Annotated in this window: 47 protein-coding genes and 6 pseudogenes (1 of these 53 running past the window's edge); 33 read left to right on the forward strand and 20 right to left on the reverse strand. The window is 72.4% G+C overall.

Features of this window, described 5'->3' with window-relative positions; all coding sequences use genetic code 11:
* Window positions 1–1114: hypothetical protein (locus E4N62_RS41765; RefSeq protein WP_230223246.1), on the forward strand; the 1114-nt coding region annotated here is incomplete at its 5' end.
* Between the two features lie 37 nt (window positions 1115–1151).
* Here E4N62_RS41765 and E4N62_RS41770 read toward each other — a convergent pair.
* Entirely contained in the window at window positions 1152–1616 is a 465-nt protein-coding gene (locus tag E4N62_RS41770) for an SRPBCC family protein (protein ID WP_230223248.1), read from the reverse strand.
* Between the two features lie 307 nt (window positions 1617–1923).
* On the opposite strand from E4N62_RS41770, the gene E4N62_RS41775 reads away from it, so the two are divergent.
* Window positions 1924–2919, forward strand: a complete 996-nt coding sequence (locus E4N62_RS41775) for a hypothetical protein (protein WP_230223251.1) — start codon at window positions 1924–1926, stop codon at window positions 2917–2919.
* A gap of 306 nt (window positions 2920–3225) precedes the next feature.
* On the opposite strand, the gene E4N62_RS41780 is transcribed toward E4N62_RS41775, so the two are convergent.
* Window positions 3226–3591, reverse strand: coding sequence for a cupin domain-containing protein (locus E4N62_RS41780; RefSeq protein WP_230223253.1), 366 nt, complete (start codon window positions 3589–3591; stop codon window positions 3226–3228).
* A 147-nt stretch (window positions 3592–3738) separates the two neighbouring features.
* Here E4N62_RS41780 and E4N62_RS41785 point away from each other — a divergent pair, with 147 nt between their 5' ends.
* Complete coding sequence (locus E4N62_RS41785; protein WP_230223255.1) at window positions 3739–6048, forward strand: MMPL family transporter; 2310 nt, start codon at window positions 3739–3741, stop codon at window positions 6046–6048.
* Between the two features lie 32 nt (window positions 6049–6080).
* Here the strand turns inward: E4N62_RS41785 and E4N62_RS41790 are convergent, their stop codons facing one another.
* The gene (locus E4N62_RS41790) at window positions 6081–8360 is read right to left on the reverse strand and encodes a M4 family metallopeptidase (protein WP_230223257.1); all 2280 of its coding nucleotides are present in this window, start codon (window positions 8358–8360) and stop codon (window positions 6081–6083) included.
* Between the two features lie 639 nt (window positions 8361–8999).
* Between E4N62_RS41790 and E4N62_RS41795 the strand changes: the two genes are divergently transcribed.
* The 3 genes from E4N62_RS41795 to E4N62_RS41805 all read left to right on the forward strand — a co-directional run bounded on the left by E4N62_RS41795 (window position 9000) and on the right by E4N62_RS41805 (window position 11589).
* Window positions 9000–9839, forward strand: a complete 840-nt coding sequence (locus E4N62_RS41795; RefSeq protein WP_230223259.1) for a class I SAM-dependent methyltransferase — start codon at window positions 9000–9002, stop codon at window positions 9837–9839.
* Window positions 9840–9965: 126 nt separating this feature from the next.
* On the forward strand, window positions 9966–11039 hold the full coding sequence (locus E4N62_RS41800; protein WP_230223262.1) for an enoyl-CoA hydratase/isomerase family protein: 1074 nt from the start codon (window positions 9966–9968) through the stop codon (window positions 11037–11039).
* A 112-nt stretch (window positions 11040–11151) separates the two neighbouring features.
* Window positions 11152–11589, forward strand: a complete 438-nt coding sequence (locus E4N62_RS41805) for a GNAT family N-acetyltransferase (RefSeq protein ID WP_230223264.1) — start codon at window positions 11152–11154, stop codon at window positions 11587–11589.
* Between the two features lie 23 nt (window positions 11590–11612).
* On the opposite strand, the gene hemC is transcribed toward E4N62_RS41805, so the two are convergent.
* The 4 genes and pseudogenes from hemC to E4N62_RS49920 all read right to left on the reverse strand — a co-directional run bounded on the left by hemC (window position 11613) and on the right by E4N62_RS49920 (window position 16116).
* Window positions 11613–12545, reverse strand: coding sequence for a hydroxymethylbilane synthase (gene hemC, locus E4N62_RS41810; protein ID WP_230223266.1), 933 nt, complete (start codon window positions 12543–12545; stop codon window positions 11613–11615).
* A 97-nt stretch (window positions 12546–12642) separates the two neighbouring features.
* Window positions 12643–14436, reverse strand: a complete 1794-nt coding sequence (locus E4N62_RS41815) for an ABC transporter substrate-binding protein (RefSeq protein ID WP_230223269.1) — start codon at window positions 14434–14436, stop codon at window positions 12643–12645.
* Window positions 14437–14491: 55 nt separating this feature from the next.
* Window positions 14492–14923: pseudogene (locus E4N62_RS41820) on the reverse strand (protein kinase); the annotation flags it as partial.
* On the reverse strand, window positions 14923–16116 hold the full coding sequence (locus E4N62_RS49920; RefSeq protein WP_374117211.1) for a branched-chain amino acid ABC transporter substrate-binding protein: 1194 nt from the start codon (window positions 16114–16116) through the stop codon (window positions 14923–14925). The gene E4N62_RS49920 and the pseudogene E4N62_RS41820, both read right to left, overlap by 1 nt.
* A 108-nt stretch (window positions 16117–16224) precedes the next feature.
* Here E4N62_RS49920 and E4N62_RS49925 point away from each other — a divergent pair, with 108 nt between their 5' ends.
* Window positions 16225–16620: a hypothetical protein gene (locus E4N62_RS49925; RefSeq protein WP_374117212.1), complete on the forward strand. Its 396-nt coding sequence runs from the start codon at window positions 16225–16227 to the stop codon at window positions 16618–16620.
* Here the strand turns inward: E4N62_RS49925 and E4N62_RS49930 are convergent.
* Both E4N62_RS49930 and E4N62_RS41830 read right to left on the reverse strand, forming a co-directional pair.
* Window positions 16554–17291, reverse strand: a pseudogene (locus tag E4N62_RS49930) (serine/threonine-protein kinase); the annotation flags it as partial. The gene E4N62_RS49925 and the pseudogene E4N62_RS49930 sit on opposite strands and share 67 nt — an antisense overlap.
* The gene (locus E4N62_RS41830; protein ID WP_230223271.1) at window positions 17291–17923 is read right to left on the reverse strand and encodes a hypothetical protein; all 633 of its coding nucleotides are present in this window, start codon (window positions 17921–17923) and stop codon (window positions 17291–17293) included. The pseudogene E4N62_RS49930 and the gene E4N62_RS41830, both read right to left, overlap by 1 nt.
* A 386-nt stretch (window positions 17924–18309) precedes the next feature.
* On the opposite strand from E4N62_RS41830, the gene E4N62_RS41835 reads away from it, so the two are divergent.
* Both E4N62_RS41835 and E4N62_RS41840 read left to right on the forward strand, forming a co-directional pair.
* Window positions 18310–19863 carry an NAD(P)/FAD-dependent oxidoreductase gene (locus tag E4N62_RS41835; protein ID WP_268270440.1) on the forward strand — a complete coding sequence of 518 codons (1554 nt, stop codon included), beginning with the start codon at window positions 18310–18312 and terminating at the stop codon, window positions 19861–19863.
* Complete coding sequence (locus E4N62_RS41840) at window positions 19860–20282, forward strand: hypothetical protein (RefSeq protein ID WP_230223275.1); 423 nt, start codon at window positions 19860–19862, stop codon at window positions 20280–20282. The genes E4N62_RS41835 and E4N62_RS41840 overlap by 4 nt, the downstream gene beginning before the upstream one ends.
* Before the next feature lie 715 nt (window positions 20283–20997).
* On the opposite strand, the gene E4N62_RS41845 is transcribed toward E4N62_RS41840, so the two are convergent.
* A complete protein-coding gene (locus tag E4N62_RS41845; protein WP_268270441.1) occupies window positions 20998–22197 on the reverse strand; it encodes a helix-turn-helix domain-containing protein in 1200 nt (399 codons plus the stop codon).
* 150 nt (window positions 22198–22347) lie between these two features.
* Between E4N62_RS41845 and E4N62_RS41850 the strand changes: the two genes are divergently transcribed.
* Together E4N62_RS41850 and E4N62_RS41855 are read left to right on the forward strand one after the other, a co-directional pair.
* Entirely contained in the window at window positions 22348–23835 is a 1488-nt protein-coding gene (locus E4N62_RS41850) for a long-chain fatty acid--CoA ligase (protein WP_230223277.1), read from the forward strand.
* A 118-nt stretch (window positions 23836–23953) separates the two neighbouring features.
* A complete protein-coding gene (locus tag E4N62_RS41855; protein ID WP_230223279.1) occupies window positions 23954–24151 on the forward strand; it encodes a hypothetical protein in 198 nt (65 codons plus the stop codon).
* An 18-nt stretch (window positions 24152–24169) separates the two neighbouring features.
* Here E4N62_RS41855 and E4N62_RS41860 read toward each other — a convergent pair whose 3' ends face one another.
* Entirely contained in the window at window positions 24170–24511 is a 342-nt protein-coding gene (locus tag E4N62_RS41860) for a VOC family protein (protein ID WP_184902913.1), read from the reverse strand.
* Between the two features lie 169 nt (window positions 24512–24680).
* Window positions 24681–24929: pseudogene (locus tag E4N62_RS41865) on the reverse strand (hypothetical protein); the annotation flags it as partial.
* 377 nt (window positions 24930–25306) lie between these two features.
* On the opposite strand from E4N62_RS41865, the gene E4N62_RS41870 reads away from it, so the two are divergent.
* Window positions 25307–26923, forward strand: coding sequence for a hypothetical protein (locus E4N62_RS41870; RefSeq protein WP_230223281.1), 1617 nt, complete (start codon window positions 25307–25309; stop codon window positions 26921–26923).
* 52 nt (window positions 26924–26975) lie between these two features.
* On the opposite strand, the gene E4N62_RS41875 is transcribed toward E4N62_RS41870, so the two are convergent.
* The 3 genes from E4N62_RS41875 to E4N62_RS41885 form a co-directional block, all read right to left on the reverse strand.
* Window positions 26976–28490: a DEAD/DEAH box helicase gene (locus E4N62_RS41875; RefSeq protein WP_230223284.1), complete on the reverse strand. Its 1515-nt coding sequence runs from the start codon at window positions 28488–28490 to the stop codon at window positions 26976–26978.
* 66 nt (window positions 28491–28556) lie between these two features.
* Entirely contained in the window at window positions 28557–29477 is a 921-nt protein-coding gene (locus E4N62_RS41880; RefSeq protein WP_230223286.1) for an AAA family ATPase, read from the reverse strand.
* 2 nt (window positions 29478–29479) lie between these two features.
* A complete protein-coding gene (locus tag E4N62_RS41885; protein WP_230223288.1) occupies window positions 29480–30688 on the reverse strand; it encodes a T4 RnlA family RNA ligase in 1209 nt (402 codons plus the stop codon).
* Window positions 30689–30812: 124 nt separating this feature from the next.
* Here E4N62_RS41885 and E4N62_RS41890 point away from each other — a divergent pair.
* Window positions 30813–30968: pseudogene (locus tag E4N62_RS41890) on the forward strand (2-phosphosulfolactate phosphatase); the annotation flags it as partial.
* Window positions 30969–31298: 330 nt separating this feature from the next.
* On the opposite strand, the gene E4N62_RS41895 reads toward E4N62_RS41890, so the two are convergent.
* Entirely contained in the window at window positions 31299–31961 is a 663-nt protein-coding gene (locus tag E4N62_RS41895; protein WP_230223403.1) for a lysophospholipid acyltransferase family protein, read from the reverse strand.
* Window positions 31962–32180: 219 nt separating this feature from the next.
* Here E4N62_RS41895 and E4N62_RS41900 point away from each other — a divergent pair, with 219 nt between their 5' ends.
* The 4 genes and pseudogenes from E4N62_RS41900 to E4N62_RS41915 all read left to right on the forward strand — a co-directional run bounded on the left by E4N62_RS41900 (window position 32181) and on the right by E4N62_RS41915 (window position 34784).
* Window positions 32181–33050, forward strand: coding sequence for an MBL fold metallo-hydrolase (locus E4N62_RS41900; RefSeq protein ID WP_230223290.1), 870 nt, complete (start codon window positions 32181–32183; stop codon window positions 33048–33050).
* Between the two features lie 188 nt (window positions 33051–33238).
* The gene (locus E4N62_RS41905; RefSeq protein ID WP_230223292.1) at window positions 33239–33487 is read left to right on the forward strand and encodes a hypothetical protein; all 249 of its coding nucleotides are present in this window, start codon (window positions 33239–33241) and stop codon (window positions 33485–33487) included.
* A gap of 72 nt (window positions 33488–33559) precedes the next feature.
* Window positions 33560–34533 (forward strand): annotated as a pseudogene (locus E4N62_RS41910) (IS5 family transposase).
* Window positions 34530–34784 carry a hypothetical protein gene (locus E4N62_RS41915; protein ID WP_230223294.1) on the forward strand — a complete coding sequence of 85 codons (255 nt, stop codon included), beginning with the start codon at window positions 34530–34532 and terminating at the stop codon, window positions 34782–34784. Before E4N62_RS41910 ends, E4N62_RS41915 begins: the two are co-directional and overlap by 4 nt.
* 242 nt (window positions 34785–35026) lie before the next feature.
* Here the strand turns inward: E4N62_RS41915 and E4N62_RS41920 are convergent.
* Window positions 35027–35284 (reverse strand): annotated as a pseudogene (locus E4N62_RS41920) (DNA gyrase subunit B); the annotation flags it as partial.
* 319 nt (window positions 35285–35603) lie between these two features.
* Between E4N62_RS41920 and E4N62_RS41930 the strand changes: the two are divergent.
* The gene (locus E4N62_RS41930) at window positions 35604–35822 is read left to right on the forward strand and encodes a hypothetical protein (protein WP_230223298.1); all 219 of its coding nucleotides are present in this window, start codon (window positions 35604–35606) and stop codon (window positions 35820–35822) included.
* A 266-nt stretch (window positions 35823–36088) separates the two neighbouring features.
* Here the strand turns inward: E4N62_RS41930 and E4N62_RS41940 are convergent, their stop codons facing one another.
* Window positions 36089–36343, reverse strand: a complete 255-nt coding sequence (locus E4N62_RS41940) for a hypothetical protein (RefSeq protein WP_230223299.1) — start codon at window positions 36341–36343, stop codon at window positions 36089–36091.
* Window positions 36344–36417: 74 nt separating this feature from the next.
* On the opposite strand from E4N62_RS41940, the gene E4N62_RS41945 reads away from it, so the two are divergent.
* The 7 genes from E4N62_RS41945 (at window position 36418) to E4N62_RS41975 (ending at window position 42836) form a co-directional block, all read left to right on the forward strand.
* Complete coding sequence (locus E4N62_RS41945) at window positions 36418–36969, forward strand: RNA polymerase sigma factor (RefSeq protein WP_230223301.1); 552 nt, start codon at window positions 36418–36420, stop codon at window positions 36967–36969.
* Entirely contained in the window at window positions 36966–37814 is an 849-nt protein-coding gene (locus E4N62_RS41950) for a zf-HC2 domain-containing protein (RefSeq protein WP_230223303.1), read from the forward strand. Before E4N62_RS41945 ends, E4N62_RS41950 begins: the two co-directional genes overlap by 4 nt.
* A gap of 20 nt (window positions 37815–37834) precedes the next feature.
* Window positions 37835–38701 carry an ABC transporter ATP-binding protein gene (locus tag E4N62_RS41955; protein WP_230223305.1) on the forward strand — a complete coding sequence of 289 codons (867 nt, stop codon included), beginning with the start codon at window positions 37835–37837 and terminating at the stop codon, window positions 38699–38701.
* A complete protein-coding gene (locus tag E4N62_RS41960; protein WP_230223307.1) occupies window positions 38698–40248 on the forward strand; it encodes an ABC transporter permease in 1551 nt (516 codons plus the stop codon). Before E4N62_RS41955 ends, E4N62_RS41960 begins: the two co-directional genes overlap by 4 nt.
* Entirely contained in the window at window positions 40245–40994 is a 750-nt protein-coding gene (locus E4N62_RS41965; protein ID WP_230223309.1) for an ABC transporter, read from the forward strand. Before E4N62_RS41960 ends, E4N62_RS41965 begins: the two co-directional genes overlap by 4 nt.
* A 509-nt stretch (window positions 40995–41503) precedes the next feature.
* Complete coding sequence (locus E4N62_RS41970) at window positions 41504–41797, forward strand: VOC family protein (RefSeq protein ID WP_308186190.1); 294 nt, start codon at window positions 41504–41506, stop codon at window positions 41795–41797.
* 115 nt (window positions 41798–41912) lie between these two features.
* A complete protein-coding gene (locus E4N62_RS41975) occupies window positions 41913–42836 on the forward strand; it encodes an alpha/beta hydrolase (protein WP_230223311.1) in 924 nt (307 codons plus the stop codon).
* A 96-nt stretch (window positions 42837–42932) separates the two neighbouring features.
* Here E4N62_RS41975 and E4N62_RS41980 read toward each other — a convergent pair whose 3' ends face one another.
* Window positions 42933–43859: a PfkB family carbohydrate kinase gene (locus E4N62_RS41980; protein WP_230223313.1), complete on the reverse strand. Its 927-nt coding sequence runs from the start codon at window positions 43857–43859 to the stop codon at window positions 42933–42935.
* 642 nt (window positions 43860–44501) lie between these two features.
* On the opposite strand from E4N62_RS41980, the gene E4N62_RS41985 reads away from it, so the two are divergent.
* The 7 genes from E4N62_RS41985 to E4N62_RS42015 all read left to right on the forward strand — a co-directional run bounded on the left by E4N62_RS41985 (window position 44502) and on the right by E4N62_RS42015 (window position 55610).
* Entirely contained in the window at window positions 44502–46898 is a 2397-nt protein-coding gene (locus E4N62_RS41985) for a SpoIIE family protein phosphatase (protein ID WP_230223315.1), read from the forward strand.
* 135 nt (window positions 46899–47033) lie between these two features.
* Complete coding sequence (locus E4N62_RS41990) at window positions 47034–48119, forward strand: S-(hydroxymethyl)mycothiol dehydrogenase (protein ID WP_230223317.1); 1086 nt, start codon at window positions 47034–47036, stop codon at window positions 48117–48119.
* A gap of 338 nt (window positions 48120–48457) precedes the next feature.
* Complete coding sequence (locus E4N62_RS41995) at window positions 48458–50767, forward strand: FdhF/YdeP family oxidoreductase (protein WP_230223320.1); 2310 nt, start codon at window positions 48458–48460, stop codon at window positions 50765–50767.
* 88 nt (window positions 50768–50855) lie between these two features.
* Window positions 50856–52610 (forward strand): BCCT family transporter, encoded by a 1755-nt coding sequence (locus E4N62_RS42000; RefSeq protein WP_230223322.1) that lies wholly within the window; start codon window positions 50856–50858, stop codon window positions 52608–52610.
* A 216-nt stretch (window positions 52611–52826) separates the two neighbouring features.
* Window positions 52827–53189, forward strand: coding sequence for a bifunctional 3-phenylpropionate/cinnamic acid dioxygenase ferredoxin subunit (locus E4N62_RS42005; protein ID WP_230223324.1), 363 nt, complete (start codon window positions 52827–52829; stop codon window positions 53187–53189).
* Complete coding sequence (locus tag E4N62_RS42010; RefSeq protein WP_230223326.1) at window positions 53186–54349, forward strand: FAD-dependent oxidoreductase; 1164 nt, start codon at window positions 53186–53188, stop codon at window positions 54347–54349. Before E4N62_RS42005 ends, E4N62_RS42010 begins: the two co-directional genes overlap by 4 nt.
* Before the next feature lie 130 nt (window positions 54350–54479).
* Entirely contained in the window at window positions 54480–55610 is a 1131-nt protein-coding gene (locus tag E4N62_RS42015; protein WP_230223329.1) for an aromatic ring-hydroxylating dioxygenase subunit alpha, read from the forward strand.
* 1 nt (window position 55611) lies between these two features.
* Here E4N62_RS42015 and E4N62_RS42020 read toward each other — a convergent pair whose 3' ends face one another.
* Window positions 55612–56358, reverse strand: coding sequence for an IclR family transcriptional regulator (locus E4N62_RS42020; protein ID WP_230223405.1), 747 nt, complete (start codon window positions 56356–56358; stop codon window positions 55612–55614).
* Window positions 56359–56564: 206 nt separating this feature from the next.
* Between E4N62_RS42020 and betA the strand changes: the two genes are divergently transcribed.
* Window positions 56565–57287 carry the start of a choline dehydrogenase gene (gene betA / locus E4N62_RS42025; RefSeq protein WP_230223331.1) on the forward strand. 948 nt of this gene lie beyond the right edge of the window, so only the first 723 of its 1671 coding nucleotides appear in the window; the start codon lies at window positions 56565–56567; its stop codon lies beyond the right edge, outside the window.

Genomic DNA, 57287 nt, shown 5'->3' on the forward strand with positions numbered 1-57287 from the left:
GGCCGACGAGCTCGTGGACAAGGCCTCCGGCGAGTCCTTCTCGACCACCCAGTCCGAGTACCGCAGGGCTCTGGCCGCCTACGACGACCTGAGCACCGACCACCCCGACTCCCGCGCCGCCGAGAAGGTGCCCGACCGGTTGAAGACCTTCTACACGACCGTCGGCGCCCCTTACGAGGACAAGGAGTACTGCGAGGCGGTCGCTCCCCTCGAATACCTGCGTACGGTGCCCCGGACCGTGAGCAAGCAGGACCTCGGCTCGCTGGCCGCCTGGCCCGACGACCGGCTCGCCACCTCGCTGTACGAGTGCGCCTCCGCGAGCCTGGCGGCCGACACCGCCGGCTGGCAGGACCAGTTCAGCGACCTCCTCACCACCTTCCCCGACTCCGATCAGGCGGCGAAGGTCGAACCCGACGTCGAGCGGGCCGTCGACAAGGCGGTCAAGGCCGTCGGCGGCGACGACCCGTGCGCCGCCGTGGACCGGTTGGAGACGCTCGGCTCCCAGGTCAAGGCGTTGCCGGGGGAGAAGGCAGGGGTGGCCGACGGGCTCGCCGCCGCCGCCGGAAAGGCCGAGAAGTCCGCCTCCGCCGGTGTCTACACCTGCGGCGTCGACCAGTACAAGGACGGCGACTTCGCCGAGGCGGTGGCGTCGATGAACGACTTCGTCGACGCCAACAAGAAGCACAAGAACGCGCCGCGCGCCAAGAAGATCGCGATCGCCGCCGAGATCGCGCAGGAGGTCCCGGAGGCGGGCAAGAAGCTGCCCACCACACGGACCGGCGGCAGCATCTCCGTGACGGTGAAGAACGACAGCCCCGACGAGATCCAGGTCATGTACACCGGCCCGGTGACCGGCACGTTCACCCTGAAGGGCTGCTCCACCTGCACCAGCTACGACTGGAGCAGCACCCTGGTCTCCAGCTTCAAGCCGTGCAGCGGCAACGACAAGTACCCGCAGCGCACCATCAGCCTGCCCGTCGGCACCACGTACTTCCTGCACAAGCCGAAAAGCGAGAACGCCTCCAGCGCCGCCTCCGACACGGCCAAGCTGGAGTCCGGCTACATCTACACGGAGTGCGCCTATGTGACCTCGGGCTTCGGCCTGAACTCCTGACGCGCACCCGGGCCCGGTGACCGAGGGCCGCGGCGGCTCAGCCCCTGCGGCCCTCCACCCACCCGGCGACGTCGTCCAGGTCCTTCGCGATCGCCTTGCGGACGGCCCGGGCGCCCAGAGGGCCCATGACCCTGGCGAGCAGACCCGCTACGGTGCCGGTCGGCCGGGCGGAGAAGGTCGTCACGATCGTCGTCGCCCCCGGCCCGTCGGCCCGCAGCACCCACTCCGAGACATAGCGGGAGCCGTGCGACTCGGCCTCCACCACATAGCGCTCGGGCGGCTCGCTGACGGTCACCCACATCTCCTCGGTGGCGTCCTTGCCGAACATCCGACGGGTCTCCCGCCACCGAGTGCCCACCCCGAAGCCCCCGTCCGTGAGGACCTCGACCCTCATGACACCACTGAGCATCCGATCCATACCGCCGAGGTCCGTCACGGCCTCCCACACCCGGCCCTGGGAAGCGGCCACCCGTCGCTCGACGACGACACTTCTGCTGGTCATGCCTCCCATGAAAGCACCGGGCACGGACGGCCGCCCCAGGACGGCCGCCGTGCCGGGGCGCGCCCCGGCCGGCGCGCCAGGTTCCGTAACCAGGGTGCGTAGTTCTACGGACGACCGTGCGGCAGGCGTTCTGGAAGCCTCGGATCCGCAGGTGCGTCCGGGGGCGGTGGGGCCGCATGGAAGGGATCCGGCCGTGGGTATCCCTCCTCCACGCGTTCGACCACGACACCCCGCCGCCCCGCCCCGCGCCCGCGGGGCGACCCGGCTCCGCCGCAGCACCCCGTCCACCACGACCGAGGAGAACCCGATGACCGAACGCCCCGAGGGTGCACCGGCACAGCCACAGCCACAGCCGCAGGACCAGCCGTCCGCGTCCCCGTCGGCACCCCCGCCGCAGACACCCACCCAGGCCGAGATACCGGCCCAGCCCGCGCAGGCGCAGGCCCCGACACAGGCGGCCGTCCCGAGCGCCTACCCCTATCCCGATCCGCAGTCCCCGGCGGCGAGCCCCAGCCCCCGGCCCTACGGCCCTCAGGTCGCCCCCGTGGCCGCCCAGGCGAACCCGTACGGCTACCCGCCGGGTGGCTACCCGCCGGGTGGCTACCCGCCGGGTGGCTACCCGCCGGGTGGCTACCCTCCCCTCGGGGCACCGCCCGCCACGGGTGCCGGCGGGCGGGCCGTGCTGTGGGCGCTGGTCGGCGCGGCGGTGGCCTCGGCGGCCTGGGCCGGCGGGGTGTTCCTGCTCGGCAAGGACGAGACGGAGGCCGACCTGCGCGGCTACCGGGCCAAGTCGGACATCTGCCCGTCCGTGGACTACTCGTCCTTCAAGAACGAGTACCCGGAGGAGGACGACGCCCCGGTCAACAACTCCCTGGAGCACGCGGCCCTCGACCAGAGCTACTGCAGCATCTCCCTGAAGGAGTCCTCGACCTCCACACTCTCCGACGCGTACTTCTCGGTCCAGATCGACCTGCACAAGAAGACCGACCCCGGCCCCGAGTTCACCGCCATGTGGTCCGAGTACGACCAGCGCTACGAGGACTACGAGGTCGAGAAGGTCGACGGCTTCGGGGACGAGGCGTACGTCATCACCGAGGACACCACCTCGGGCGACGACACCAGCGGCAGCCGGTCGGCCACCCTCGCGGTGCGCGACGGCTGGATGACGTACGAGATGCGGTGGAGCGCCTACGGCTCCAGCTACGACGACGTGACCATGCCGGACGTGGACGACGTCGTCGACTGGCTCAAGAACGACACGAACGCGACCCTGGACAACCTGCGGGGGGCCGACGGCATCTAGGGGGTGCTTCGAAAGTCCCGCACAGCATCCGCGGCGCCCGGCACGCACTCTCGCCGCACCGGCCGAAACTCCAAGTACGTCCAGTACGAGGGCTTTCGTTCGGCACGCCGAGAGCACGCACCGGACACCGCGGGCACCGCACAGGACTCTCGAAACACCCCCTAGCACGCCGGACGCGGACGCGCGCGGAGGTCGTGGGTGCGTGCAGAGGCGCGGGCGTGAGGGCTGCTGCGGGCGTGGTGGCGTGGATGGAGGCGGGGTGTGTGGTGCCCCGCCTCCACTCCCTCTCGCACCCGGACCTTCGGCTCAGTCCCCCTTCGCCTTCGCGTAGTCCTGGGCCATCTGGCCGGCGAAGTCGTACAGCAGGCACTGCTCGTCACCCACGACCCACGCGTCGTGCCCCGGCGGACACACGAAGGTGTCGCCCGGTCCGACCTCGCCCTCACCGCCGTCGTCCATGCGGATGTGCATGCGCCCCTGGACCACGTAGCCGTTGTGATGGACCTGGCAGCTCTCCGTGCCCGCGAGGGGGCCGACGGACTCCGACCAGCGCCAGCCCGGCTCGAAGGTGGCCACGGCGAAGTCGAGCCCGGTGAGGTGCACGGCCTCGAGGTGACCCCGAGGGAAGTCGCGCCGCTCGTCCGGCTTCTCGACCGACTTGATCTCCAGCATGACGGCTCCTTCCGTTCCGTCCCACCCCCCCTCATCGTCCGCCTGTCAAGCCGGGGCCGCCAACCGGGGGACCGTGATCTCCCGAAGTGCCGGGGCACCGGGAGCGTCGTGTAATGAGGGCCGGAGATCGCTGCCGTGGGAGAGACGATGCGCTCAGGTCGTTCCGGTGGGAAACGTTCCGGCGGGGAAGGGGGGTCCGAGGTTGCCGGGGGCGTGCTGCGGCGGCTCGGCGAATGGTGCGCCCGGCACTTCGTGATCGTCATCGTCTCCTGGCTGGTCGCCCTCGCGGCCGTCCAGGTGCTGAACCGGTCCTACGGCGGCGACTACTCGGACGACTTCACCCTTCCGGGAGTGCAGTCCGAGAAGGGCCTGGACGTGCTGAAGGAGCACGATCCGGCGGCCGGCGGCTACGGCAGCCAGATCGTCCTGCACGACGAGGACAATGCCCTCGCCTCGCTCGGCTCCCAGATGTCCGAGACGGTCGACGACCTGCAGAAGCTGCCGCACGTGCTGTCGGTCCAGAACCCGCTGACCGCGCCCGCCACCCAGCCCTCGCAGTCGTCGGACCAGTCGCAGCAGCCGAACGTCGGTCCTCTGTCCTCCGACCAGAAGACGGCGTACATCACGATCCGCTTCGACGTGCAGCCCTCGACCCTCGGAGCCGGCTATCTCGACGGCGTGGACGACGCGGTCCAGCCGCTGCGGTCGGCGGGCGCCGAGGTCGAGTACGGCGGACCGCTCGGCGAACTGGCCCGTCCCGCCGCCGACGACCGGGTGAGCGAGCTGATCGGATTCGGGGTCGCGATCGTCGTCCTGATGATCGGATTCGGTAGCGTCATCGCCGCCGGACTACCTCTGGTGACCGCGTTGCTGAGCGTCATCGGCGGCCTCGCCTGCCTCGGCCTGCTGGCCGCCGCGTTCACGTTCGCGACCGTCTCCCCGACCCTGGCGACGATGATCGGGCTCGGCGTCGGCATCGACTACGCGCTGTTCCTGACCACCCGTCACCGGCAGAACCTCATGGACGGCGACGACCCGGTACGGGCGGCCGGCCGGGCCGCCTCGACCAGCGGCCACGCCGTCCTCGTCTCCGGCTGCACGGTGATCGTCGCCCTCACCGGGCTCTACACGTCCGGCGTGAACTTCATCGGCAACCTGGGGCTCGCCGCCGCCGTGACCGTCGTCTCCGCGATCATCGGCGCCCTCACCCTGGTCCCGGCGCTGCTCGGCCTCATCGGCAGACGCATCGACCGCTACCACGTCCGCAAGCCGGTCGCCGAGACCGGGGCGGAGGCGGGCGAGGAGATCACCGGCACCTGGCACCGATACGCCCAGCGCGTGGAGCACCATCCGTGGCGCTTCCTCGCGGCCGGTGTCACGACGGTGGCGGTCCTCGCCATCCCCGTCTTCTCGATCCAGCTCGGTCACATCGGCGACGGCGCCGACCCCACCTCCTTCACCGACCGCCGCGCCTACGACCTGATGACCGACGCCTTCGGGCCGGGCTCCAACGGTCCGCTCACGGTCGTCATCGACCAGACCTCGGTGCCGTCGTCGGACCGCCAGGGCCTGCAGAGCACCGCGCAGAAGAACCTGGACGCGGTCGAGGGGGCGTACGTGGTCACCCCGCTGACCCTCACCCAGGACGGGGACGTGCTGGTCGGCACGGTCTACTCCAAGGAGTCCCCGCAGAACGCCGACACGACGGACCTGACGAACCGCCTCGTCGACGACACGCTCCCCGCCTCGGTCTCCGGCACCAAGGCGAAGGGCTATGTCACCGGGACCACGGCCTCCCAGGTCGACTTCCGTGACATCGTGGCGAGTCGGCTGCCCATCATCATCGCCGTGGTCGTCGCCCTCGCCTTCCTGATCATCCTCGCCGTCTTCCGGGGGCTCCTGGTCGCGGTGAAGGCGGCGGTCCTCAACGTGCTGTCCATCGCGGCCTCGTACGGCGTCGTCGTCGCCGTCTTCCAGTGGGGCTGGGGCGGGCCCGCCCTGGGCGTCAACGGCACGGTGCCCATCGAGAGCTATGTGCCGATGATGATGTTCGCCATCATCTTCGGCCTCAGCATGGACTACGAGATCTTCCTGCTCTCCCGCGTCCACGAGGCATGGACGCGCACCGGCGACGCCCGGGCTTCGGTGGCCCACGCGCTGGAGATCACGGCCCGGGTCATCACCTGCGCAGCCCTGATCATGGTCAGTGTCTTCGCCGCGTTCATCGTCAGCGACAACATCGTGGTCAAGATGCTGGGGCTGGGGCTCGCCGTCAGCGTTCTCATCGACGCCACGGTCGTCCGGCTGCTCATGGTCCCCGCGGTGATGACCCTCCTGGGCCGCCACGCCTGGTGGATCCCGCACTGGCTGGACCGGATCATGCCGCACATCGACGCGGAGGGGGACACGGCGAAGCGGCCGGTCCCGACGGGTCGGGACCGGCCGCTCGGTGACTGACGGGCCTCAGACGACAGTCAGTTGACGACCTGTCAGAACGTCAGCTTCCAGCTGTTGATGTAGCCGGTGTCGAGGCTGGCCACGTCCTGCACCCGCAGCTTCCAGGTGCCGGCGGCCGTCTCCGAGGAGGCGTCCACCGTGTACGTGGCGATCACGTCGTCCGCCGAGTCGGACGACGAGGAGTTCTTCAGCCGGTACGCCGTGCCGTCCGGGGCCACGAGGTCGACGACCAGGTCACCGCGCCAGGTGTGGACGATGTTCACGTCCACGGTGAGCGCGCTGGACGCCGCTCCGGCCCGGTTGACGTTGATCGGCGACTCCACGGTGGAGTTGTCGGGGATCTGGTAGTCGGCGGTGTTCTCGAACACCGACTGGTTCCCCTCCTCGTCCACGCGCCAGGCGAAGCTCGCCGTGCCGGTCTCGCCGGCCGAGTCCGTCACGGTGACCGTCGGCGTCGAGTTGCCCGCCGTGGTCGGGGAGCCGGAGATCCGGCCCGTGGCGGCGTCGATCGACAGCCCGTCCGGCAGTCCGGTGGCCGCGTACGACAGGGCGCCGGCGTTGGTGGAGGACGCCTGGACGTCCAGCGTGACCGCCTGACCGACCAGGGAGTACTGGGCGGCCGGCGGAACGACCGTCACACCGTCGAGGATCCGGGAACCGACGTTGATCGCGGCCCACGCGTTGGCGGTGTTGTTGTAGGTCACCGAGCCGAGCCCGTACAGGTCGGCGGCGGCCTGGAGGGTGGCGGTGCGGGCGGCCGCGTAGTTGGTCGTGGACGTCATGTACGTGGTGAGCGCCCGGAACCAGATCTTCTCGGCCGCGTCCCGGCCTATCGGGGTGACGGGCAGCCCGTCGAAGGTCGGCGAGTCGTAGGAGACGCCGTTGACGACCTTCGCGCCGCTGCCCTCGGAGGCCAGGTAGTACCAGTGGTTGGCCGGGCCCGAGGAGTAGTGGACGTCGATGCTGCCGAGCGTGGAGGACCAGTAGTCGCGCGAGGAGCCGTCCTTGCTGGGCCGGTCCATGTAACGCAGCGGCGTGCCGTCGCCGTTGATGTCGATCTTCTCGCCCACGAGGTAGTCGCCGACGTCATTGGCGTTGCCCGCGGCGAACTCCACGGCGGCGGCGAAGATGTCGGAGGTCGCCTCGTTCAACCCGCCCGACTCACCGCTGTAGACGAGGTTCGCGGTGACCGAGGTCAGACCGTGGGTCATCTCGTGCGCGGCCACGTCGATCGAGGTGAGCGGGTTGGCGTTGCCGGAGCCGTCACCGTACGTCATGCAGAAGCAGGAGTCCTGCCAGAACGCGTTGACGTAGTTGTTGCCGTAGTGCACCCGGCTGTAGGGCGCGACACCGTCGTTGCGCAGCCCGTTCCTGCCGTGCACGTTCTTGTAGTAGTCCCAGGTCAGCGCCGCGCCGTAGTGGGCGTCCGCGCCGGCCGTCTCCAGGTTGGCGGTGCTCCCGTCGCCCCAGATGTCGTCGGAGCCGCTGAACAGCGTCCCGGTGCCGGAGGAGCCCCGGTTCAGGTTGTACGTGCGGTGGTTGCCCCGGTCCGCGTCGGTCAGCGTGTACGACGAGCCGGACTGGCTGGTGCCGAGCGCGACCGTGCCGCTGTAGCGGGTGTTGCCCGTGCCGGTGTGCACGGCCTCGTACTCGAACAGCTTCTTCCCGGTCTGCGCGTCGGTGATGACGTGCAGCTCGCTGGGCGTGTCGTCGTGCTGGAAGCCGCTGACGACGGTCTCGTAGGCCAGGGTCGGCGTGCCCTTCGCGGCCCAGACGACCTTGCGGCTGCTGTCCGGAGCGGTCTTGGTGGACCCCTCCTCCTTCGCCGCCGCGAGCGCCTGCTTCTCCGCGGTGGCCCTGCTGACCTCGGGGCTGAGGTCCGACACCTTCAACTCGGGCTTGTAGGCCCGGGTGACGCTCTCGACCGCGCCGGACTTGGCGGCGTGGACGACCAGGTCGCCGCCGAGCACGGGCAGCCCGGCGTAGGTGCGCTCGTAGCGGGTGTGCGTGGTGCCGTCGGCGTCCTTGACGACGTCGCGGACCCGCAACTCCTCCTGGCTGCCGAGGTCCAGGCGGTCGGCGGTCCGGTCCGTGGCCTTCTCGGCCTGTCGGACGAGGGTCGCGCGCTGTGCGGGGGTGAGCTGCGCGGGCAGTGACCCGCGGTCCGCCTTGGCCGCCGCGGGACGGGCGGTGCCTTCGCCGCCGTCGCCGCGAGCGATCGCGGGGGCGCCCGGGACGGCGACGGCGAGTACCGCCGCCGCCACCACGAGGGCGGCTGTGGCCGTGGTGCGTCTGTGGGGGGTGGATCTCACGCGAACTCCTTTGCTGCGGCCGACGTTGGACGAGCGGCCGTACGAAGGACCCGGTGCACGGGTCGAGGCACCGGGTGGTGCAGGGAGTGCTGCGATGCGGGTGCGCGTGCGCCGTCGTGAGACGGAGTGCGCACAGAGTGACAGATGTGGAGCTGTTGTGTCAGGAGCACAACAAGTGTTTGGCTGGAAAGTGATCGATCATCGACCGGCGACATGCGCGGGACATGTCTGCTGACGCCCGGGGAACTTCTTGGCCCCGGTCGCGCGTCTTCGGGGTGAGGCCGGACGTATCCGGTGCGCCACGGAGGGGGTTGCCATGACGACGAACGACCCGGGCACGATCGAGACCACGCTGGCCGACGGCCGACGCATGACCCTGTCGCTGCCTCGGACGGACGCCTGGTGGGCCGTCGACGGGATCGAGGCGCTGCGCGCCGTCCCACCCACCCACACCGGACACGGCGAATCCCCGCCCTCCCCAAGCGCCCCGCCCTCCCGCTGGAGGTCGCGTTGCTGGGCTTCGGGGCCTGAGATCCTTCCGCGGCCGCTGGTCGGGGCGCGGCGGAGAGGAACTTTTCTCCCCCCCCACCAGCACTGTTCCGCGAGAGGCGGACGGAGAAGAAGGGAAGCGGAGGCGGCGTGCCGGACGTATGGCAGTGGGATCCCACGCTCTTCCGGGGCAGCGCGGCGTACTACGAGCGGGGCAGGCTCCCCTACGCCACCGGATTCGCCGAGGCCCTCGCCGGGTCCCTCGGCCTGGACGGAGGTGGCCGACTCCTCGACGTCGGCTGCGGACCCGGGATCGTACTGCTGCCGCTGGCGCGGTACTTCGAGGAGGCCGTCGGCGTCGATCCCGACGAGGACATGCTGACGGAGGCCGAGCGCCGGGCCACGCGCTCGGGGGTGACCAACGCGCGCTGGGTGGCCGCGCGCGCCGAGGATCTACCGGCCGGGCTGGGGACTTTCCGGGCCGTGGTGTTCGCCCAGTCCTTCCACTGGACGGACCGTGACCGGGTCGCGGCCACCGTGCGGGGGATGCTGGAGCCCGGCGGCGCGTTCGTCCACATCAGCGACCTCAAGGACCCGCCATCCGACCCGACACCGCCGCCATCACCGGCGCCGCCGTACGACCGGATCGGCGACCTGGTACGCCACTTCCTGGGACCCGTGCGCCGCGCGGGGCAGGGACGCCTCGTGCACGGCACGCCCGGCGGTGAGGAACTCGTCATCGCGCGCGCCGGTTTCGAGGGCTACGCACGGCAGGTCGTGCCCGCCGGGGACGTGGTCACCCGCACCGTCGACGACCTCGTGGCCTGGACGTTCTCCAACTCCTTCTCCGCCCCGCACCTGTTCGGCGACCGGCTGCGGGAGTTCGAGCGGGACCTGCGGGCGCTTCTGGAGCGGGAGGCCCCCGACGGCCGTTTCGCGGAACGGCTTCCGGCCACCGAGATCAGGACCTGGCGGAAGCCACGCGTCTGAGACGCGAGCCGACGCCCCACTGCGCTCCCCTGCGCACGGGGCCGCCCGGTCAGGGGTACCGGAGGCACAGGTACGCTCTCCAGGTCGCCCGGGGCGACGGCCGGCAGTCGCGAGGGAGGCGGTTCGATGACCGGCGGGCAGGAACCCGTGCTGCTGCACACCGTCGGCCGTGCCGCCCACATCACCCTCAACCGGCCGAAGGCCCTCAACGCGCTCAACCACGCCATGGTGCGGCGCGTCGACGAGGCGCTCACCGCCTGGGAACACGACCCGGCCGTGGAGACCGTCGTCGTCACCGGCGCGGGGGAGCGGGGACTGTGCGCGGGCGGCGACATCCGGGTCGTCCACGACGACGCCCGCGACGGGGACGGCACCGTCTCGGCGGCGTTCTGGCGCGACGAGTACCACCTCAACGCCCGTATCGCCCACTACCCAAAGCCGTACGTCGCCGTCATGGACGGCATCGTGATGGGCGGCGGCGTCGGCATCTCCGCGCACGGCGGCATCCGTGTCGTCACCGAACGCTCGCGGATCGCCATGCCCGAGACCGGCATCGGCTTCGTCCCGGACGTCGGCGGCACGCATCTCCTGGCCCGTGCCCCGGGCGAACTCGGCACCCTCCTCGCCCTCACCGGCACGGCGATCGGCGCCGGCGACGCCCTGCTGTGCGGGCTCGCCGACCACTACGTACCGTCCGCGTCACTCGGCGCGCTCCTCGACGACCTCGCCGAACTGCCCGCCCAGGACGCCGTCGCCCGGCACGTGCGGCAGCCGCCGTCGGCCCAGTTGCGGGAACGGCGGGCATGGATCGACGCCTGCTTCGCCGCCGACACGGCCGAGGAGATCGTCCGACGACTGCTCGCCCACGGCGACCCGGCCGCGAAGGAGACCGCCGAGACCCTGCTGGCCAAGTCCCCGACCGCCGTCAAGGTCACCCTCACCGGCGTGCGACGGGCCCGAGGCCTTGGCTCTCTGGAACAGGCGCTGGACCAGGAGTACCGCGTCTCCTGCGCCGCCCTGGCCACCGCCGACCTCGTCGAGGGCATCCGCGCCCAGGTCATCGACAAGGACCGCCGCCCCCGTTGGAACCCGCCGACGCTCACCGACGTCACCGACGCCGACGTGCACCGCTTCTTCACCCCGCTCGGCGACCGTGAGCTGGGCCTCGGCTCCGGCCGCACCGATCACGACAACACCTAGGCTGCCACCGTGACCCCGACGTCCCCTCCCCACCCAGGTACTCCGCATCCGACCCGGCGGCCCGGCCGACGCCCCGGCCATCCTCCGTCTGCTCGACGCGGCGGTGGCCTGGATGAACGCGCGCGGAAACACCGAGCAGTGGGGCACGATCCCGTACTCGCGGCGACCCGACGGGCCGTCACGCGTCGAGCGCTACACGACCGAGAACACCCCGTACATCGCGGAGTGGGACGGCACGCCCGTCGGAGCCATGGTCCTGGACTCCGGCCCCAGCCCGCAGATGCCGATCCCCCCGGCCGACGAACCCGAGCGGTACGTCCGCCTCCTCGTCTCCGACCGGCACCACGCAGGCCATGGCATCGGCGCGGCCCTCCTGTCCCACGCCGTCGACGAGACCCGCCGCGCCGGCGTGGGACTCCTGCGCGTCGACTGCTGGGCGGGCGACGGCGGTCGTCTCGTCGCGTTCTACGAACGCAACGGCTTCACCCCGACCACACCCTTCCGCTCGGGCACCTGGCCGGGCCAGGTACTGGCCCGCGGACTCGACTGACCGCCGGGTCGGGCGTCGGCGGATCAGTGCGGGATGCCGTCGATGAGGTCGCGGGCGCCCTGGCGGAGCAGTGCCACCGCGACGGAGGTACCGAGCGTCGCGGGGTCGAGACGGCCCGCCCACTCGTGGGCGTTGAGGACCGTCTTGCCGTCGGGCGTGAACACCGAGGCCCGCAGGGAGAGTTCGCCGTTGCGCTCGGTGCGGGCGAAACCGGCGATGGGGCTGTTGCAGTGGCCCTGCAGCACATGCAGGAACATCCGCTCGGCGAGCGTCTCGCGGTGGGTGTCCGGATCACCGAGCCCGCTGACCGTGTCGATGGTGTCGGTGTCGTCCTCCCGGCACTGCAGCGCCAGGACGCCCGCGCCGATCGGCGGCATCATCGTCTCGACGGACAGGATCTCGCTGATCACGTCCGCACGGCCGATCCGCTCCAGCCCGGAGACGGCCAGCAGCAGCGCGTCCGCCTCGCCCGCGGCCAGCTTCTCCAGCCGCCGGTTGGCGTTCCCTCGGAAGGGCACGCAGTCCAAGTGCGGGTGGGAGGCCGCGAGTTGCGCGGCACGCCGTACGGAGGAGGTGCCGATACGGGTTCCGGCGGGCAGCTCGTCCAGGGTGCGTCCGGCGGGGTCCACGAGCGCGTCGCGGATGTCGTCCCGCTTCAGGAACGCCGCGAACATCGTGCCGGCCGGGAGGGGCCGGTCGGCGGGGACGTCCTTCACACAGTGCACGGCGAGATCGGCCTCGCCCGCGACGAGCGCGGCGTCGACCTCCTTGGTGAAGGCACCCTTGCCCTCGACCTTGGAGAGATCACCCATCCACTTGTCCCCGGTCGTCTTCACGGGGACCACCTCGGTGCGCAGCGCCGGGTGGAGCACGGCGAGTTCGGCGCGTACGCGCTCCACCTGTGCCAGAGCCATGGGCGAGTCTCGGGAGACGATACGAATCAGGTCCTGCGACATGAAGGCACGATAGCCCCTCGGGACGGGCCCGCATGACCACAACGGCCCCGGGCCCGGCCCGACCGCCGCCGTCGCACGTCCGTGTCATGCATCCGTGTCATCCATCCGCCTGCTGGTACTGCCCGCGAAAGTCGAACTTCCCTTCGGCCACGCGGTACAGGAACAGCGCGTCGTGGTTGTATCCGTTGTCCGCGGTGTACACGACGGTCCGGCTGATGCCGGTGTACGACACCTCCCGCATACGCCGCACGATCGCGCCGCGCTCCCGCAGGGCCGTGCCCCCGCTCGCACACGCCTGGGCCAGGAACAGCACCGCGTCGTACGCCTCCGCCGCGTACGGGCCCGGCCGCTCCCCGTACCGGGCCTCGTACGCCTTGGTGAAGGAGCGGGCCGCCGGGACGGCCGTCGGATCGATGAAGGCGGTGGCGAGGACCCAGCCGTCGGCCGCCGGGCCCGCACGCTCCAGGAACCGTGTGCCGAAGGCCCGTTGGGTGGCGACCCGGGTACCGGAGAACCCGGCCTCGCGCAGGGCGGCGGCGAACGCGCCCGCCCGTTCCTGCCCTCCGCTGAACACGACCGCGTCCGAGCCGGACGCGACCACCCGCCGGGCGAGCGCGGTGTGGTCGAGCTTCCCGGCAGCGACACTCGTGACACTCGTGTCCCTGCCGTCGCGGCCGAGCGCCCGCTGGATGTAGTTGCAGAGCATCCAGGCGAAGTCGCCCTCGGCCCGGTCCTCGACCAGGAACACCTCGCGGGCGTCGGCCTCGCCCGTCAGATACGCGTTGCACGGGGCGGCGAGCAACTCGTCGCTCGGCGAGAGCTGCGCGTGCGAACGAAGCGTGGACAGACCGGTGTCCCTGACTTGGGAGGTCACCCCCACCGACACGGAGACGACGGGCAGCACGGCCTGCGTGTACACGGTCTCCGCGGCGAGGAAACAGGCGTCCGTGGTCGGTCCCAGCACCGCGAGGACCCGCCGGTCCTTCGCCAGCCGCGTCGCCCGGTCCAGGGTCCGGTCGGGCTCGCCTCCGTCGTCGTACGCGCGCAGCGTCAGCCGCAGCGGACGGTCGTCGTCGGCGTTCACGTGTGCGACGGCCAGCCGGGCGCCGTCGAACTGGGCCCGCCCGGTCTCCCCGGTCGCTCCGGACAGGTCGCCCTGGAAGGCCACGACGAGTTCGGCGCGCGGGCCGGACGAGGAGCCTCCCGCGCCGGTCTTCCGTTCGCCCCGGTTGCGCCACCACCACGCCCCGCCGCCGGCCGCGAAGAGCCCGGCAGCCGCCCCCGTGGAGCCGAGCGCCAGGAAACCGCGGCGACTCGCACCCCGCGCCCCCGCCCGTTCCTGCGTCGGAGCCTCGTCTGCCGGCCCTTTGAACGATGGCACCGTCACCATGTCCGGGTCCGCCGACGCCGGTGTGCATGCCGAAGCCGATGCCGAAGAGGGAGACGCCGAAGAGGGAGACCCCGGCGCGGTCACCCGGGTCGGCTCGATCGCCCCCATCGCCAGCACCGTCGCCGACCGCTCCGCGATCAGCCGGGTCACCGGCTCCGGCAGCCACCTCTCCCGGTCGGCCGGAACGGCCGCGTCGAGCGCCGCACCGACCTCGGCGGCGATCGGCCGGCGCGCCGGGTCCTTGTCCAGACACGCCCGGACGACCGGCTCCAGCGCCTGCGGGATCCCGGGGAGTTCCGGCTCGTCGTAGACCGTGCGCAGCAGCACCCCGGCGGCCGCGCCGGTGCCGAACGGCCGGACGCCGGTCGCGGCGAACGCCAGGACGCAGCCCAGTGAGAAGACATCGCTGGGCGGGCCGATCCCGGCGCCGCGCGCCCGCGCCTGTTCGGGCGACAGGAAACCGGGGGAGCCCACGATGACGCCGGTGGACGTGAGCGCCATGCCCTCCGGTGCGCGCGATTCCGAAGTCGATCAGGCGCGGACCGTCCGGGGCCAGCAGCACGTTGCCCGGCTTGACGTCGCGGTGCACCAGTCCCGCCCGGTGGACCGCGTCGAGAGCCTCGGCGAGCCGCGACCCCAACACGGACACCGGCCCGGGGGACCACGGCCCGTGCTCCTCCAGCGTCTCCAAGAGCGACGGGCCCGGGACGAACGGAGTCGCGAGCCACGGATCTTCTGCGTCGGCGTCCGCGCCCAGCAGGGGGACCACCCAGGGGCTCTCCACCTGCCGGGCCACCTCGATCTCCCGGCGGAACCGGGCCCGGAATCCCGCGTCGTCGGCGTGGGAGGCCCGCACGACCTTGACCGCGGCGAAAGCCCCGCCGGGGGCACGGGCCAGGAAGACGACGCCCATGCCACCGGCGCCGAGCCGCCGCAGCAGGCGGTAGTCGCCCAGCCGCGACGGATCGGCGGTGCGCAGCGGCTCCATCAGGCGGTCAGTGGCGCGGGGCCGGCGTACACGAACGCCCCGTCCGTCACGCGCCAGAGGTAGCCGCCGGTGCCGTCGATGACGGGCAGACCGTTCTTCTGGAAGCCGTACGTCCGGGTGACGCCCTGGTACTTGGCGGCCCGCAGCGCGGCAAGCAGTTCCTCGCGGCCACGGCTCTTTGCCGGGAGGTCCGCGAGGGAGGTGAGCACCATCGACGTCACGTCGTAGGCCTCCGCCGCGTACCGGGGCGGCGCCTTCTTCCACCGCTTGCGGTAGGCGGCCACGAACTTCTTCGCCTCGGGGACGTCCGACGGGTCGACGACCGGTGCGACGATCGTCCACCCGTCGGCGGCTTCCTTCGCAGCCGTGAGGAAACGGGCGTCGAGCAGGGCGGGTCCGGCGGCGCGGGCGCCGGTGAAACCGCGCTCGCGCAGCGTCCGGGCGAACGACGCGGCCCGGTCGGACAGTCCGGCGAAGGCGAACGAGTCGATGTCGGCGGCCAGCAGGTCGTCCACCGTGTCCCCGAAACCGGACCGCATGGTGCTCACCACACGGGGCACGTACGGCTGACCGGCCAGCCGCAGCTGCTTGCTCAGATTGGCGCTGACCTCCCAGCCGTAGTTGTCGGCCGCCCGGTCGACGACCACACCGACCCTGCGGGGCCGGGTGCTCCGCAGGAACGCGTCCATGTAGAACGGCAGCAAGGAGTCGGGCAGGCGGGCGTGCAGGAACGAACGGAAGCCCTGCACGGACAGGGAGATGGCGCCGGGGGACACCGCGAGCACGGGCAGCAGGGCGGCGTCGTAGGCCGCCAGCGCGGACTGCGCGGCCGCGTCCGTGGTCGGGCCGACCACGGCGAGGACGGCGGGATCGTCGGCGAGCCGTTTCGCCACCCGGGCGGACTCGGCCGGGTCGCCGGCGTCGTCCTCGGCCCGTACCTCCACCCGGAAGGGCGCGTCGCGTCGGGCGTTGAACTCCGCGACGGCGAGCCGCAGTCCGTTCTCCTGGGCCCTTCCGGTGTCCCGCGCGTCGCCGCTGAGGTCGCCGTGCAGCGCGACGGTGTAGGCGGGTCGCTTCGAGGAGGCGGACGCGGACGGCTTCCCGTCCCCCGAACCGCCGTCGTCCCGGCCCAGGGCCCACCAGGTCGCGCCGCCGCCCGCGGCGAGCAGCGCGCCCGCGCCGCCGAGGAGCACACGACGCCTCGCGGGGCCGCACGGGTGCCGGTGGCCGCGACGGGCACGGTGTCGGCGGAGCCGGAGCCGGAGCCGGGCGTCGCGGGATCGGGGGAGCCGGGGAGGCCGTTGTCCGGCACGGAGGCGGAGGCGGAGGCCGGTGCGGATTTCGTGGCGGTGTCCGCGCCGGAGGGGGCGGCGGAGATCTCGGTGCGGTCGATGTCCGGCAGCGCGAGCGCCTCGGTCGAGCGCCGGGCGATCAGCCGGACCACCTCGTCGGGCAGCCAGGACCCCAGGGGGGCACCGCTCGCGTCGGCGGGGGCAGCGGCGGGCTCGGCCGAGGCTTCGTCGGTGTCGGTGTCGGTGTCGGCGACGGTTTCGACGGCCCCCGCGGGCAGCAGCTCCCGTATCAGCTCCGCCACCTCGGGGCGGGCGGCCGGGTCCTTCGCCAGGCAGCGGGACAGCAGTTCGCCGAGCGGTGCCGGTACGCCGTCGAGGTCGGCCGGGTCGTGCACGGCCCGGTAGAGGAGGGCGTCGAGCGCCCCCGTACCGAACGGCGGCCGGCCCGTCGCCGCGAACGCCAGGACACAGCCGAGGGAGAACACATCGCTGGGCGCGCCGACGGCCAGGCCGCCACGCCCCTCGGCCTGCTCCGGGGAGAGGTAGCCGGGCGTACCGACGACGAGCCCCGTCGCGGTGAGTCCGCTGTCCTCGGGCGCCCTTGCTATGCCGAAGTCGATGAGCCGGGGCCCGTCCGGCGCCAGCAGGACGTTGCCGGGCTTGAGGTCCCGGTGGACCAGCCCCGCCCGGTGCACCTCGCCCAGTGCCTGCGCCAGCCGGCCGCCGAGGACCCGCAGCCCGTGCTCGCCGAGCGGTCCGTGCGCGGCCACGGCCTCGGCCAGGGAGGGGCCGGGCACGAACGCCGTCGCCAGCCACGGCGCCTCCGCGTCCGCGTCGGCGTCGATCAGCGGGACCGCCCAGGGACTGCTGACGCGCCGGGCCACCTCCACCTCGCGCCGGAACCGCTCCCGGAAACCCGTGTCCTCGGCGTACTCCGCCGCCAGCACCTTCAGGGCCACCAGCGAACCGGCCGACGTACGGGCGAGGTACACCACCCCCATGCCGCCGGCGCCGAGTCGGCCGAGCAGCCGGTGGTCGGCGATCCGCGCCGGGTCGGACGAACGCAGCCGTTCCATCAGCCCTCACCCCCGCCCAGTTCGTACCTCACCCGGTCGAGCATGGTGGTGGTGCCGCGCGTCATGAACTGCTCCAGTTCGGCCACGGTGTAGGCCTCGGCGCCCTTGATCGACACCGTCATGGTGACCGGCCCGAGCCGGGTCACCATCCACCGGTAGAACGCCTTGCCGGTGCCGGTGCCGGTGCCCGCACCGGTGAGATAGACGCCTGTCTCCAGGACCGAGTCGTCGGCGTAGTTGTTGCCGCGCATCCCGAGGGGGGTGCCCACGGACATCAGTTCCGCGATCCGCTCGTCGGCGCGCACCTGCTGCTCGGGGCAGCGCAGCGCCTCCTCCAAGGTCGCGGACACATGGTCGTCGGCATCGAGGACCGCCGTGTGCACCGTCACCGTCGCGGTCACCCGGACCGTGCCGCGCTTTCCGGTGCCGGGCAGTTGGCTGTACAGAGAGAGGGAGGCCAGTACGTCGTCGGGGAGCGCCGTGCGCTGCCACCGGCACTGGTCGTCGAGCAGCGCGATGGTTCCCTCGGCGCTGCGGGCGAGCGGCTGGGCCTCGAAGCCCGCGCCCCAGTCCTTCGGCCGCATCGCGACCGCCTCCGCCAGCGCGGCGCCGTCCTGCCTGGCGCGCGGCACGCGATCCGGGGCCGCCTCGAACGGTGTGGCGGACGCCGACGCCGTCGGCTCCGCGCCCTCCGCCGAGACCTCCCCGGACGCGGAAGCGGAAGGCGTCGCCGACCCGGACGCCGTGGGTTCGGACGTGTCCGCCCGCTCTGTCGCCCCCGCGCTGCACCCGCCGAGGAACACCGCCGCGGCGGCCCCCGACGCGGCGGCCCTCAGCCGCCAACCACCTCTTCGCCCAGCCCTTTTGTCGTCCAACACCCGCCCCCTCCACCGCGGTACCCCGTGTGTGACCGGTGATCGTACAGAGGTACGCATTCCCGGCGTGAGCGGTTCCCGCGAGTCTCTTCGCACACGCCCGAACCATTGACGCGGAGACTGAACTACCTCGCTCTGAACGGATGTTCAGAACAGATGTTCAGAACGCGCGCCGGACGGTGGTCGATCGTGGCGACGGTCGTCAACGCGCCCACGCCGATGTGGTGGTGATCGGCGGAGGAATGGCGGGCATGGCCACGGCGCTGCGCCTGCAACGGGCCGGTCTGTCCACGATCGTGCTGGAGGCACACGGCCACACGGGCGGCTGCGCCGGCTACTACCGCAAACGCGGGTTCTCCTTCGACTTCGCGACGACGCTGGTCGACTTCGGCCCAGGAGGCGTCGGCGGCGAACTCCTCGCCGCCGTCGGGATACCACCGCTGGCCGCCGAGCAACTCCCCCGCTACCGCGCTTATCTGCCGGACCGTCAGGTCGTGCTCCACCGCGACCGGGCCGCCTGGCACGCCGAACGGCTGAGTCGGCTCGGCGACAGTGCACGCCACCGCGCGTTCTGGAACCTGCTCGACGGGCTCGCCGACACGTTCTGGCGGGCCAGTCGGGCGGGCGTACGGCTGCCGATCCGGCGTCCCGCCGACGCCCTCCACGACCTCCGGGCGGTCGGCTGGTCCGGGCTCCCGTACGCCCGTCATCCGAACCGGACCCTGGGTGACGCGCTGCGCGACCACGGCCTGCGTACGGACGTCGCCCTGGTCGGACTGCTCGCCATACTGGTCGAGGACACCGTGCACACCGGGGTCGACGACGCGCCCCTCATCAACGCGGCGCTCGGGGTGACCATCCGGGGCGCGGGCCTCAGCGGACACCACGGCGGCATGCACGGGTTCTGGCGGGTGCTGGTGACCCGCTACCGGGAGCTGGGCGGCACACTGCGGACCGCCTCCCGTGTCTCGCGGGTCCGGGGCGTGTCCGGCGCCTTCGAGGTGATGACCCGTCAAGGACGTTTCCACGCCCGGCGGATCGTCTGCGCGGTACCGGCGGCCACCACCGCGACGATCTGCGCGGAGCTGCCGGTGGCCCGCCGGCTCCGTGGCTACCTGGAGCGCGACGCGGACTCCCTCGGCGGCGCGGTCGTCGCCTTCCTCGGGGTTTCTGAATCCGAGGTCGCTGAGCAGGAGTTGACACATCATCAACTGCTGGACTCGTACGACCGTCCCCTGGGCGACGGCAACAACATGTTCGTCCCCGTGTCCGCGCCGGGCGACACCCTCAGCGCACCGTCCGGCCATCGCGCCGTGATGCTCTCTACCCACACCGACCTCGCCGACTGGCGCGACCTCGACGCGGCGGAGTACGGACAGCGCAAGAAAGACGCCGGGCAACGGCTCCTCGCCCTCGCGCGGCGCGCGTACCCACGACTCGGCGAGCGCGCCGTCTTCGCCGAGACGGGGACACCCCACAGCTACGAGCGGTTCGGCTTCCGCCCGGAGGGCGCGGTCGGCGGTGTACGCCGGCGCCTCGCCAACACCAACCAGCACGCCGCACCGCACGATCTCGGCGGCCCCGGCCTGTGGCTGGTCGGCGACACGACCTGGCCCGGCCTCGGCACGGTCGCCTGCGTGCTGGGCAGTCGCATCGTCGCCGAAGGCCTGCCGAAGGAGAGGAGACGCGCGGGATGAACACGCCCGACAGCCCTGACGTGAACGGCTCGAACGACTTCAATGGCGCGAACGGCTCGGCCGGTGTGGCCAGTTCAGCCGGTCCAGCCGGTTCAGCCGGTTCGAGTGGCCGCCCTGAGAAGCCCCCGGCCCCGGGCCTGCCCACCCTCGCCGAACTCGGCGACGACCTGCTCGTCACCACGCGGCGGCAGCGGATCGTCGCGCTGGTCCGGCCGGGTGTCGGCGTCCTGCTGTTCGCGGGCGCGGTGTGGTTCGGCTGGTGGTGGCTGACGCCCCTGATCGTGTTCGGGATCTTCGTCGCGGTCGTGACCGTCACTCACGACGTCGTGCACCGCACGATCGGCCTGTCCCGCCCGGCCCGTCGGCCCGCCAGCGCTGTCCGCCGACCCGTCGATCCGCCAACCGTTCCTGGGGACTGAGCATGAGTGAGTCCGCCCAGCCGCACGCCCCGAACGGTCTTGGGCGTTCCCCCACTGCCTCAAGGGCGTGGGAGGTACCCCCAGGTCCCCGGCGTACTCAGCCCCGGGGCGGCGACACGCATCCTGTACGTGGTCCGGTCCCGGGAGGCCGGTTCCCTCACGACCTGGCCAGGTGGGTACGGACAGAGGGCGACGGAGAGGCCCCGGACCCTCTCTCCGGAGGAAAGGGGGCTCCGCACGCCGGCTCCGTTCCCGGTGTCCCGGATCGCCCGCTCACCGTAGCCCGAACAGCCCACACCGTCGCAAGCCCGGAAGTCGATCATCACACGATCGAGCTCATCCACCCTCGTACGCACTCCCCGGCAAGCAGCTGGCAACCCCCCGACCCGTCGGCCCGTGGATCCGCCGGCCGGTCGGTCCCCGTGCCCTGGCCGTAGCCCCGCGGGCCATGTCCTCCAGCAGGTGGTTCCGGCGGTCGAGCCGGCATCCGGTTGGCCCGCCTGTCCGGTGCCCCTGCCGCCGGCCGATCCGCCAGCCAGTCGACCCTCCGGCCGGCCGGTCTGCCTGCCCGCCGCTTCTACCCGCCGACCATGTCCTCCGGCTCGTCGACCCGCCAGCCCCGCCCGTCGGCCAGTCGGAACGCCGACCAGTCGGTCCGGCAGCCAGTCAGCCCCTCTGCCCGCCTGACCGGTGCCCCGGCCGCCCCTTCGCGCGCTCAGTTCACCTCGGTGGGTGGGTGTTCCGTCGGCTCCGTGCCCCGGTCGCGTACGGCCAGCAGGGCCGTGCCGATGTGTGCCAGCACTCGTGGGTCGGAGAGGGACCGGGACGTCAGCTCCTCGACGCGGCGCAACCGGTACCGCACGGTGTTGGGGTGCACGAACAGGCTCCGGGCCGCCGCCGTGGCCGAACCCGCGGCGGCGAACCAGTGCTCCAGGGTCCGCAGCAGACGCGCCCGCTCCGCGACAGGGAGGTCGAGCACGGGCCGCAGGACCACCTCCACCAGGTGCGCTGCCTCGGCCGGCGCGGCGGCGACCACCATGGCCAGCGGGTCGTCGTCGAACCGCGCCACACCCGGACCACCGTCCCGCAGCCCGGCCAGCGCGAGCCGGGCGAAGCGCAGCGCCTGCGGGGTGTCGCGCAGGGAGTGGAAGCTCGGGCTGACGCCCACCCGGGCGCGGGTGCGGCGCAGGACGCCCAGGAAGATGCCCTCGGCCGCCGCTGTGGGCAGGGCGATCAGACCGATCTGCTGGTCGGGCAACAGCCGCCAGGCAGAGGGGAGTTGAGCCTGGCGCAGCCCGGTCTCGACGCCCGCCAGCGGCTCCTCGCCCGGCGCGCCGGCCGCCGCCGCGGCGACCGCGTAGGGCCCCCGCTCGGGCAGCCCCAGCTCGCGGGCGGCCTCCCACAGCGTGGTCCGATCGGCGATGACACCCGTGAACAGCGCCTCCACCAGCGCCGACCGCCGGGCCTGAACCCGTGCGGTCAGCTCGGCCGCCGTCTCCCGGTAGGCCGCCGCGACCGCCTCCGCGTACAGACCGAACAGCGCCCAGATCTCCGCGGACTTCGCCACCAGCTGGTCGTCGGACACCTTCGGATGGGTACGCGCCTCCGCCACGATCTCCGTCCACAGCAGTTCGAAGCCGACCCGGTACGCGTGCAGGGTGTCCGCCAGCGGCACACCCTGCACGGCACGGACGCGCCCCGTCTCCCGCGCCGGGCTCGGGTCCGCGGTGGCACCCGCGCGGAGGTGGTTGAGGATCAGGTCCGCGTTGGCCGTGCACGAGCGGCGCAGCGAGTCGAAGGGGATCAGCGACTCGTCGTCGTAGGCGACGACGTCCGACCGGATGCGCCCCGCGATCCGCTCACCCAGTTCCGGCAGTCTGGAATGCAGCGCCGCTGCCACGCCCGAGATGTCCATCTCCGCAGCCTAACCGCCCTGTTTTGTTCCCCCGGACAACACGGGGCGGCAGGCGCTGTCGTACGGCCCATAGGCCGCCGCCGCGTGTGGCAGCACGATGTCGGGCAGGTGAACGGCGGATTTCGACGGCGACTTTCGTGGAGGCGGGGCATGGCCAATCTGGCGGAGTACCTGGTGGAGACGGCACAGCGGCAGCCGGGGCGTCCCGCGCTGCGCCTGGGCGACCAGGTGACCGGCTACGCGGAGCTGGACGAGCGCAGTGCCCGCGCCGCCGCGCTGCTGAGGGCCGAGGGTGTACGGCCGGGGGACCGCGTCGCCCTGATGCTGCCGAACGTGCCCGAGTTCGTCGTCCTGTACTACGGCGTGCTGCGCGCCGGAGGCGTCGTCGTCCCCATGAACCCGCTGCTGAAGACGCGGGAGACCGCGTACCACCTGACCGATTCCGGGGCGGTGCTGCTGTTCGAATGGCATCAGGCGCCGGGCGAGGGCGCGCGGGGCGCGGCCGACGCCGGTGTACGGCACACCGCCGTCGAGCCCGCGGCGTTCGCACGGGCGCTGGCCGGACACGAGCCGCTGCCCGGCGTGGCCGAGACGGCGGACGACGACGTGGCCGTGCTGCTGTACACCTCCGGCACCACCGGCCGCCCCAAGGGCGCCACGCTCACCCACGGCGGACTGCGGCACAACACCGAGGTCAACACGGTCCATGTGCAGCGGATGACACCGCGGGACGTGGTGGTGGGCTGTCTGCCGCTGTTCCACATCTTCGGCCAGATCTGCACCATGAGCGTGGCCGTGCGGGCCGGCGCCTCGCTCACCCTCATCCCCCGCTTCGAGCCGCAGGCCGTGCTGGAGGCCATCGCGCGGGACGGGGCCACGGTCTTCGAGGGTGTACCGACGATGTACGCGGCGCTGCTCCAGCATCCGGCGCGGACCGACGTGTCGACGCTGCGGATGTGCGTCTCCGGTGGAGCCTCGCTGCCGGTGGAGATCCTGCACGGCTTCGAACGGCGCTTCGGTTGCGCGGTGCTGGAGGGCTTCGGCATGTCCGAGACCAGCCCGGTGGTCACCTTCAACCACCCCGACCGACCCCGCAAGGCGGGCTCCATCGGCACCCCGATCCAGGACGTGGAGGTGCGACTGCTGGACGACAAGGGCCAGGACGTCGAGCCCGGCGAGGTGGGTGAACTGGCCGTGCGGGGGCCGAACGTGATGAAGGGGTACTGGAACCGGCCCGAGGAGACGGCGGCCGCGATCCCGGACGGCTGGCTGCGCAGCGGCGACCTCGCGCGGCAGGACGAGGACGGCTATCTGTACATCGTCGACCGCAAGAAGGACATGATCATCCGCGGGGGCTACAACGTCTACCCGCGTGAGATCGAGGAGGCCCTGCACGAGCACCCGGCCGTCGCCCTGGCCGCCGTCGTCGGGGTGCCGCACGACCACCTGGGCGAGGAGATCGGTGCCGCGGTCGTCCTGCGGCCCGGCGCCCGTGCCACCCCCGACGAGCTGAGGGAGTTCGTCAAGGACCGGGTCGCCGCGTACAAGTACCCGCGCGAGGTGTGGCTCATGGAAACCCTGCCGACCGGCCCCAGCGGCAAGATCCTCAAGCGGGAGATCACCGTACCGACGGGATGACACAACTCCTCTTTCAGGCAAGGGACGTGGGATGCCGAACACCTGTTCGTGCGCCACGCTGCCCCTGGGGGCCGCGCCGTCCCCGAGGCGGTCGGCCCGCGGGCGGGAGGACCCGGCCGTGCGCCGCCGCCTTCCGCGCCCGGTACGGGGGTTCGCGCCCGGCCTCTGGGCGGCCTGGGCGTACGACGCCGTCCGGTTCGCCGCCCGGGGCCTCGCCACCGTCGGTGACGACAGCGGCGGGTTCCTGTTCCGGGTGACCGGGGGGGGAGCGCCCCGGTTCGTGGCGCGCTCCGACGACATCGGGAAGAAGACATGAGGCCCTCGTCCGGACGGCTCAGAGCGGACCGCCGCCGAGCCCGATCTCGTTCCCGTCCGGGTCGTGGTACGTGAACTTGCGGACGCCGTTGGCATAGGTCTCGCGGCTGCTGGGCTCCAGCCCCCGCCCGGTGATCCCGGCGACCCGGGCGTCGAGGTCGTCCACGAAGACGGTGTGCAGCGCGTGGCCGGCCCGTCCGGGCCGGTGCTCGATGTACACATAGCGGTGCTCCGCCAGCTCCCACACCGCCTCCGTGTCGTTCGGGAAGAACGTCGGTGGGGAGCCCAGCAGGCGCTCGTACCAGGAGAGCGCCGCTGTGTAGTCGTTCACCGGGATACCTGCGAAGAGGACGACGGCCATGCAGCCATCGTAGGGGGCGACGGCTCGGACGGGACGTACGTGATCATGCCGCGGCCCCGCCCGGTGGCGTCGACGGCGGGCGCACCGAGCGGGTCCCGTGCCGGTCACGGCCGGTGGAGAGCCCTGCGGTGAAGGAAGTTGGCTGCTTGCGCGCAGACGCTCCTCGCGCTCAGCCCGCCGCTCTGCGGACGAGCTCGACGATCCGTGTCTCCGTCTCGTCCGTCAGCTCCGTCAGGGCGTACGTGGTCGGCCACAGGGTGCCCTCGTCGAGGTGCGCCTGGTCACTGAAGCCGAGGGTGGCGTACCGGCTCTTGAACTTCTGCGCACTCTGGAAGAAGCAGACGACCTTGCTGTTCCTCGCGTAAGCGGGCATGCCATACCAGAGCCTCGGCGCGAGGTCGGGCGCGGCCCCGGCGACGGGGGCAGCTGGGGCAGCTGGGGTGGCTGGGGTGGCCGGGGTGCTGGGGGCAGCGGGTCCGCTCGGGATGTCGGGGACTGAGGGGAGGTCGGGGAAGCTCGGGATGCCGGGGACAGTGGGGACACTCGCGAGGCTGGGGAAGGCGGGGACGTTCAGGATGCCGGGGACGCCTGGGGCGCTGGAGACAGCGGGGAAGCCTGGGAGGCCGGGGACAGTGGGGACACTCGCGAGGCCGGGGATGCCGGGACGTTCAGGAGGCCAGGGAGGCCAGGGAGGCCAGGGCTGCCGGGGACCCGAGGGGTACCGGAGACGCCGGGCACAGCGGGGACGCTCGGGACGCCGGGGAGACTGGAGACGCCGGGGGCGCCCGACAGGGCATGCGGACGGGGGACGCGGCCGGTGTCTTCGGCGGTGTGGCCGCGGCCGTAGGCCGGGTCGGTCTCGCCGCGCCGGCCGCTGGCGCCGGTGAGGCCCTGCGCGTTCTCGGGGCGGAGCCGGCCGCCGAGATCGCCGGTGTCGCTGGAGGAGGTGGTGACGGCGTCGGCGCGGACCACGGGGCCGCGGACACTGCCGGCGCGGCGGCGCGCGCGGCCGGTGCCGCCGCCGCTGCCGCAGCCCTGCGCGAGGCCGCCGGGGTCGCCGGATGCCGGCGGCTCGGCGATGACATGTACCGCCTGCACCGCGCGGCCGCCGAGGCGGCCCGCCGGGCGGGCGATCGCATCGGCTCGGCCCGCGACCTGGCAGCCGCCGCCACCGTCGCGTACCGCTTCTCCAGCGAGTTCGCCCAGCTCCCCACACCGGACGAGGCGACCGCCCTGCTCACCGCGGCTCGCGAACTCTCCAGCGCCACGAAACTGCCGCCCGGCGCCGCCGGTCATGCGTCGCACGATCCGTCGGCCTCCCCGTCGCCCGGCCCGGCCGCCGAGCCTCCGGTCACGGGTGCGGCCGCTGCCATCGCTCTCGCCGAAGCCGCCGTGGTCGTGGACGCCTTCGGGGCCGTTCAGGGGGACGTGGACAACAGTGCGCGGGAGACCGTCCGTCATGCCGAGCGGGCCGTCCGGCTGGCTCGGTGCGCGGGGGACCCGGTCGCCGAGTCCGCCGCTCTCGACGCGCTGTCCGGGGCCCGGACCTGGGCCGGTGACCCGTTCGGCGCGGCCGAGGCCGCCCGGCGTCGGATCGACGTCCTGGCCCTCGCGCCACCCACCCCGGCCGCCACGCAGGAACGGATGGACGCCCTCGCCATGGCCGCCGGCACCGCCCTCGGCGTCGGCGAGCTGGCGCAGGCCCGCCGATGGGGCGGGCAGCTCGCCGGCCACCCGCTGTTCGCCGAGGTGGCCCACCACGCCACGTCCTGGCTGATGGTCGCGGACGCGTTCGCGGGCCACGGCAGGGACGTGCTCAGCGGCAGCGAACGGTACCTCGACTCCTGGCGCAGGAGCGGCCGTCAGCGGTCGTTCTCGCTCGGCCCCGCCGCCGCGGCCGTCGCGATGATCCACGGACTGCGCGGCGACCACGACGCACGGTCGGCCTGGCTGACGACCGTCGAGGAGGCCGGTACGGCGGCGGAGCACCACCACGGCTACGGCGCGGTCTTCGACGCCATGGTCCTGCTCCACCACGGTGACCCGGAGGCGGCCCTGGCCCGCGTGGCACCGGAACCGGACGAGGTGTGGAAGTGGGTCTCCTGGATCTGGCACCACTGGTACGTGGGCCTGCGCGCCGAGGCCTCGGTCCTCTCCGGCCACCCGGAGGCCCGCGCGCGGGTCGCCGCCGCCCGGCGAACGGTCGCCGGCAACCCGGTCGTCACCGCCCAACTGGACCGGGCGCAGGCGCTCCTGGACGGTGACCTGCCCGGTCGGCTCGCCGCCGCGAAGGCGTGCGACGCGGCGGGCTGCCCCTATCAGTCGGCCCGCACCCTCCTCCTGGCCGGAGGCGACCACACCGCCACCGGCAGGCAAGCCCTCACCGCCCTCGGCCTCGCCCCCGGCTCCTGAGCGAGCCGGTCCGTCCACGGCCCGCTCACCTCGGCCGAGCGGTGCGCGGGTGTCAGCGCCCCTTGCGCACCCGGGCGGCCGCGCGGGCCTCCGCCGCCTTCCGGGCCTCGGCGGCCTTGCGCGACTCCTTCGCGGGGCGCCCCGGCCGGGTGCCGAGGCCCCGGAAGGGCGCGTTGCCGCCGTTGGACTTCGTCCCGGCCGGTGGCCGCTTCGCCCCGGTGATGTCGGTCAACCGCGCCTCGCCGGACCGCACTTGGGTGACCGTCGGCCGGATCTTGGCCTCGGACATCATCCGGTTGACGTCGCGCCGCTGGTTGGGGGTGACCAGGGTGACCACCTTCCCGGACTCCCCGGCGCGCGCGGTGCGTCCGCCGCGGTGCAGATAGTCCTTGGCGTCGGCGGGCGGGTCCACGTTGACGACGAGGTCGAGCGCGTCGATGTGAATGCCCCGGGCCGCGACGTTGGTGGCCACCAGCACGGTGACCGCGCCGTCCTTGAACTGCCCGAGCGTGTGCGTGCGTTGGGGCTGCGACTTGCCGCTGTGCAGGGCGGCGGCCCGTACGCCGCTGGCCCGCAGATGGCGGGTGAACTGGTCCACCCCGGCCTTGGTCTCGAGGAACATCAGCACCCGGCCGTCCCGGGCGGCGATCTCGGTCGCCGTCGCGTACTTGTCGGCTGGGTGGATGTTCAGCACATGGTGTTCCATCGTGGTGACCGAGCCGGCGACCCGGTCGACCGAGGCGAGCACCGGATCGTGCAGATGGCCGCGCACCAGCTGGTCGACGTCACGGTCGAGGGTGGCGGAGAACAGCAGTCGCTGCCCGTCGGGCCGGACCTGGTCCAGGATCTCCGACACCTGCGGCAGGAATCCCAGGTCGCACATCTGGTCCGCCTCGTCCAGCACCGTGATCCGGACCCGGTCGAGGTGGCAGTCCCGACGGGACACCAGGTCGGCCAGCCGCCCCGGTGTCGCGACGACCACCTCGGCACCGGACCGCAGCAGCGCCTGCTGCTTGTTGATCGACAGCCCGCCGACCACCGTCGCCAGCCGCACCCCCAGGGTCCGCGCGTACGGCGTCAGCGCGTCGTCCACCTGCTGCGCGAGTTCCCGGGTCGGGACCAGAACGAGCGCGAGGGGCCGCTTCGACTCCGCCCGCAGCCCCGCCGTCCGGACCAGGAGCGCGAGCCCGAACGCCAGCGTCTTGCCCGAACCGGTCCGGGCCCGGCCGAGGACGTCACGGCCGGCCAGCGCGTTCGGCAGGGTCGCCGCCTGGATCGGGAAGGGCTCGCGCACCCCGAGCTCGGTCATGGTCCGCAGCAGCTCCGGCGGCAGCCCGAGCGTGTCGAAGGACTCGGCCGGCGGCAGATCCCGGGACGCCGTCTCCGGCGTCGCGGACTCGCCCGCCGACTCGGTGGTGTGCAGGGGTGCGTCGGTGGGGGAGAGCCCGGGGGCCGAGGACGACGGCTGCGCGGTCAAAAGGGAACCCTTCCTGGTGTGGTCGCCCGGAACGCGCCGGGGCCCGTACCCCTTGGTACGGGCCCCGGCGGTGTCGAAGCGTGCCCCCATTTTACCAGCGGACGCCCACGGGCCGACCGGCCCGCTCACCCCCGCCCCGGCGGCCGGTGGCGCGGCCTAGAAGTTGCCGTAGTTGACCTGCCAGGTCGGCAGCCCCATCCGCCGCCACACGGCGACGACCCGGTCCCGGTCGTCGAGCGAGACCCGTACGGCGAAACGGTGCCGCACATGCCGGTCGAACAGCTCCGCCTTCACCACGTCGTCGCGACGCTGGTCACCGGCCGCCCGCATCCACAGCTCGTCGTACGGCACCTCATGTGCGCGCAGCCACGCCTCCGTCCGGTCCCGGTGCTCCTCCCCGCGCCCGGACAGCAGGACGATCACATCACTGTCGGCGCCGCGGAACGAACGCAGCGCGCCGCGCACCGACACGTTGAGCAGGTCCTCCTCGCAGCGCGTGAAGTCGTACGCGCCCCGGTCGCCGCGCAGGGCGAGTGTGCCGTCGATGTCGCACATGACCGCCGAGGGCAGCGCCGGGTCGGCGGTGTACGGCTCGACGGCGGGTTCGTCGTTCAGCCACTCCGCCGTGAGCCGCCAGCCGCCCCTGCGGGACTTCTCGTGCTTGTCGGCGAGGATCCGGATGATCTCCTCACCGACCGGCCGCTCCCGCGCGGCGTCCCGCCGCAGGCACTCCTCCACCGGCACGTCGGTGAAGTCGTGCACGACGAACGTGGCCAGCCCCGCCACGGCCGCCTTCAGCCGCTTGGGGATGTGCGGCGTCATGTGCGTGTTGTCCACGACGACGTCGAAACCGCCGTCGACGGCCGCCCGTACCGCCGCGTCCTGGATCGCCAGCACGGTCTGCTCGTGCGCGTACGACCGGCGCTCGGCGCCCTCGGGCAGCGGGACGTCGAGCATCTGCCGCAGATCGTCGAGGTTGACGCGACGCATCCGGCCCCCGGACTCCGCCTGCAGCTCGCGCGCGGCCGTCGTCTTTCCCGAGGCGGGCAGCCCCGTCATGACGTGTACCACGGGCACGGTCAGTTCTCCTCGTCGTTCTTGAAGGGGTCGGACGCCTCCGGCCGGGTGGACCGGTACGTCACGAGGACGGTCGAACGCCCGTCCAGGCGCTGGAACATGGCGGGGCGCACGGCCGCGTCGGGCAGGTCCCGCACCGCGCGGGCGAACGCGCTCCGGTCGCCCGCGAGATGCGCGAGCGACCGGAACGCCTCGTCGATCGCCCGCTCACGGTCCTCGACCTGCTTCTCGATGCCCGCGACGACCCCGCGCACCCAGGCGTCGAACTCGTCGGGCACCTGCTCCAGCAGCGCGTCCAGGGGCCGGCCGCCGGACGCGGCGACGTCCTCGGGGGAGCAGTTCAGCGCCTGCGCCACCTGCTTGGCGGGCAGGCCGGCGAACCGCTGGATGCCGTGACCGCGCCAGATGTCCCGCTCGGTCACCCCGGTCAGCACCTTGTGCAGCCGCACGTACTCCGCGTACTTGGCCTTGGCCCGTACACCCGAGGCGAAGCGCAGCACGTAGCCCTCCGCGTCGGTGCCCGTGGCCGGCAGGCCGCCCGGCAGCCGGTTGCCGTCCGTCATCGCCAGCAGCTCGGCGAGCGGCACGGCGGGGCGCACGGTGACGACCGAGCCGATGCCCCGCCACCCCACGGCGGCCTCCGCCAGGGCGACTTCGGTGCCGTCCTTGGCGAACGCGGCCAGCAGCACCACGTCCCGACGGTCGCCGTAGTCGACGACGATCCGGTTCTCCGGGTACAGGATCTCGGCCAGGTAGGTCACCCCGGGCACGAGGCCGGACGTGTCCTTCGCGTCCAGCAGTCGCTGCGCCCAGGTGGCCTGCACGCTCACGAACGACCCCTTGGACGCGACCCGCCACCGGCCGGCGTAGTGGAACACCACCGCCAGGCTGCCGTCGACCTTGTCGTACACCTCGAACGGCTCGTCCGGGAGGCTCGGGGCGTAGGGCTGACCGGCCTCGTGCTCACCGACGTTGAAGAACTTCGGCAGCGGCAGCGCGACGATCTCCCCGGTACTGTCGTCGGCCACGAGGCCCCGGCACCGCGTGGTCACCCGGTTCCACACCCGCTCGTACTGGCATGTCCTCGTGTAGGTGTAGATGGACAGCGGCAGTTCCGGGTGCGACTTGCGCGTGACGTGCCCCGCTTCTAGCGCCGTCGCGAGCTCGTCCGGCGGCAGCAGCCCGTGAAGAGTCAGGTGGGCCCGGCTCATGTGTTCCTCCCCTTGATGGCCCCTGATTGTCACGTGGGGACAGGCCCCGGGCCCACCGAATTTCTCGACGCCCCCGCAGCTCAGCCACCTGGCGCCACCGCCCGCGACACCCCCGCCAGGAGCGTCTCAGGGTGTGCGCCAAGGGGCCCATCCCGATGACGTCGCGCTCTGCCTGGAGCTCGACCGGTTCCGGTTCGCCATGGTGGCGTCCATGGAAGGTTCGCTGATGGTCCTGCGGCCGTTCGCCGCGCCTTCGCCGAGCGAGGACACTGCGGTCTGACGCGGACCCGCACGCTCGTCACGGGAGCCGTGCGGGCCCTGGCGTCAAGGCCGTGACGCCCGTTCGGCAGTCCGGGTGCGGCGGTGCGTTCCGGAGCGGCGGCAGGGGGAGGGATGCGGTGCGTCAGGTCCCCAACTCCCACCCGGGACCGGCCTCGCCCAGGGCGGCCGGCCCGACTGCGTACGGGACGACGAGGGGACCGTGAAGGCGGTGCCGCCGCCCGGGATGAGTGCCTGGTGCGGGCGTGGCGTTCCCGATGGAGCAGCACATGAAGTACCGGCGGGTTGGGACGGTCACCGAATAGTCAGCCGTGCAGGCTGGGACGGGGCGTCACGCGGCGAGCGCGGCCGGTTCGCCGAGGCGGGCCGCGGCCGTGCGCCAGGCGGCGGTCACCGCCGCGTGCGCCTGGCGGGTGTTCGCGGTGTGATCGGCGATGAGGGAGAGCGGCGCCCCGACGTGGACGTGGAGTGCGGGACGGCGCAGGGGCGCGGTGAACAGCCCCGCCAGCTGTTTGGCCGTACCGCCGGAGGTGACCCGGCGGGCCCCGGCCTGCCCGACCGGGACGACGGGCGCCCCGGTGCGTGCCGCGAGCCGGGTCAGACCGCTGCGGAACTCCTCGGGCGCGGCTTCGGCGGCGTCCTTGCGGACCGGGATCCCGCCCTCGGCGTAGATGAGGACCGTCCGGCCCCGCGCCAGCGCGTCGGCGGCGAGGTCGAGCGCGTCGGCGGCGCGCGGGTCCCTCCGGTACACCGGGATGTACCCCTCGCGGGTGAGCGCGCGGCCCAGCAGCGGGATCCGCCACAGACCCGCGGCACCCATGGCGACGGGCTCGACGCCGAGGCGGTGCAGCGCGGCGAGCACGATCGCGGGATCGGCGAGCGAGGTGTGGTTCGCGACGACGATGCTGCCCGGCGCGCAGACGGAACCGGTATCGGTGGTCACCGTGAGACGTCCGACGGCGGGCACCAGGACGTCGGCGAGGCGGCTGAACATGAGGTCTCTCCCGATCTCGACGAGGAAGACCCCCATCGTCGGGGCGGCCGCGGCACCGGATCTTGAGTGCGCGTACTCAACTTCGACGGCGCCGGTACCCATTCGACGGCGTCGATACCCGGAGACGGTGCCGCGTCCGAGATCACCTCGTGCACACCGAGATCGTCACGGCATGCGGCGAACCGCCGCCTGCGTACAGGGCATGGCAGGATCGCGGCCATGCCCATCAGCGTTCCCCGCCTCCGGATCGGCTCGACCGAGATCATCGCTCTGGCCGACGCCGAGGGCCCCTTCTTCTCCCCGCGCACCGAGGCCTTCCCCGAGGCAACGGCCGCTCAGTGGGCCGAGGCCGACCGCTACGACCCGGGCGCGGTCGACGCCGAGGGCCGCTGGTGGCTCCGGTTCCGCGCGTACGCGATCCGCAGCGACAGGGGCCTGACCGTCGTGGACGCCGGGATCGGTCCGGCCGACAGCCCGGCCGGTTCGTGGGCGCCCGTGCCCGGCGTGCTCCCCGAGTCGCTCACCGCCGCGGGCATCGACCCGGCCGACGTCGACACGGTGGTGCTCACACATCTGCACACCGACCACGTCGGCTGGGCGGTCGTGACGGAAGCGGCCGTCCCCTCGGCGGGCGGCGCCGTGGACGGCAACGCCTCGACCGGCGGCTCGGCCAGTGGCCGCCGCCCCTATTTCCCGAACGCCGAATACCTGCTTCAGCAGGCCGAGTTCGACGTCCTCGACGTGCTCAACCCGCACCTTCGCGATACCCTCACCGACCCGCTCCTGGCGACCGGTCAGCTCCGGCTCCTCGACGGGGACACGGCGCTGCGCGCCGGGCGCGTCGTCGCCACGCCCGGTCACACGCCCGGGCACCAGAGCGTGCTGGTCGCCGACGGACGTGAACGGGCGCTCGTCACCGGCGATCTCCTGGTGCACGCACTCCAACTGCTCCATCCCGAACTCGCCTACTCGCACGAGACCGACCCTGAGGCGGCCCGGCACGCGAGGGAGCGCATGCTCGACCGTGGAACCGCCACCACGCTGCACCTGGCGACGCCGCATCTGACGGAGCCGTTCATCTCGGTGTGACGGCGTGAGCGGACGTCGGTGGAAGTACGTAGCGGCATACGTAACTCGCTGAGCAGGCGCTCTCCGCCCCGTACGCCTCGGTTGGCCTCCCCATATGCCTTTGACCGTCGATCAGATGACCGGATATGTGGAGCGCGGGCTGGACGCCGATCTGGCGCGCTGGTTCCCCGACGAGGAGCGCGTCGACGTTGCCGCGTCGACCCGCCCGGTCGCCCCCTTCCTCACCAGACTCCCGCCCGCCCGCCGCCGCGACCGCGCCGGCCGCGTTCGACCGCAGGGTCCGCTCGGGAGCCATGGCGCGGTTCCTCGACATGTACGACTGGTCGTACGCCTTAGAGTTCGAGGAGAACGGCGAGGTGATCCTGGACTCCGACCACGAGACGGAACTCTCCGACGACGACATGTGGTCCATCGGCTGCGACGGCGGAGGCAACTAGGGCCTGTATGGAGTTGTGATCTCGTGAGCCCCCGGCCTGGGAAAGCCGGGGGCCCTGGGGTAAAACGGTGGGGTGTCTCGACCTCAACTTTCGGATGCCGAGTGGGAGTTCGTCTCCCCGTTCCTGCCGGTCGGTGAGTATGGGCCGTACCCGGAGAATCTGCGGGCGCACTTCGAGGGCATCGTGTGGCGGTTCAGGAACGGGGCGAAATGGCGGGAGTTGCCCGAACGGTTCGGGCGCTGGTCCACCGTTTACGGCCGGTTTCGGCAGTGGCGGGATGCCGGGGTGTTCACCGCGGTGTTCCAGGGTGCGATCGCCGAGGCGGCGAAGCGGGGCCTGGTGGACTTGTCGCTGGTCAGCGTGGACTCGACCACGGTCCGGGCCCATCATGATGCTGCCGGGATGATCGTGGAGCCCGAGATCCTGGACGTGCTGGAGAAGGCCGCCGCGGAAAAAGGGGCGCCGGCCAGGAACAAGACGGGCAGCTGGACCCGGAGCGGGAAGAACGACGACGTGTGAGGCGTCGCCGCAGGGCCCGGCTCGCCGCTGCTGACCTGGGGCGTTCCCGCGGCGGACTGACCACGAAGACGCACCTGTCCTGTGTGCCGCAGTGCCTGCCCCTCTCACTGAAGATCACTGCGGGGCAAGCCGGGGACAGTCCGCAGTTCATCCCCGTCCTGAACAAGATCCACGTCCCCGGCCCGGTCGGCCGGCCCCGCACCCGGCCGGACGCAGTCGCGGGCGATAAGGCGTACTCGTCCCGCCAGAACCGTTCCCACCTGCGCAAACGCGGGATCAAAGCGGTCATCCCCGAGAAGAAGGATCAGGCCGCCCACCGCAAGAACCGTGGCTCACGCGGCGGACGGCCCGTCACCTGGGACAAGCAGTTGTACAAGCTCCGCAACAGCGTCGAACGCACCATCAACAAGATCAAGGACTGGCGTGGCCTCGCCGTCCGCTACGACAAAAAGCCTGAAAGCTACCAGGCCGGACTCGAATTATGCGCCGGCCTCCTCTGGATCCGACACCTCGGATCACAGCCTTGATCACAACTCCATACAGACCCTACTACGTCGTCCTCACCAGCGGTCGCGTCGCGCTGTGGTTCCACGAGGAGCAGGTCATCGAGGCCGACACGCAGTACGACAACCTGGACGTCTTCCTGTGGTCGGTCGTCCGGTACGCCGCCGTGCGCGCCGGCGTGCTCGATCCGGCCGCCGTCGAGGCCGACTTCCGCTCCCTCGGCCGGCCCGGAGCCCTGGCCCCGGAGATCGGACTCCTCGCCCTGATGCCCTGACTCTCGGCGACCTTCGCATCCGACCAGCCCTACGGGCGTGTTTCGGAAGTCCCTTCTGCTCTGCGACGCCCGGCACGCTCCCCCAGTCTCGGCTGGCGCTCGACCGGGAGGTACCCCCACCGCCGCACCGGACGAAAGGCCAAGTACACCCAGTACGAGGCCTTTCGTCCGGCGCGCCGAGAGCACGCACCGGACGCCGCAGAGCCGCCCTTCGGGCGACGAAGGGACTTCCGAAACACGCCCTACGTACCGGTCCGCCGCAGGACGCGGTCGACGACGGCTCCGCCCTGTTCCGGATGGGTCCTCAGCCAGGTGCCCAGGTGCTCACGGACCGCTCGCGCGACGCCGGACCGTACGTCCGCCCCGCCGAGCGTTCCACGGGTGGAACCGAGGAACTCGGGCCGGTCCAGCCTCACCGACACCACCGCCGTCAGGCCTTCGGCGATCCGGTCGGCGTCGAGATCGGGGGCCGACGCGGCGAGCATCCGGCCCTCGCGCGCGTACGCGTTGAGCGGTTCCGATTCCCGGGCGGGGCCAGGGGGTGTACCCGGTCTCCCGCAGGACCGTGTTCACGCCGTCCAGGAGGTCGGCGCAGAAGGCGTTGCGGATGCTCGCGAGGAGGACGCCCAGCGTGTACGTACGGCCCCGCATGCCGCGCGCCGCCGCATGCGGGCGGTAGCCCAGTTCGGCCATGGCCGTCCGCACCCGGTCGTGCATCGCCGCACCGGCATGCCTCGTCGGCGTTCCGGAACGTTACCCGTACGCCTCTTCCCCCGTACCGACACTCCGGCCCCCGGAGGAGGGACCGCGGGCTTCCCGGTGGACTTCACGATCCAGACCCGCCCCGACGGCTCCAGCACGTACACCACCGTCCGCACCGTCACCGGGCAGGCCAACCCCGACGGCCGCGTCCAGACATACGGCTTCAGGACCACGACCGACCGGTACGTGCGGCTTCAGGCCACGCGGCTCGGCACCCCCGCCACGGACGAGTCCGCCAAGTACCGTCTGCAGCTCGCGGAGATCCGCGTCGGCTGACCGACCCGGCCGCTCCGGCGAAGGGCTCCCGCACGAGGACGTCTCGTGCGGGAGCCGCTCCCCTGGAGTGAGATCGCCGGGCAGGCTTGCGTTTCGAGGCCGGCTCTGCGGCAGGAATCGCGTCTTTCCCCTCTTCAGCCCGAGTCTGCGCGATGCAGACAGAGGACGGCCTGAACGAGGCTCGTGGTGCGGGTGGTCGGGCAGCACAGCTTGCGCGGGTACCGCCAGGACCGTGCCGTCGGCTCACGGACCTGTCTCGGAGCCGCTCACCGCACGCCCTTGTGGCCACGCTGGGGTGTCGGCTGTCGGCTGAGATTGAGGACCTTCTCGATGGTCTGGGGGTCGTCGGCGCCGCGGAAGGCGGGAGCAGGCCGGGCCTCGGGTCCGATGTGCAAGCCGGCCTGTCCGTCGAGCGAGATCTCGGTGGCGGCGAAGACCGACGACCGGGCGGCCGACGAGGCGGCCTGATCGGCGTCGCACTCGAAACGAGCCGCACCCCTCGTGCGGGAGCCGTTCGTCATGGTCGACTCCCGTTCCGGGGAACCTCGTTCGTCGCGGTGTGAACCGTTGGGGGCACCTCGTCCGATGAGGGGGTGTGAGCGAATTGAAACGGGGGAGTCCGGGCGACGCCGAGCTGTTGCGGGCGGTCGCGGACGGGGATCGTCGCGCCTTCGAGGAGCTGTACCGCCGGTACGCGCCCTGGCTCGTGCTGCGGCTGCGCGGACGGTGCGCCGACCCGGTGCTGGTCGACGACGTCGTCCAGGAGACGTTCCTCGACGTCTGGCGGGGAGCCGCCCGCTACCACCGTGAAGGCGACGTGGCCGGCTGGCTGTGGCGCATAGGGTCGCGGCGGCTGGTGGACGCGCTGCGGGGCGACGGGGCCCGGAGCCGACTGCGCCAGATGCTCGCCCGGCTGCGGCAGCGTGATGAGGCGTCGGCCGAGGAACAGGTGCTGGCCCGGGTGCAGCACGGCGACCTCGCCGGCTCACTCGCCGGACTCTCCCCGGAACTGCGGGCGGTCCTCCAGGCCACCGTGATCGACGGCCTGACGACACGTGAGGCGGCGGTCCTGCTCGGCATTCCCCCGGGCACGGTCAAGACCCGGGCCATGCGCGCCCGGAAGCAACTGAGGGAGGGCCTCACATGAGCTGGCACGCCGACGACGAGGACCTGCGGGGCTACGCCCGCGGAACGCTCGCGGCCCCCCGGCTGTGGTCCGTCGAGACGCACCTCGCGGCCTGCGCCGACTGCCGGGCCGCCCTCTCGGCCCACGTCCCGCCCGCCGAGATCAGCGCGGGCTGGGCCCGGCTGGAGGCCGCGCTGGACGCCCCGAGGCCCGGCCCCGTCGAGTCGTCGCTGATCCGGCTGGGGGTGGCCGACCACACCGCGCGGCTGCTCGCCGCCACCCCGGTGCTGCGCCGCTCCTGGCTCGGCGCCGTGGTGCTCACGCTGCTGCTCGCGGTCGGCGTGGGCCTGGCCGCGTCACCGCTGATGCTCCTGGCCACGGCGCCGCTGCTGCCACTCGCCGGGGTCGCGGTCTCCTTCGGGCCGGGGCTCGACCCGACGTACGAGACGGCCGTGGTCGCGCCGATGCACACCTTCCGTCTGCTGATGGTGCGGGCGGTCGCCGTGCTGGCGACGACGACGGCGCTCAGCGCGCTGGCGAGTCTGGCCCTGCCGTCGTACGGCCTGGCGGCGCTCGGCTGGCTGCTGCCGGCGCTCGCGCTGACCGCGACGGGCGTCGCGCTGACCGCCCGGCTCGGTCCCGTCCTCGCGCCCGTGCTGGTCGGGGCCGGCTGGACCGCCCTGGTGGTGCTGAGCCGACTGCTGGCGTCCGGGACGCCGCTGCCCTTCACCGCGCAGGGCCAGGGCGCGGCGGCCGGTATCGCGGTGCTGGCGTCGGTGCTGCTGGTGGCGGCACGGGACCGCTTCGACAGCGGCCGCGCCCAGGGCCCTTTCCTCCGCTCCCCCCGACGTTCTCGATCCCTCTGATCCACAGCCTGGAGGCTGTCATGACACGACCCACGGTCTCGGCCGCCGGGCTGACCCTGAGCTATCGCGGTACGAGAGCGGTGGACGACGTGACGCTGCGGTTCACCGAAGGGGTGACGGGACTGCTCGGCCCCAACGGCGCGGGCAAGACGACGCTGCTGCGGATCCTGGCGACGGCGACGCCCCCCGACCACGGCGCGTTCACCGTCCTCGGGCACGATCCGAGCACGGTCCACGGACGGCAGAACGCGCGCAGGGCCCTGGGCTATCTGCCGCAGAACCCAGGATTCCACCCGGAGTTCACCGCCTTCGAGTTCATCGACTACGTGGCGATCCTCAAGGAACTGACCGACCGTCGCGCCCGCCACGCCGAGGCCCGCCGGGTCCTGGACGCGGTCGGCCTCGCGAGCGAGCGCGGCAAGCGGATACGGCGGCTCTCCGGAGGCATGCGACAGCGCGTCGCCCTCGCGGCGGCCCTGGTCGGCGACCCCGGCTTCCTCGTCCTGGACGAGCCCACGGTCGGACTGGATCCCGAACAGCGCATGCGGTTCCGGGAGTTGATCGCGGAGGCCGGCGAGGGCCGGACGGTGCTGCTGTCCACCCACCAGACCGAGGACGTGGCGATGCTGTGCCACCGGGTGGTGGTGATGGACAAGGGCCGCGTCCGGTTCGACGGTACGGCCGCCGAGCTGACGGCGGTGGCGGACGGCCGGGTGTGGCACAGCGGGCAACGGCAGCCGGGCGCCAGAGCCGGATGGCGCACCGGGACGGGCGAGTTCCGCAACGTAGGGGATCCGCCCGAGGGCGCCCGGCTGGTCGAACCGACGCTGGAGGACGGCTATCTGCTGACGCTCGGCGGCGACCCGGTGGCGGAGGTGACGGCATGACGGCCATCACCGGCAGCCGCGCGACCGCCCCGAAGCCGACGCCGCGACCGAAGCCGGATCCGGTACGGGTCCGGGGCGGCCGACGGGCCATGCTCGCGCTCGCCCGGGTCGAGGCACGGCGTCTGCTGCTCCACCCCCTCGTGCTGATCGCCCTGTTGGCGTATCTGACCCTCGTCCTGTGGCCCGGCGCCGAGCCGGAGGACGCCCATCCGGTCCTCCAGGACATCGACCGCGAGACCCAGTTCGGACAGCTGCTGCTCGGGCTGGCGGTGCTGATCGCGGTGAATCTGGCGGTGCTCCGCTCCCACCGGCGCGGCACGGACGCGTCCTTCTCGGTGCTGGTCCTGCCGCCGTGGCGGCGCACGGTTGCCCATGTGCTGTCCGTGCTGCCGACCGTCCTGGTGGGAGCGCTGATCGTGGCCGGACAGTTCACGGCGGCGGCGCTGAAACCCGGGGCGGTCGGCCACGGTTCGGTGTCCGAGCTGGCGACTGGTCCGCTGCTGATCCTCCTGCCCGGCGCCGTGGGAGTGCTGCTCGCCCGGGTCGCCCGGTCGGCGTTCGTCGCCCCGCTGGCCGTGGTCGCCGTCCTGGCGCTCACCGTGGTCTTCGTCGCCGACTCCAGCAGCCCTGCCTGGCTGCGGGGGCTGGCCCCCGTGGTGTTCGACGAGGGTGCCAGGCCGCTGCCGTCCGACCTGCTGGGCAGGCCGGCGGCGGGCCACGCGCTGTATCTGCTGGCGCTCGCGGTCCTGGTGACGGCGGGTGCGGTGCTGCTGAGCGGGGGCCGTACGCGCGCGGTTCGGGCCATCGCCCTGGGCGCGCTCGGAGTGACCGTGCTGGCCGTCGTCCTCCAGGGGATGGCGCCCTCGGACGCGGTGCGCGCGGCCCGGGAGGCGGCGACCCGTGACCCGGCGAAGGTGCAGGACTGCGAGCGGCACGGGACCACGACGTACTGCGCCTTCCCCGAGTTCACCCCCTGGATCGACGACTGGGCCCGGGTCACCGGCCGGGTGCGAGCGCTGGCCGGCGCACCGGACGCGGAGCGGGCACTGACCGTACGGCAGCGGGTCGCCGCGCTCGACGGGCCGTCGGGTGTCAGGGAGCTCGCGCCCGCCGCGCCCGGTGAGGTGACGGCCACCACCGCGTGGGGCGGTGAACGGGAACTGGAGTTCGCGGCGGGCGTCGCCCGGGGCCTCGTCGTCGGGCACGAGCGCTACGAGGGTGCGTACTGCGACGCGCGGGGTGTCCTGATGGTGTGGCTGGCGGTCCGCGCCACCCGGGACGGCGAGGCCCTGTTCGAGAGGACCGGCGACGACTACAACAGTCCCGGAGTGATCCAGGCCCTCGCGACCGTCGTCGCCCTGCGGGGCCGGGAACTCGCCGTCGTCCAGGCCCTGTTCGCGCGGCCTCGGGGAGAGGTGGAGCGCGCGGTGAAGGCGTCCTGGGCGGAGCTGTCCGCTCCCGGTACGACCACCGACCGTGCCGCGGCCCTGCTCGGCGTCACCGCACCGGCCGAGACCGCCGACGACCGGGAGTACCAGTGCGCATGACGCGAGATTCCGTGCGCATGGCGGCGCCTGTGGTGCGCGACGGTCGGCGGCTTCCGGTGGTCGTGGCGCTGCTGCGGCCCACGGCGCGGTCGCTGCCGTGGAGGACGGCTGCCGCCGGCTGGGCACTGGGGCTGGTCATCGCCGCCGTACCGGCCCTGTTCTCCCTGGGCCTCCCCGCGGAGGTGCTGGTCGATGTGGTGCGGATGGCGGCGCTGTGCGGGGCGGTGGGGACCGCCTTCGTCCTGGACGATCCGGCCCGGCACACCACCGGCGTCCCGCCCGTGCCGCGTCCGCTGCGCCAGGCGCTGCGTGCGGCCGTCGTGTTCCCGGCGGTCGTGGTGTGGTGGACAGCGGTCCTGGCCGTCGCACGGGCCGGCGCCGACCCCGCGCACCGGGCCGCGCTGCCGTCGGGTGCGGTGACCGTCGAGGCCGCCGCCCTGTGCGCCGCGGCGCTCGCCCTCGCCGCCGCGGCGGTGCGGTTCGGCCAGGTACGCGCACCGGGGCCCGCCGTGGCCGGCGCCGTACTGGCGCTCCCGATCATGGCGGGTGTCCTCCTGCCGCCCCGCTTCGCCCTCTTCGTGTCCCCGCTCGATCCCCGCTGGGACGACGCGCATGTGCGGTGGGCGGCCGTTCTCGCCACGGCCCTCATCGCCTGGCTGCTGTGCGCGCCGGAGCCCCGCCGCCGACATGGGCGCCCGCGCCGCCGCCGTCCCGGCTCGGGCGGTGGCGCCCAGGCCACCGCGTAGTGCCGGAGGGCCGGTTCCAGCAGGCCGAACGCATCGGCGGTTTCGCTCGCGACGACTGCGGGGATGTCGTCGTTCGAGCGGCCGGCGAGGGTCAGCTCCTGGACGCGGTGGAATCAGGACGTGGCGCACCGCGGAGAGGAGGGCCGTGGCGGTGCGCGCGGTGATGTCGTCGGGGGAGGAGCCGGTGGCCTCGGCCAGTGCGATGGCGAGTGCGTCCTCGCGCCGGTCGTGCAGGGTGCGCAGGCAGGCCGAGAGGGTCGGACTCTCATGGACCATCCGGGAGAAGCCCGGGCCGGTGAAACCGATGCCTGGGTCCTGGGCGGCGACCCCGGCCTCGAAGGCGCGGCGCAGCGCGCAGAGGGCGGACTCCCCGGCGGGACGGGCGCGCACGGCCTCGGCCAGGCCCGCGACGAACGCGTCCTGATGGGCGAGGGCCATGTCCTGCTTGCGCGGGAAGCAGTTGCGGTGGAGGCAGTGATCTGCACGCGGATATTTTCGAGGGGGAGCGCATGGCGGCAGACGGCTTCTCCTCGCTGGGCCGTTCCGCCGCCGCCGATATCGTCCTGCCGCGTCGCGGCACGGAGGTCCGGCCGGCCGATCAGCGCGACCAGCGCGCCGACGGGCTCATCCTCGCGCTCACCCTCGACTCGGGCATCGATCTCGAAGAGGACAGACTCCGGGCCGCGGGCGTCGACATCACCCTGCCGCTGCGGGAAGAGCCCTGGGGCGAGCGCCTCTTCCAGATCACCGACCCCAACGGTGTGGTCGTCCAGTTCGTGGAATGGGCGGCGCCCGCTTCGTGACGCTCGTTCACCCGCCCGCGGCGGCCCGGGTGCGGGCATCGGCGGGACGGGGGACCCTGACCTCGGCCGGTGGCCGCAGGTACCCGCCGACACTGAGCCACGGAGGAGAACGCCCATGACCGGACCGGCCCTCGAGTCCCCGCACGGGGCACGCCGGATCACCCTGGACGCGGCCGGACTGCCGCTCTCCGCGCTGATCGGCGAGCCGCCCGGCGGCTCCCCGCGCGCCGTCGTGGTCGCGGTGCACGGCGGCGGCATGAACGCGGGCTACTTCGACTGCCGGGCCCATCCCCAGCAGTCGCTGCTCACCCTGGGGGCGAGCCTCGGCCACACCGTCCTGGCCGTGGACCGGCCGGGCTACCGGCACTCCGCCGCCCGGCTGCCCGAGGGCCAGGGCCTGGCGGAACAGGCCCTCTCGCTGCGCGCGGCGCTGCGCGACTTCACCTCCCGCCACGACACGGGCGCCGGCCTGTTCCTGCTCGCCCACTCCTACGGCGGCAAGGTGGCCCTCACCGCGGCCGCCGACCCCGGCCCGCCGCACCTGCTCGGGATCGACATCTCCGGCTGCGGCCATCTGTACGCCGTCGAGCCGCACGAACTGCCCACCGCCCACAACGGCGGGCAACTGCGCCGGAGTTGGGGGCCGCTGCGGCTCTATCCCTCGGGCACCTTCCGGGAGAGCGGCTCGATCGTCGAGCCCGTGCCCGCACTGGAGCGTGCCGAACTGGCCCGCTGGCCGCTGCTGTTCCGCTCCACGGCTCCCCGCGTCCGCGTGCCGGTACGGCTGACCTTCGCCGAGCACGAGAGCTGGTGGCGCCATGACGACGAGGCCCTCGACGATCTGGTCGCGCACTTCACGGCCGCCCCGCGGGTGAGCGTCGAGCGTCAGCCGGGGGCCGGACACAACATCAGCCTCGGACGGGCCGCCCGCGCCTACCATCTGCGCGCGCTCGCGTTCCTCGAAGACTGCCTGGCGGCCCGCGAGACGGCTCCCGCTCCCCAGGCCGTCCACCCCCTCCCGTCCACCGTGGCCTCCTGACCGGCCTCGTACCTCCCGCGGGTGTACGCACCGACGCGGGTGAGCGGGAGGTCGGGGCTGACGGCCGGCGCGCCGACCGCTGTCATGGGCGTCGGCTCACCCCTCGCGCAGCCACGCCCGTGTCCCGAACGACGCGCACGCCCGCGAGGCCACCGCCGTCGCTTCGCGCAGGGCCTCGACGAAAGCGTCCGACGTCAACGCGGTGTGCCCCGCGAGGCCGTGGACGAGGGCCCCGTGCAGGACGTCACCCGCGCCCAGCGTGTCCGCCACCCGTACCGCGGGGACGGCCACGGTGCCCCCGCCGTCGGGGCCCGCCCACATCAGGGACCGCCCGCCCCGGCTGACCGCCGACCGGGAGATCCCGTGGTCCCGCAGGAACCGCAGGATGTCGGCGGGCGTGCTCCTCGTCGTGTCCGTGCCGGGCGGGCGGAAGTCCTCCGAGCACACGGCCACGTCGATCGACGGCAACAGCCGCTCCGTCCCGGCCTTCCAGCTGCCGCCGTCCAGCACGGTCCGACGGCCGGCGGCCCGCGCCTCCCGGGCGGCGGCCACGGCCAGTTCCATGTGGTGGCCGTCGAACTCCACGATGTCGCAGGCCGCCACCAGCGCGGCGAGGTCGTCCGGCGGGTCGACCCGGTGTCCCGTCGCATTGGTCGAGGCGACGGCCCGATCGCCGCTCGACGCGGTCACCAGCACGGACGACACGGCGGGCGGCTCGACCCAGTCGGCCGCCAGGTCCACCACGGTCACGCCCAGTCGGGCCAGGTCCGCGGTGACGGCGGCCCCCAGCGGATGGCGGCCGATCGCCGTGAGCAGGGTGGCCGAACCGCCCAGATGGGCGAACGCGACCGCCGCGTTCGCCGCGGGACCGCCCGCCGCCACCAACTGCTCGCGTGCCGTCAGTTTCTCGTTCGCCCCCGGCACCCGGTCGACGAGCTGCACGACGTCCAAGGTGCACAACCCGACGAACAGGCCGCGGCGCCGCCCCCGAGCCTCCCCCGCGCAGCCCTTCGACTCCACCAAGGTGTCCCCACTCTCCGCCGGGCCCGCCGAGCAGGCGGCACTCGGGCGTCCGGTCGCGTCGATCCCCTCGATCCCCGTAGAGCGGACGGTACGCCCAGTGCGGAAGTACTGCCGCCGTTCGGCCCCCGGGGGCCACCTCGCCCAGCAGCTCGGCCGCCTCCCGCCGGCGCTCCCGCCACTCCTCGGTGTCCCCGGCGCAGGCGCGGACGTAGGCCGGTGTCAGCGCCAGTGTGGGCAGCCGCTGTACGGACGTGGCGGAGGAGAGGGCCGAGATCGAGTAGTGCGCCCGGTACGCCAGTCTCCGGTACGGCGGATTCCCGGCCTTGTGCCTCAACTGCCGCCCGCCTGCGGCGAATTCGACCAGCAGACTGTTCTCCGTCGTCCAGCGGTCGGAGCCGCCATGTCTCGAGCACCCGGCTCCACCGCCCGCCTCGGCGAGAACACGAGGCGAGCGCGGCCGCCGGACGACGTCGCAAGCGGGCATCCGGGGGCACGGGACGTGGCAGGGTAGGAGCGCGGGTGCGCCGGGTGGTCGCGCGCCATGCCTGGCGCGCCCGGCGCACAATGAAGCTTGGAAGAGTGCCCCGCAGTCGATCTGTGAGCCCAGGGACCACGGCTCCGGTCGTACGGAGAGAAGGAACGATGGGCGAGCACGGTGTCGCCACGGCCGCGGTCGACGCCAGGGGACTGGTGATCGCGTGGAGCGCCGGCGCGCGACGGGTGCTCGGCTACGAGCACGGCGAGGTGCTCGGCCGCCGCGCGGCCGACCTGCTGGCCCGGGCGCTGCCCGCGGCGGCGCGCAGCCGTCTCACCGAACCGGCCGACTGGCACGGCCCCGTGCACGCACGGCACCGGGACGGTCACGACGTGGAGCTGGAGCTTCAGGCGCATCCCCTGCTGGACTCCGCGGGCCGGACGCAGTGGTTCCTGACGGCCACGGTGCCGGAACCCGCCGCCCGGCTGCGCCGGTGGGCCCTGGACCAGCTCCCCGTCCCGATCGCGCTCTTCGACCAGGACGGGCTCGCGGTGACGGCGAACTCGGCCATGGAGCGGGTGATGGGCAGGCCGCAGCAGGACCTGCTCGGCCGGCGGGTGGGGGTGTCCGTCGACGGGCAGCGCCGGCTGCCGGGCTTCGAGGGCCTCGACGACGTGGTGCGGCGGGTGCTGCGAACGGGTGAGCCGATGCCGTACGAGGCATGGCTGCGCGCACCGGGTGAGGCGCACGAACACGCGTGGCTGGTCTCCCTCAGCCCGTTGAAGGACGCCGCCGGCGAAGTAAGGGGCATGTGCCTGGCGGCGATCGACAGCACGGAGCAGTTCCTGGCCCGCCGACGACTGAGCATGCTCAACGAGTCCAGCAACCGGATCGGCTCCACCCTCGACGTGTCCCGAACCGCCGAGGAACTCGCCGAGGCGTGCACGGACCATCTGGCCGACTTCGTCATCGTGGACCTGCTGGACTCCGTGCTCGCCGGTGAGGAGGCCACCCCCTCGCCCGATGCCGACCGGCTGGTCTTCCGCCGCGCCGCCCACCGGTCCGTGCTGGAGGGCTGCCCCGAGGCCGTAGTCCCGGTCGGCACCCGGCACACCTACGACGAGGGGTCGCCGTCGGGCCGCGCGCTGGCCACCGGGCGCGCCCTGCTGTACGAGGCCGACGACGTCACCAGGCTGCGCTGGGCGGGGGGCTCACCGGAGCGGGCACGCAGCATCGAGGTCCACGGCATCCACTCGATGATGGCCGTGCCCCTGCGCGCCCGCGGCCTCACCCTCGGCCTGTCGATCCTCTCCCGGCATCGCACGGCCGAGCCCTTCGGCGAGGACGACCTGCTGCTGGCCGAGGAACTCGCCGCCCACGCCGCCGTCTGTGTCGACAACGCGCGCCGCTACACCCGCGAGCGCGCCATCGCCCTCGAACTGCAACGCAGCCTTCTGCCGTACCGCGCGCCCCGGCAGGCCGCCGTCGAGGTCGCCTCCCGTTACCAGCCGGCCAGTACCCGCGCCGGCATCGGGGGCGACTGGTTCGACGTCATCCCGCTGTCCGGAGCCCGGGTGGGGCTGGTCGTGGGCGATGTCGTCGGCCACGGCGTCCAGGCGTCCGCCACCATGGGCCGGCTCCGGACGGCCGTACGCACCCTGGCCGACGTCGACCTCGCCCCCGACGAGCTGCTCACCCAGCTCGACGACATCGTGCTGCGGCTGGACTCGGAGCGGACGGCGGACGAGGCCGAGGACGCGGACACGGAGAGCCCGGGCGAGATCGGGGCGACCTGTCTGTACGCCGTGTACGACCCCGTCGCGCGCCGCTGCTCCATGGCCCGGGCGGGCCACCCGCCGCCGGCCCTGATCGCCCCGGACGGCGAGGTCGCCTTCCTCGACCTGCCGATCGGGCCGCCGCTGGGCGTGGGCGGGCTGCCCTTCGAGACCGCGGAGTTCGACGTCCCCGAGGGCAGCGTGTTCGCCCTGTACACCGACGGCCTGGTCCAGGCGGCGGGCCGCGATCTGGACGATGGGCTCGACCGGCTGCGCCAGGCACTCCGTGGCACGGGCCGTCCGCTGGAGGAGACCTGCGACGGAGTCCTGGGGAGCCTGCTGACGGACCGCCCCGTCGACGACGTGGCCCTGCTGCTGGCCCGGACCCGGGCCCTGGACGCCGACCGGGTCGCCGTCTGGGACATTCCCGCCGATCCCGCGTCCGTGGGGCGGGCCCGCAAACTGGCCTGCGACCAGCTCGCCGCCTGGAGGCTGGAGGAACTCACCTTCGTCACCGAACTCGTCGTCAGCGAACTGGTCACCAACGCCATCCGCTACGGGGGACCCCCGATCCAGCTGAGGCTGATCCGTGAGGCCACCCTCATCTGCGAGGTCTCCGACTCCAGCGCCACCGCTCCGCACATGCGCCGGGCCCGTGCCTTCGACGAGGGCGGCCGGGGTCTCCTGCTCGTCGCACAGCTCACCCAGCGCTGGGGCAGCCGCCACACCCGCACGGGCAAGATCATCTGGGCCGAGCAGGCACTCACCGACGAGGAGCGGGGCGCGTAGCTCCCGCGCGACGCGGACGACCGTGGAACTTCTTGACCCCCGGTCGGCACTCCACGATGCTGTGTTGCGGTACGCGCTATGCGTATCGCGATGAGAAACATCAGACGCAGGTCTCGTACCAGCCGAGGAGTGGCCATGGCTCACCAAGTCCGTGCTGTCGTCGCGCGGGGCAAGGGTGCCCCCGTCAGCCTGGAAACGATCGTCGTGCCGGACCCCGGGCCGGGTGAGGCGCTGGTGAAGGTCGAGGCCTGCGGGGTCTGCCACACCGATCTGCACTACCGCGAGGGCGGGATCAACGACGACTTCCCCTTCCTGCTCGGCCATGAGGCGGCCGGTGTGGTGGAGTCGGTGGGGGAGGGGGTCACGGATGTCGCGCCCGGTGATTTCGTCATCCTCAACTGGCGTGCGGTGTGCGGCAGTTGCCGGGCCTGTCGGCGTGGTCGCCCCTGGTACTGCTTCGCCACCCACAACGCGACGCAGAAGATGACCCTGCTCGACGGCACCGAGCTCTCCCCGGCGCTGGGCATCGGCGCCTTCGCGGAGAAGACGCTCGTTGCCGCGGGCCAGTGCACCAAGGTCGACCGGGCCGCGTCGCCGGCGGTGGCCGGACTGCTGGGCTGCGGGGTGATGGCGGGCATCGGGGCCGCGATCAACACCGGGAACGTCGGCCGGGGCGACACGGTCGCCGTCATCGGCTGCGGCGGCGTCGGCGCCGCGGCGGTCCTCGGATCCGAGCTGGCGGGCGCCGCGAAGATCATCGCGGTGGACATCGACGACCACAAGCTGGAGACCGCCAGGAAGCTGGGCGCCACCCACGCCGTCAACTCCCGCGAGACCGACGCCGTCGAGGCGATCCGTGAACTGACCGGTGGTTTCGGCGCCGACGTCGTCATCGAGGCGGTCGGCCGCCCGGAGACCTACAAGCAGGCCTTCTACGCCCGTGACCTGGCGGGCACGGTCGTCCTCGTCGGCGTGCCGACTCCGGAGATGAAGCTCGAACTGCCCCTCCTGGACGTCTTCGGCCGCGGCGGCGCCCTGAAGTCCTCCTGGTACGGCGACTGCCTGCCCGACCGCGACTTCCCCATGCTCATCGACCTCTATCTGCAGAGGCGCCTGGACCTGGACACCTTCGTCACGGAGACCATCGGGCTCGACGACGTGGAGAAGGCCTTCGAGCGGATGCACGGCGGCGACGTCCTGCGCTCGGTGGTGGTCCTCTGACGGGCGCGTGACAGAGCGGACCGCGGCCACGTCGGCGTAGCCGCGGAGCGCGACGGACGAGCCGTGGTCGGACGCCCGACCACGGCTCGTCGCCGTGTCCCGGCCCCCGAGCCGCGGTCGGCCGGCGGCGCGTCCGGCCGTGGCGCCGCGTGTCGATCCGCTGCCGTGCCGGTCTTGACAGGGAGCGCGCGTCACGCTTTCTTGTTCTCGTTGCGTATCGCGGCACTGTTGTGCAGTTCGCAACTCTGATGTCCGGCGGCGGCCCGCCCGCCGGGCCGAGAGGCCCGGCGACACGGAACGGCTCCGATTCCCCTACATCCCGGAGTGTGGCGCTTCAGATGACTCGCAACGCACCTGTCGAGGACCCCGGCGACGCCCGGCTGCGGGTCGGCCCCCCGAAGGAGTACGCCGCCGGCATCCCCGCGGTCACCTCCTCCCTCCGGCACGCCGGCGAGCAGATGGGCGCCCGCCGGGGCCTGCTCACCCTCCTCCGGGTCAACCAGAAGGAGGGCTTCGACTGTCCGGGGTGCGCCTGGCCCGAGCCGGAGCACCGCCACCGGGCGGAGTTCTGCGAGAACGGGGCCAAGGCCGTGGCCGAGGAGGCCACCGTCCGCCGGGTCACCCCGGACTTCTTCGCCGAGCACACGCTGGAGGACCTGCTCCCCGGCAGCGACTACTGGCTCGGACAGCAGGGCCGGCTGACCCACCCCATGTACCGCGCGGCCGGCGACGACCGCTACCGGCCGATCTCCTGGGACGACGCCTTCGCCGTGATCGCCCGTGAACTCGCCGCGCTCGACCGGCCCGACCAGGCCGCCTTCTACACCTCCGGCCGGGCGAGCAACGAGGCCGCGTTCCTCTACCAGCTCTTCGTACGGATGCTCGGCACCAACAACCTGCCCGACTGCTCCAACATGTGCCACGAATCCAGCGGTTCGGCCCTGACGGAGACCATCGGGATCGGCAAGGGCAGCGTCACCCTGGAGGACCTCCACGACGCCGACCTCATCCTCGTGGTCGGCCAGAACCCCGGCACCAACCACCCCCGGATGCTCTCCTCGCTGGAGACCGCCAAGCGCCGGGGCGCCCGGATCATCGCGGTCAACCCCCTGCCCGAGGCGGGACTGCTGCGGTTCAAGAACCCCCAGAAGCCCTCCGGCGTCCTCGGCGGCGGCACCCGCCTGGCCGACCGATTCCTGCAGATCAGGCTCGGCGGGGACCAGGCGCTCTTCCAGGCCTTCAACCGGATGCTGCTGGAGACGGAGGACGAGGCCCCCGGCACCTGCCTCGACACCTCCTTCATCGAACGTCACACGCACGGCTTCCAGGAGTTCGCCGAGCACGCCCGCAAGGCGCCGTGGGACGAGATCCTCTCCGCCACCGGTCTGCCCGAGGAGGAGATCCGGGCCGCCTTCGGCGAGGTGCTGGCCGCCGAGAAGATCGTCGTCTGCTGGGCGATGGGCCTCACCCAGCACAAGCACTCGGTCCCCACCATCCGGGACGTCGTCAACTTCCTCCTGCTGCGCGGCAACATCGGCCGCCCCGGGGCCGGTCTCTGCCCGGTGCGCGGCCACTCCAACGTGCAGGGCGACCGCACCATGGGCATCTACGAGAAACCGGACGACGCGTTCCTCGACGCGCTCGGCGCCGAGTTCGCTTTCACGCCCCCGAGGCGCCACGGCCACGACGCGGTCGAGAGCATCCGCGCCATGCGCGACGGCGACGTACGCGTCTTCGTCGCCCTCGGCGGCAACTTCGTCGCCGCCGCCCCCGACACCGACCAGACCGAGCGGGCCCTGCGCAACTGCCGCCTCACCGTGCAGATCTCCACCAAGCTCAACCGCTCGCACGTCATCGCCGGCGACCAGGCGCTCATCCTCCCGTGCCTCGGCCGGACCGAGGCCGACCTGCGGCCCGGCGGGCCCCAGCTCGTCACGGTCGAGGACTCCATGGGCATGGTGCACCTCTCCCGAGGGCGACTCGCCCCCGCCTCCGAACACCTGCTGAGCGAGGTCGCGATCATCTGCCGGATGGCACGGGCCGCGCTCGGGGAAGCGGGCGCGCACATCCCCTGGGAGGACTTCGAGGCGGACTACGACACCGTTCGCGACCGCATCGCCCGCGTGATCCCCGGCTTCCAGGACTTCAACCACCGGGTGCGACGGCCGGGCGGCTTCGCCCTGCCCCACCCGCCCCGCGACGAACGCCGGTTCACCACCGCCACGGGTCTGGCCAACTTCACCGCCAACGCGCTGGAGAGCCCTCACGTGCCACCGGGCCGGCTGCTGCTGCAGACGCTCCGCTCCCACGACCAGTACAACACCACCGTCTACGGCCTGGACGACCGCTATCGCGGCATCCACCAGGGCCGCCGGGTCCTCTTCGTCAACCCCGACGACCTGGCCGACCGCGGCCTGGCCGACGGCGACCTCGTCGACATCGTCAGCGAGTACGACGACGGCGTGGAACGCAGGGCGTCGGCCTTCCGCGTGGTGCCCTACCCGACGCCCCGCGACTGCTGCGCCGCCTATTTCCCCGAGACCAACGTCCTGGTCCCCCTGGACTCCACGGCGGAGATCAGCAACACCCCCACGTCGAAGTCGATCGTCGTCCGTCTGGAGCCGGTCGCCACCTCGGCTCTTCTCTGAAGCGCCCCGCGTTTCCCTGCCTTCTCGGTCGCGCAGCCGTCGTCCGCGACAGAGAACGTTCCCTGCCGTCTGTGGAAAGGACGAGCTGATGAGCACAACCCGCGAACGGAAGGGGAGCCCAGGTCTTCCCGTCGGGGAGGATCTGCCGGGAGGCGGTGCGGCCACCGCCCGTCCCCGGACCGACCCCGTCGTCTTCGGTGTCGCCGCGGTCCTCACCCTGGCCTTCGTCGTGTGGGGAGCCACGGCGACCGACACCCTGGAGAGTGTGTCCGGGAAGCTGCTGGACGGCACGATCCGCAACGGCGGCTGGGCCTTCGTCCTCGCCGCCTCGGGCTTCGTGGTCTTCGCCCTCTGGCTGGCGATGAGCCGCTACGGGCGGATCACCCTCGGAAAGGAGGGGGAGGAGCCGGAGTTCCGCACGGTGTCGTGGATCGCCATGATGTTCAGCGCGGGCATGGGCATCGGCCTGATGTTCTACGGCGTGAGCGAGCCGCTCTCCCACTTCATCACGCCGCCGCCGGGCACCGACCCGGCCGACGCCAACCAGGCCATGGAGACCGCCATGGCCACCACCCTTTTCCACTGGACGCTCCACCCGTGGGCGATGTACGCGGTCGTGGGTCTCGCCATCGCCTACAGCACCTTCCGGCGCGGTCGTCGCCAGCTGATCAGCGCGGTGTTCACGCCGTTGCTCGGTGAGAAGCGGGTGAACGGATGGCCCGGCCGGGCCATCGACACCCTCGCCATCTTCGCCACCCTCTTCGGCTCGGCGGCGTCCCTGGGGCTCGGCGCCCTCCAGATCGGCAGCGGCTTCACCGGACTGGGCTGGCTGGGATCGGCCGGCACCGGACTGCTGGTCGTCGTGATCGCGGTGCTGACCGTGGCGTTCGTCGCCTCGGCGGTGTCCGGGATCGAGAAGGGCATCCAGTGGCTGTCCAACACCAACATGGTGCTGGCGGTGGGGCTCGCCCTCTTCGTCTTCCTGGTCGGCCCGACCATCTTCATCCTCGACCTGCTGCCCACATCCGTCGGTGCCTTCTTCGGCGACCTGGCCCAGATGGCGGGCCGTACCGAGGCCTCCAGCGGCGAGGGCGTCGCCGACTGGCTGGCCGGCTGGACGGTCTTCTACTGGGCGTGGTGGATCTCCTGGACGCCCTTCGTCGGTATGTTCATCGCCCGCATCAGCCGCGGCCGCACCGTCCGGCAGTTCGTCGGCGGCGTCATCCTGGTCCCCAGCAGCGTCAGCCTGCTCTGGTTCGCGGTCTTCGGCGGCTCGGCGATGCACCTGCAGGACTCCGGTCGGCTGAACGACGCCGCGACCGCCCAGGGGCAGCTCTTCGACGTGCTCCAGCAGTACCCGATCGCCACGGTGACGAGCATCGTCGTCATGATCCTCGTCGGCATCTTCTTCGTCTCCGGGGCCGACGCCGCCTCCATCGTGATGGGCACGCTCTCGCAGCGGGGCTGCCTCGAACCGTCCCGTGGCGTCGTGGTGTTCTGGGGCGTGCTGACCGGAGCGGTCGCCGCCGTCATGCTGCTCATCGGCGGCGGCAAGGGCGACGCGCTCACCGGGCTGCAGAACCTCACCATCCTCGCGGCGGCACCCTTCACCCTCGTGATGATCGGGCTGTGCGTCGCGCTCAACCGGGATCTGCGCCACGATCCGCTCATCATCCGCGGACGCATGGGCAAGGAGGCCGTCGAGACGGCCGTCATCGCCGGCCACGAGAAGTACGACGGGGACTTCGAACTCCGTATCGGCCCCGCCACGTCCGCGGACGGCACGGAGCCCGTACCGCCCCAGCGGGCCGAGGAGTCCGCGCAGTCCACCACCGCCGTCTGAGACCGGCGCACCCGCCGCCCGGCGGGGTCGTGGCACCGCCCCGCGCGGCCACGGCCCCGCCGGACTTGCGTTGTTCTATGTGAGGCGAGTTGTGGATGCCGCAACGTGAGAAGTGGCCCAGAGGTGCCCTCTGGATGCCTTGACAAGGGTTCGGGGCGACCTCAGACTGATGTTGCGCTTACCGCAATCCGTTTCGCTATATGCACCCGAGGTGTCATGATGATTCCCGCGTGCCGTCTCGCGGATCTCCCGCGAGGTGAGGCCTTCCGGCTCGACATCGACCCGCCGGTCTCGGTGTTCCACACCGACGACGGCGAGGTCTTCGCCATCGACGACACCTGCACCCACCAGGACGCCTCGCTCGCCGACGGCTGGCTGGAGGGCTGCGAGGTGGAATGCCCGCTGCATGCCTCCAAGTTCGACCTGCGCACCGGCGCGGTCGACTCCCCGCCGGCCAAGCTGCCGGTGCGGACGCACGAGGTCGTCGTCGAGGACGGCATGATCTACGTCCGGCTCTCCATGGACGCCCCGAACCTGCCGCCCTGCATCTCCGCCAGGCTCGCCGGAGGTCCCGCGTGAGAACCGTCGCCGTGGTCGGCGCCTCCCTCGCCGGCCTGTCGGCGGCGCGCTCCCTGCGCAAGCAGGGCTTCGACGGGCGCCTGGTCGTCATCGGCGACGAACTGCACCGCCCCTACGACCGGCCCCCGCTCTCCAAGGAGTTCCTGGCCGGCACCCTGGGCGAGGCCGAACTGGCCCTGGAGACGGACGGCGAGGACCTGGCGGCCGAGTGGCTGCTCGGCACCCGCGCCACCGGACTCGACCACACCGCGCGCGCCGTCCGCCTCGCCGACGGGCATGAGGTGCGCGCCGACGGCTTCGTCATCGCCACCGGCGCCGTCGCGCGGGCCCTGCCCGGCTCGGAGGGCCTCGCCGGAGTGCACACCCTGCGCACCCTGGACGACGCCCGCGCCCTGCGGGACGAACTGGCCCGCGGCGGACGCCTGGTGGTGATCGGCGGCGGCTTCATCGGCGCCGAGGTCGCCTCCACCGCGTACACCCTCGGCCTGGAGGTGACCGTCGTCGAGGCGGCCTCGACCCCGCTGGCCGGACCGCTCGGCGGCACCATGGGTGCCGTCGTCTCCGGCCTCCACGCCGACCACGGCGTACGCCTGTTGTGCGGCGTAGGGGTCAAGGGCCTGAGTGGCGAGCACCGGGTCGACGCCGTCCTGCTGGAGGACGGCCGCAGCATTCCCGCCGACATCGTCGTCGTCGGCGTCGGGGCCCGGCCGTGCGTCGAGTGGCTGGCCGGTTCCGGTATCGCGCTGGACAACGGCGTGAAGTGCGGCGCCGACGGCCGGACCAGCCTCGCCGGGGTGGTCGCGGTCGGCGACTGTGCCAACTGGTACGACCCCCGTGCGGGCCACCACCGCCGCGTGGAGCACTGGACCGGCGCGCGCGAGCGGCCGGAGGCCGCCGTCGCCACCCTGCTGGCGGGGGGCGCCGTCGAGCCCGGCGTGCCCAGGCCGCCGTACTTCTGGTCGGACCAGTACGGCGTCCGTATCCAGTTCGCCGGCCACGCGGCCGAGGCCGACAGTGTCACCGTCGAGGCGGGCTCGGCCGAGGGTCGCGACGTCCTCGCCGTCTATCGGCGCGCAGGGCGGCCCGTCGCCGTGCTCGGGATGAACCAGCCGCGGCTGTTCATGCGGGTGCGCAAGGAGCTGGCCGCCACCACGTCTTGACACCGCCCCGGCGTCACCCCATGCTGCGGTTGCCCACAGCGCGCAGCGTTGCTCCATGCACAACGCCGACCGGAGGCGTTCCTCCCGGCGTCCGCCTCACCCCTCCGCGACGTTCCCCGAGGAGTGCCTCGTGACCTCGACCGGTCTGCCCGACAGCCTGATCGCCACTCTCCCCGGCTCCTCCTACACCGATCCGGTGGTCTTCGCCCAGGAGCAGGAGCACATATTCGAGACCATGTGGTTCTGTGTGGCCCGCGCCTCCGAGCTGGCGAGGCCCGGCGCCTTCCGCACCGTCGACGTGGGCCGCGAGAGCATCCTCGTCACCCGGGCCCGGGACAACTCGATCCGCGCGTACTTCAACGTCTGCCGGCACCGCGGGGCCAAGCTCTGCACCGAGGAGTCGGGCGAGGTCAAGCGGGCCTTCCAGTGTCCGTACCACGCCTGGACGTACGGTCTGGACGGCAAGCTCGTCGCGGCGCCCAACCTCACCAAGATGCCCGACGTGGGCCGTAGCGAGTACGGCCTGGTGAGCGTCGCCGTGCGCGAATGGCTCGGTTATGTCTGGATCTGTCTCGCGGAGAACCCACCGTCCTTCGAGGAGGACGTCATCGGTGAGGTCGTCGAGCGGCTCGGCGACGTGGAGTCGATCGAGCGGTACGGCATCGGCAACCTGTCCGTGGGGCGCCGGATCACGTACGACGTGAAGGCGAACTGGAAGCTCATCATCGAGAACTTCATGGAGTGCTACCACTGCGCCACGATCCATCCCGAACTCACCGAGGTGCTGCCGGAGTTCGCGGACGGGTATGCCGCCCAGTACTACGTGGGCCACGGCGCGGAGTTCGGTGCGGAGGTCCAGGGGTTCACCGTCGACGGCTCCGAGGGGCTGGACCGCATCCCGGGCGTCGCCGAGGACCAGGACCGCCGCTACTACGCGATCACCGTCCGGCCGCAGGTGTTCATCAACCTCGTGCCCGACCACGTGATCTTCCACCGGATGTACCCGATGGCGGCCGACCGCACGATCGTCGAGTGCGACTGGCTGTACCTGCCGCACGTCGTCGAGAGCGGCAAGGACGTCAGCCGGTCCGTGGAACTCTTCGACCGGGTCAACCTCCAGGACTTCGAGGCATGTGAGCGGACCCAGCCCGGCATGAGCTCCCGGTTGTACGCCAAGGGCGGCGTGCTGGTGCCCAGCGAGCACCACATCGGCGCGTTCCACGACTGGGTGAACGAGCGCCTCGGGACTTCTCAGGGGTGAATCAGCCCAGGAACCCCATCCGGTGGCTGATCTCGGCGGCGCCATCGAGCAGCACCGGGGACAGTTCGTGCAGACGCTCCTCGGTGAATCGGTAGGCGGGTCCGGAGGCGCTGAGGGCGGCGATGACCTCGCCGTCCCGGTTTCGAACCGGTGCGGCGATCGCGTGCAGGCCGATCTCCAACTCCTCCAGGGTGAAGGCGTAGCCCCGCTCCCGTGCCGCGGCGAGGTTCTTCTCCAGCTTCGTCTTCGCGGTGATCGTGTGCGGGGTGACCTTCTTCAGGCCCGGATCCGAGAGCAGCGCGGCGCGCTCCTTCGCCGGAAGGTGGGCCAGCAGGATCTTGCCGCTCGACGTGGCGTGCAGGGGGGTCAGTTGGCCCACCCAGTTGTGCGCGGTGATGGCCCCCGGTCCACGCACCTGGTACAGGTTGATCGCGTAATGCTCCTGCATCACGGCGATGTTGACCGTCTCGCCGATCTCCTCGGCCAGCCGCTCGCAGACGGGGCGGCCCTGCTGGGTGATGTCGATTCGACCCGTGACCGCGCCGGCCAGCCGCACGATGCCGAAGCCGAGCCGGTACTTGCCGCGTTCGCCCGCCTGTTCCACCAAGCCGCGTGCCTCCAGGGCGCCGAGGAGGCGGAAGGCCGTGGACTTGTGCACCTCGATCTCCGCCGCCACCTCGCTGACACCTGCTTCGCCGCGCTGGGCGAGGATCTCCAGGACGCTGATGGCGCGGTCCACCGACTGCACACCGCCCGCGCCGGCGTGTGAATTCGACGTTTCCGTGTCAAGGCTGTAGTTGCTCACAGTGCAACTATACGCGCAGTAAACAACGCACCTGCAAGTAACCGGCGCGAAATGAAGCTCCAGAGGTTGCGCGGTTCGCAACCTGGTGCGTATCGCGCTACCGGTCTAGCATGCCTCGCAAATCTACGGCGCGAGCGAGACGAGGCACCATGGCTCCTGTGCAGTACGACTTCGTCATCGTCGGTGGTGGTTCCGCGGGCAGCGCACTGGCGAACAGGCTGTCCGCCGACCCGGCGAACCGAGTCCTGGTCCTGGAAGCGGGCCGGACGGACTTCCCGTGGGACGTCTTCATCCACATGCCCGCGGCGCTGACCTACCCGATCGGCAGCCGCTTCTACGACTGGAAGTACGAGTCCGAGCCCGAGCCCCACATGGACGGCCGGCGCGTCTACCACGCGCGCGGCAAGGTGCTGGGTGGCTCCAGCAGCATCAACGGCATGATCTTCCAGCGCGGCAACCCCATGGACTATGAGCGCTGGGCGGCCGACCCGGGCATGGAGACCTGGGACTACGCGCACTGTCTGCCGTACTTCCGGCGCATGGAGAACTGTCTCGCGGCCGGCCCGGACGGCGAGTTCCGCGGGCACGACGGCCCCCTCGTCCTGGAGCGCGGCCCGGCGGACAACCCGCTCTTCGGTGCCTTCCTCAAGGCCACCGAGGAGGCGGGCTACGCCCCGACCGACGACGTCAACGGCTACCGGCAGGAAGGTTTCGCCAAGTTCGACCGGAATGTCCACCGCGGCCGCCGGCTCTCGGCCTCCAAGGCGTACCTGAAGCCCGTCCGCAAGCGCCCCAACCTGACCGTCACCACCCGCGCCCTCGTCACCCGTGTCCTCTTCGAGGGCAAGAAGGCCGTCGGCGTCGAGTACCAG

The sequence above is a fragment of the Streptomyces sp. MNU76 genome (genome assembly GCF_020982545.1).
Taxonomy (GTDB): domain Bacteria; phylum Actinomycetota; class Actinomycetes; order Streptomycetales; family Streptomycetaceae; genus Streptomyces.

Bases quoted from the DNA above. Each gene is read 5' to 3' on its own strand.
- E4N62_RS42000 (WP_230223322.1), top strand. From the start codon at position 50,856: ATGAGCACAACCCGCGAACGGAAGGGGAGCCCAGGTCTTCCCGTCGGG.
- E4N62_RS41950 (WP_230223303.1), top strand. From the start codon at position 36,966: ATGAGCTGGCACGCCGACGACGAGGACCTGCGGGGCTACGCCCGCGGA.
- E4N62_RS41960 (WP_230223307.1), top strand. From the start codon at position 38,698: ATGACGGCCATCACCGGCAGCCGCGCGACCGCCCCGAAGCCGACGCCG.
- E4N62_RS41900 (WP_230223290.1), top strand. From the start codon at position 32,181: ATGCCCATCAGCGTTCCCCGCCTCCGGATCGGCTCGACCGAGATCATC.
- E4N62_RS41770 (WP_230223248.1), bottom strand. From the start codon at position 1,616: ATGACCAGCAGAAGTGTCGTCGTCGAGCGACGGGTGGCCGCTTCCCAG.
- E4N62_RS41975 (WP_230223311.1), top strand. From the start codon at position 41,913: ATGACCGGACCGGCCCTCGAGTCCCCGCACGGGGCACGCCGGATCACC.
- E4N62_RS41850 (WP_230223277.1), top strand. From the start codon at position 22,348: ATGGCCAATCTGGCGGAGTACCTGGTGGAGACGGCACAGCGGCAGCCG.
- E4N62_RS41985 (WP_230223315.1), top strand. From the start codon at position 44,502: ATGGGCGAGCACGGTGTCGCCACGGCCGCGGTCGACGCCAGGGGACTG.
- E4N62_RS41940 (WP_230223299.1), bottom strand. From the start codon at position 36,343: ATGACGAACGGCTCCCGCACGAGGGGTGCGGCTCGTTTCGAGTGCGAC.
- E4N62_RS41995 (WP_230223320.1), top strand. From the start codon at position 48,458: ATGACTCGCAACGCACCTGTCGAGGACCCCGGCGACGCCCGGCTGCGG.
- E4N62_RS41860 (WP_184902913.1), bottom strand. From the start codon at position 24,511: ATGGCCGTCGTCCTCTTCGCAGGTATCCCGGTGAACGACTACACAGCG.
- E4N62_RS41800 (WP_230223262.1), top strand. From the start codon at position 9,966: ATGACCGGCGGGCAGGAACCCGTGCTGCTGCACACCGTCGGCCGTGCC.
- E4N62_RS41835 (WP_268270440.1), top strand. From the start codon at position 18,310: ATGTTCAGAACAGATGTTCAGAACGCGCGCCGGACGGTGGTCGATCGT.
- E4N62_RS41970 (WP_308186190.1), top strand. From the start codon at position 41,504: ATGGCGGCAGACGGCTTCTCCTCGCTGGGCCGTTCCGCCGCCGCCGAT.
- E4N62_RS41845 (WP_268270441.1), bottom strand. From the start codon at position 22,197: ATGGACATCTCGGGCGTGGCAGCGGCGCTGCATTCCAGACTGCCGGAA.
- E4N62_RS41775 (WP_230223251.1), top strand. From the start codon at position 1,924: ATGACCGAACGCCCCGAGGGTGCACCGGCACAGCCACAGCCACAGCCG.
- E4N62_RS41780 (WP_230223253.1), bottom strand. From the start codon at position 3,591: ATGCTGGAGATCAAGTCGGTCGAGAAGCCGGACGAGCGGCGCGACTTC.
- E4N62_RS41840 (WP_230223275.1), top strand. From the start codon at position 19,860: ATGAACACGCCCGACAGCCCTGACGTGAACGGCTCGAACGACTTCAAT.
- E4N62_RS41870 (WP_230223281.1), top strand. From the start codon at position 25,307: ATGCGGACGGGGGACGCGGCCGGTGTCTTCGGCGGTGTGGCCGCGGCC.
- E4N62_RS42005 (WP_230223324.1), top strand. From the start codon at position 52,827: ATGATGATTCCCGCGTGCCGTCTCGCGGATCTCCCGCGAGGTGAGGCC.
- E4N62_RS41965 (WP_230223309.1), top strand. From the start codon at position 40,245: ATGACGCGAGATTCCGTGCGCATGGCGGCGCCTGTGGTGCGCGACGGT.
- E4N62_RS41990 (WP_230223317.1), top strand. From the start codon at position 47,034: ATGGCTCACCAAGTCCGTGCTGTCGTCGCGCGGGGCAAGGGTGCCCCC.
- E4N62_RS41955 (WP_230223305.1), top strand. From the start codon at position 37,835: ATGACACGACCCACGGTCTCGGCCGCCGGGCTGACCCTGAGCTATCGC.
- E4N62_RS41785 (WP_230223255.1), top strand. From the start codon at position 3,739: ATGCGCTCAGGTCGTTCCGGTGGGAAACGTTCCGGCGGGGAAGGGGGG.
- E4N62_RS41885 (WP_230223288.1), bottom strand. From the start codon at position 30,688: ATGAGCCGGGCCCACCTGACTCTTCACGGGCTGCTGCCGCCGGACGAG.
- E4N62_RS41815 (WP_230223269.1), bottom strand. From the start codon at position 14,436: ATGGCGCTCACGTCCACCGGCGTCATCGTGGGCTCCCCCGGTTTCCTG.
- hemC (WP_230223266.1), bottom strand. From the start codon at position 12,545: ATGTCGCAGGACCTGATTCGTATCGTCTCCCGAGACTCGCCCATGGCT.
- E4N62_RS41805 (WP_230223264.1), top strand. From the start codon at position 11,152: ATGAACGCGCGCGGAAACACCGAGCAGTGGGGCACGATCCCGTACTCG.
- E4N62_RS41875 (WP_230223284.1), bottom strand. From the start codon at position 28,490: ATGGGGGCACGCTTCGACACCGCCGGGGCCCGTACCAAGGGGTACGGG.
- E4N62_RS41895 (WP_230223403.1), bottom strand. From the start codon at position 31,961: ATGTTCAGCCGCCTCGCCGACGTCCTGGTGCCCGCCGTCGGACGTCTC.